32 protein-coding genes are annotated in these 45,523 nt (G+C 63.0%); 14 read left to right on the forward strand and 18 right to left on the reverse strand.

Annotated elements, in window-relative coordinates:
* From G3O01_RS41440 to G3O01_RS41450, 3 genes are all read left to right on the forward strand, one after another.
* On the forward strand, positions 1–1,139 hold a 1,139-nt coding region (locus G3O01_RS41440; protein ID WP_205813274.1), incomplete at its 5' end, for an MdtA/MuxA family multidrug efflux RND transporter periplasmic adaptor subunit.
* Positions 1,140–1,156: 17 nt separating this feature from the next.
* Positions 1,157–4,291 carry an MdtB/MuxB family multidrug efflux RND transporter permease subunit gene (locus tag G3O01_RS41445; RefSeq protein ID WP_205813275.1) on the forward strand — a complete coding sequence of 1,045 codons (3,135 nt, stop codon included), beginning with the start codon at positions 1,157–1,159 and terminating at the stop codon, positions 4,289–4,291.
* Positions 4,292–4,311: 20 nt separating this feature from the next.
* A complete protein-coding gene (locus G3O01_RS41450; RefSeq protein ID WP_205813276.1) occupies positions 4,312–7,611 on the forward strand; it encodes an efflux RND transporter permease subunit in 3,300 nt (1,099 codons plus the stop codon).
* A gap of 790 nt (positions 7,612–8,401) precedes the next feature.
* Here G3O01_RS41450 and G3O01_RS41455 read toward each other — a convergent pair.
* From G3O01_RS41455 to G3O01_RS41465, 3 genes are all read right to left on the reverse strand, one after another.
* On the reverse strand, positions 8,402–8,866 hold the full coding sequence (locus tag G3O01_RS41455) for a hypothetical protein (protein WP_205813277.1): 465 nt from the start codon (positions 8,864–8,866) through the stop codon (positions 8,402–8,404).
* A 70-nt stretch (positions 8,867–8,936) separates the two neighbouring features.
* A complete protein-coding gene (locus G3O01_RS41460) occupies positions 8,937–9,500 on the reverse strand; it encodes a peroxiredoxin (protein WP_205813278.1) in 564 nt (187 codons plus the stop codon).
* A gap of 147 nt (positions 9,501–9,647) precedes the next feature.
* Complete coding sequence (locus G3O01_RS41465) at positions 9,648–10,970, reverse strand: EAL domain-containing protein (RefSeq protein WP_205813279.1); 1,323 nt, start codon at positions 10,968–10,970, stop codon at positions 9,648–9,650.
* A 314-nt stretch (positions 10,971–11,284) separates the two neighbouring features.
* On the opposite strand from G3O01_RS41465, the gene G3O01_RS41470 reads away from it, so the two are divergent.
* Entirely contained in the window at positions 11,285–13,123 is a 1,839-nt protein-coding gene (locus G3O01_RS41470) for a sensor domain-containing phosphodiesterase (RefSeq protein WP_205813280.1), read from the forward strand.
* A gap of 85 nt (positions 13,124–13,208) precedes the next feature.
* On the forward strand, positions 13,209–14,666 hold the full coding sequence (locus tag G3O01_RS41475) for an HDOD domain-containing protein (protein WP_205813281.1): 1,458 nt from the start codon (positions 13,209–13,211) through the stop codon (positions 14,664–14,666).
* Between the two features lie 109 nt (positions 14,667–14,775).
* Here the strand turns inward: G3O01_RS41475 and G3O01_RS41480 are convergent, their stop codons facing one another.
* The gene (locus G3O01_RS41480; RefSeq protein WP_205813282.1) at positions 14,776–16,131 is read right to left on the reverse strand and encodes an EAL domain-containing protein; all 1,356 of its coding nucleotides are present in this window, start codon (positions 16,129–16,131) and stop codon (positions 14,776–14,778) included.
* Between the two features lie 312 nt (positions 16,132–16,443).
* A complete protein-coding gene (locus G3O01_RS41485) occupies positions 16,444–17,235 on the reverse strand; it encodes an ABC transporter substrate-binding protein (protein ID WP_205813283.1) in 792 nt (263 codons plus the stop codon).
* A 614-nt stretch (positions 17,236–17,849) separates the two neighbouring features.
* On the opposite strand from G3O01_RS41485, the gene G3O01_RS41490 reads away from it, so the two are divergent.
* From G3O01_RS41490 to G3O01_RS41515, 6 genes are all read left to right on the forward strand, one after another.
* Entirely contained in the window at positions 17,850–19,034 is a 1,185-nt protein-coding gene (locus tag G3O01_RS41490) for an anaerobic sulfatase maturase (protein ID WP_241024702.1), read from the forward strand.
* Positions 19,035–19,122: 88 nt separating this feature from the next.
* On the forward strand, positions 19,123–20,814 hold the full coding sequence (locus G3O01_RS41495; protein ID WP_205813285.1) for an arylsulfatase: 1,692 nt from the start codon (positions 19,123–19,125) through the stop codon (positions 20,812–20,814).
* A 129-nt stretch (positions 20,815–20,943) separates the two neighbouring features.
* The gene (locus G3O01_RS41500; RefSeq protein WP_346779264.1) at positions 20,944–21,195 is read left to right on the forward strand and encodes a YtcA family lipoprotein; all 252 of its coding nucleotides are present in this window, start codon (positions 20,944–20,946) and stop codon (positions 21,193–21,195) included.
* A 30-nt stretch (positions 21,196–21,225) separates the two neighbouring features.
* Positions 21,226–22,278: a multidrug transporter subunit MdtN gene (gene mdtN / locus G3O01_RS41505; protein ID WP_205813286.1), complete on the forward strand. Its 1,053-nt coding sequence runs from the start codon at positions 21,226–21,228 to the stop codon at positions 22,276–22,278.
* 7 nt (positions 22,279–22,285) lie between these two features.
* Positions 22,286–24,367, forward strand: a complete 2,082-nt coding sequence (locus G3O01_RS41510; RefSeq protein ID WP_205813287.1) for an FUSC family protein — start codon at positions 22,286–22,288, stop codon at positions 24,365–24,367.
* A gap of 1 nt (position 24,368) precedes the next feature.
* On the forward strand, positions 24,369–25,826 hold the full coding sequence (locus G3O01_RS41515) for an MdtP family multidrug efflux transporter outer membrane subunit (protein WP_205813288.1): 1,458 nt from the start codon (positions 24,369–24,371) through the stop codon (positions 25,824–25,826).
* Between the two features lie 19 nt (positions 25,827–25,845).
* On the opposite strand, the gene astE is transcribed toward G3O01_RS41515, so the two are convergent.
* The 10 genes from astE to hisQ all read right to left on the reverse strand — a co-directional run bounded on the left by astE (position 25,846) and on the right by hisQ (position 37,242).
* The gene (astE, locus tag G3O01_RS41520) at positions 25,846–26,889 is read right to left on the reverse strand and encodes a succinylglutamate desuccinylase (protein WP_205813289.1); all 1,044 of its coding nucleotides are present in this window, start codon (positions 26,887–26,889) and stop codon (positions 25,846–25,848) included.
* Positions 26,873–28,213 (reverse strand): N-succinylarginine dihydrolase, encoded by a 1,341-nt coding sequence (gene astB, locus G3O01_RS41525; RefSeq protein ID WP_205813290.1) that lies wholly within the window; start codon positions 28,211–28,213, stop codon positions 26,873–26,875. Before astB ends, astE begins: the two co-directional genes overlap by 17 nt.
* A 9-nt stretch (positions 28,214–28,222) precedes the next feature.
* The gene (gene astD / locus G3O01_RS41530; protein WP_205813291.1) at positions 28,223–29,686 is read right to left on the reverse strand and encodes a succinylglutamate-semialdehyde dehydrogenase; all 1,464 of its coding nucleotides are present in this window, start codon (positions 29,684–29,686) and stop codon (positions 28,223–28,225) included.
* 8 nt (positions 29,687–29,694) lie between these two features.
* Positions 29,695–30,720, reverse strand: coding sequence for an arginine N-succinyltransferase (gene astA, locus G3O01_RS41535; RefSeq protein ID WP_205813292.1), 1,026 nt, complete (start codon positions 30,718–30,720; stop codon positions 29,695–29,697).
* A complete protein-coding gene (gene aruF, locus G3O01_RS41540; protein WP_205813293.1) occupies positions 30,717–31,769 on the reverse strand; it encodes an arginine/ornithine succinyltransferase subunit alpha in 1,053 nt (350 codons plus the stop codon). The genes astA and aruF overlap by 4 nt, the downstream gene beginning before the upstream one ends.
* A gap of 27 nt (positions 31,770–31,796) precedes the next feature.
* Positions 31,797–33,026, reverse strand: a complete 1,230-nt coding sequence (locus G3O01_RS41545) for an aspartate aminotransferase family protein (protein WP_346779265.1) — start codon at positions 33,024–33,026, stop codon at positions 31,797–31,799.
* Positions 33,027–33,900: 874 nt separating this feature from the next.
* Entirely contained in the window at positions 33,901–34,938 is a 1,038-nt protein-coding gene (locus G3O01_RS41550) for a GlxA family transcriptional regulator (RefSeq protein WP_205813295.1), read from the reverse strand.
* Between the two features lie 22 nt (positions 34,939–34,960).
* A complete protein-coding gene (locus G3O01_RS41555) occupies positions 34,961–35,752 on the reverse strand; it encodes an ABC transporter ATP-binding protein (protein WP_109483893.1) in 792 nt (263 codons plus the stop codon).
* A 57-nt stretch (positions 35,753–35,809) separates the two neighbouring features.
* Complete coding sequence (locus G3O01_RS41560; protein WP_205813296.1) at positions 35,810–36,520, reverse strand: ABC transporter permease; 711 nt, start codon at positions 36,518–36,520, stop codon at positions 35,810–35,812.
* 32 nt (positions 36,521–36,552) lie between these two features.
* Complete coding sequence (hisQ, locus tag G3O01_RS41565; protein WP_205813297.1) at positions 36,553–37,242, reverse strand: histidine ABC transporter permease HisQ; 690 nt, start codon at positions 37,240–37,242, stop codon at positions 36,553–36,555.
* 411 nt (positions 37,243–37,653) lie between these two features.
* Between hisQ and G3O01_RS41570 the strand changes: the two genes are divergently transcribed.
* Entirely contained in the window at positions 37,654–38,262 is a 609-nt protein-coding gene (locus G3O01_RS41570) for a class I SAM-dependent methyltransferase (RefSeq protein ID WP_205813298.1), read from the forward strand.
* A 15-nt stretch (positions 38,263–38,277) separates the two neighbouring features.
* Here the strand turns inward: G3O01_RS41570 and G3O01_RS41575 are convergent, their stop codons facing one another.
* Both G3O01_RS41575 and G3O01_RS41580 read right to left on the reverse strand, forming a co-directional pair.
* A complete protein-coding gene (locus tag G3O01_RS41575; RefSeq protein WP_205813299.1) occupies positions 38,278–39,309 on the reverse strand; it encodes a patatin-like phospholipase family protein in 1,032 nt (343 codons plus the stop codon).
* Positions 39,310–39,403: 94 nt separating this feature from the next.
* Complete coding sequence (locus tag G3O01_RS41580) at positions 39,404–39,946, reverse strand: hypothetical protein (RefSeq protein WP_205813302.1); 543 nt, start codon at positions 39,944–39,946, stop codon at positions 39,404–39,406.
* An 891-nt stretch (positions 39,947–40,837) separates the two neighbouring features.
* Here G3O01_RS41580 and G3O01_RS41585 point away from each other — a divergent pair.
* On the forward strand, positions 40,838–41,830 hold the full coding sequence (locus tag G3O01_RS41585; protein WP_205813303.1) for an LLM class flavin-dependent oxidoreductase: 993 nt from the start codon (positions 40,838–40,840) through the stop codon (positions 41,828–41,830).
* Positions 41,831–42,632: 802 nt separating this feature from the next.
* Here the strand turns inward: G3O01_RS41585 and G3O01_RS41590 are convergent.
* Positions 42,633–43,706, reverse strand: a complete 1,074-nt coding sequence (locus tag G3O01_RS41590) for an alpha/beta hydrolase (RefSeq protein ID WP_241024703.1) — start codon at positions 43,704–43,706, stop codon at positions 42,633–42,635.
* A 485-nt stretch (positions 43,707–44,191) separates the two neighbouring features.
* Between G3O01_RS41590 and glgC the strand changes: the two genes are divergently transcribed.
* Complete coding sequence (gene glgC / locus G3O01_RS41595) at positions 44,192–45,466, forward strand: glucose-1-phosphate adenylyltransferase (protein WP_205813300.1); 1,275 nt, start codon at positions 44,192–44,194, stop codon at positions 45,464–45,466.
* Positions 45,467–45,523: the final 57 nt, after the last annotated feature.

The raw sequence follows: 45,523 nt of genomic DNA on the forward strand, positions 1-45,523 counted from the left end.
CGCAACCCGTTCATGTCGCGACCGTCAAACAAGGCGAAATGCCCGTCGTGCTGAACGCGCTCGGCACCGTCACGCCGCTCGCGAACGTCACGGTGCGTACGCAGTTATCGGGTGTGCTGCAAACGGTCGCCTTCCAGGAAGGCCAGATGGTCAAGAAAGGCGATCTGCTCGCGCAGGTCGACCCGCGTCCGTATCAGATCAGTCTTGCCAATGCCGAAGGCACGCTCGCCAAGGACATGGCGCTTCTGCAAACCGCCCGTCTCGACCTGAAGCGCTATCAGACACTGCTCTCGCAAGACTCGATCGCGAGCCAGCAGGTCGATACGCAGGCATCGCTCGTCAAGCAGTACGAAGGCCAGGTCAAGGCCGACCAGGCGAACATCGATACCTTCAAGCTCGATCTCACCTACGCGCGCATCACGGCGCCCGTCTCGGGCCGCGTCGGTTTGCGCCAGGTCGATGCCGGCAACTACGTGACGCCGGGCGACACGAACGGCGTCGTCGTGATCACGCAGTTGCAGCCGATCAGCGTGATCTTCACGACCTCCGAAGACAACCTGCCCGCCATCCTCAAGGGCATGCGCACGAACCAGAAGATGTCGGTGACCGCGTATGACCGCAGCAACGTGACGTCGCTCGAAGCCGGCTATCTGGAAACCATCGACAACCAGATCGATACCACCACGGGCACCGTGAAGCTGCGGGCGACCTTCCAGAACAACGAAGGCCTGCTGTTCCCGAATCAGTTCGTCAACACGCGCCTGCTGGTAAATGTCGTGAAGGACGCGGTGATCGTGCCGACTTCGGCCGTGCTGAACGGCTCGATGGGCGCGTTCGTGTATGTCGCGAAACCCGACAACACGGTGACGGTGCGCGCGGTGAAGGTCGGCCCCGTCGATGGCGAGCGCACCAGCATCGCGTCGGGCCTGCAGATCGGCGAACGCGTCGTGATCGACGGCTCGGACCGGTTGAAGGAAGGCGCAAAGATCACCATTCCGGCCGACCGTCCGCGCGGTGCGTCGGGCGCTTCCAGCGCTTCCGGCGCGTCGGCGGCGCATGCGGCATCCGGCGCATCGGGTGCATGGGGTGCGTCGGGCACGCGTCGTCACAAGCACGCGTCGCAGACGGCGGCGGAATAAGGCACGGCTGATACCGCATGAATCCATCTCGCGCCTTTATCCTGCGCCCGGTCGGCACCGCCCTTCTGATGGCGGCGATCATGCTGGTCGGGCTCGTCGCACTGCGTTTTCTGCCGCTGTCCGCACTGCCCGAAGTCGATTACCCGACCATCCAGGTGCAGACGTTCTATCCGGGCGCGAGCCCCGACGTCATGACGTCTTCCGTGACAGCCCCGCTCGAACGCCAGTTCGGGCAGATGCCGTCGCTGAACCAGATGTCGTCGCAAAGCTCGGCCGGCTCGTCGATCATCACGCTGCAGTTCAGTCTCGATCTGCCGCTCGACGTCGCCGAACAGGAAGTCCAGGCGGCCATCAACGCGGCGGGCAACCTGCTGCCGTCCGACCTGCCCGCGCCGCCGATCTACGCGAAGGTCAATCCCGCCGACGCGCCTATCCTGACGCTCGCGATCACGTCGAAGACACTGCCGCTCACGCAGATCCAGGACATCGCGGATACGCGTCTTGCGCAGAAGATCTCGCAGGTGGCGGGCGTCGGTCTGGTGAGTCTGTCGGGCGGCCAGCGCCCTGCCGTGCGCATCCAGGCCAATCCGCGTGCGCTCGCATCGTACGGGCTGAATCTCGACGATCTGCGCACCACGATCTCGAACCTGAACGTCAACACGCCGAAGGGCAACTTCGACGGCCCGACGCGCGCATACACGATCAACGCCAACGACCAGTTGACGGACGCCGACGCCTACAAGAGCGCCGTGGTCGCGTACAAGAACGGCCGCCCGGTAATGCTGACGGACGTCGCGACCATCGTATCGGGCGCGGAGAACACCAAGCTCGGCGCGTGGGTCGACAGCACGCCTGCGATCATCCTGAACGTGCAGCGCCAGCCCGGCGCCAACGTGATCCAGGTGGTCGACAGCATCAAGAAGCTGCTGCCGCAGTTGCAACAGTCTCTGCCCGCCGCGCTCGACGTGCAGGTCGTCACCGACCGCACCACGACGATCCGTGCGTCGGTGCGCGACGTGCAGTTCGAACTGCTGATGTCGGTCGTGCTGGTCGTGCTGGTGATGTATCTGTTCCTCGCGAATATTTACGCGACCATCATTCCGAGTCTGTCGGTGCCGTTGTCGCTGATCGGCACGCTCGCGGTGATGTATCTGTGCGGCTTCTCGCTCGACAATCTCTCGCTGATGGCGTTGACGATCGCAACCGGCTTCGTGGTCGACGATGCGATCGTGATGATCGAAAACATCGCGCGCTATGTCGAGGAAGGCGAGTCGCCTCTCGAAGCCGCGCTGAAAGGCTCGAAGCAGATCGGCTTCACGATCATCTCGCTGACGGTGTCGCTGATTGCCGTGCTGATCCCGCTGCTCTTCATGGGCGACGTGGTCGGCCGCTTGTTCCATGAGTTCGCGATCACGCTCGCGGTGACCATCGTGATTTCGGCCGTCGTGTCGCTGACGCTCGTGCCGATGATGTGCGCAAAGCTGTTGCGCCACACGCCGCCCAAGGAAAGCCACCGTTTCGAGGCGCGCGCGCACGCGGCTATCGACTGGGTGATCGCGCGCTACGCCGTCGCGCTCGAGTGGGTGCTCAACCGGCAGCGCTCGACGCTCGTCGTTGCCGTGCTCACGCTCGTGCTGACTGGCGTGCTGTACGTGTACATTCCGAAGGGCTTTTTCCCGACGCAGGATACGGGTGTGATCCAGGCGATCACGCAGGCGCCGCAGTCGGTGTCGTACGCGTCGATGGCCGAGCGTCAGCAGCAACTGGCCGCGCAGATTCTCAAGAATCCGAATGTGGACAGCCTGACGTCGTTCATCGGCGTGGACGGCAGCAACATCACGCTGAACAGCGGCCGCATGCTGATCAACCTGAAGCCGCGCGACGACCGCGACGCGACGGCCAGCGAGGTGATCCGCCAGTTGCAGCGCGAGACTTCGCATATTCCGGGCGCCACGCTTTACATGCAGCCGGTGCAGGACCTGACCATCGATTCGACGGTGAGCCCGACGCAGTATCAGTTCATGCTGACCGATCCGAATATCGACGAATTCTCGACGTGGGTGCCGAAGCTGATGGATCGCCTCGCGCAATCGCCCGAAATCGTCGACGTCGCGACCGATCTGCAGAACAACGGCCAGTCGGTCTATGTGGAAATCGACCGGGCCTCGGCAGCGCGCTACGGCATCACGCCCGCTACCGTCGACAACGCGCTGTACGACGCATTCGGCCAGCGCATCATCTCGACGATCTTCACGCAGTCGAACCAGTACCGCGTGATTCTCGAAGCGCAGCCGACCATGCAGCACTACACGGAGTCGCTGAACTCGATCTATCTGCCGTCGTCGACGTCGTCGGGCGGACAGGTGCCGCTGAACTCGATTGCGAGCTTCCACGAACAGCCCGCGCCGCTGCTCGTCACGCACCTGAGCCAGTTCCCGGCCACGACGGTGTCGTTCAACCTGGCGCCAGGCGCATCGCTTGGCGAAGCCGTGAAGGCAATCGAACAGGCGGAGAAAGATATCGGCCTGCCCGCTTCGTTCCAGACGCGCTTCCAGGGCGCGGCGCTCGCGTTCCAGGCGTCGCTGTCGAACGAACTGTTCCTGATCCTCGCGGCCATCGTCACGATGTATATCGTGCTCGGCGTGCTGTACGAGAGCTTCGTGCACCCGATCACGATTCTCTCGACGCTGCCGTCGGCGGGTGTCGGCGCGTTGCTCGCGCTGCTGGTGACGGGGCATGACCTCGACATCATCGGCATTATCGGCATCGTGCTGCTGATCGGTATCGTGAAGAAGAACGCGATCATGATGATCGACTTCGCGCTCGAAGCGGAGCGCGAGCATGGCAAGCCGCCGCGCGAGGCGATCTATCAGGCGTGTCTGCTGCGCTTCCGCCCTATCCTGATGACGACCATGGCGGCGCTGCTCGGCGCGCTGCCGCTGATGCTCGGCACGGGCGCGGGTTCGGAGCTGCGCCGGCCGCTCGGTATCGCGATCGCGGGCGGTCTGATCGTCAGCCAGTTGCTGACGCTCTTCACGACGCCCGTGATCTATCTCGGCTTCGATTCGATTGCGCGGCGCCTGCGCGCGCGCTTTCATCGTGACCATGGCGACGGTCAAACCCGGCCGCCCGTCACCGACGCCGACGTCTGAATGAAGAGGCCGAACCACCGATGAACCTGTCGCGCCCCTTCATTCAACGCCCGGTCGCCACCACACTGCTTGCCATCGGCATTGCGCTGGCGGGCCTGTTCGCGTTTTCGAAGCTGCCCGTCGCGCCGCTGCCGCAGGTCGATTTCCCGACCATCTCGATTCAGGCGAGCCTGCCGGGCGCAAGCCCGGAAACGGTGGCAACCAGCGTCGCGAGTCCACTCGAACGGCATCTGGGCACGATCGCCGACGTCACCGAGATGACCTCGTCGAGCTCCGTCGGCTCGGCGCGCATCACCATGCAGTTCGGGCTGAACCGCAATATCGACGGCGCCGCGCGCGACGTGCAGGCGGCCATCAACGCGGCACGCGCCGACCTGCCCGCGAGCCTGCGCCAGAACCCGACGTATCACAAGGTCAACCCCGCCGACGCGCCGATCCTGATTCTCGCGCTCACATCGAAGACAATGACGGCGGGCCAGTTGTACGACTCGGCGGCAACCGTCCTGCAGCAGTCGCTGTCGCAGGTGGACGGTGTCGGTGAAGTCGATGTGAGCGGCTCGGCGAACCCGGCCGTGCGCGTCGAACTGGAGCCGCAGGCGCTCTTCCACTACGGCATCGGTCTCGAAGACGTGCGGGCGGCGCTCGCGTCGGCGAATGCGAACAGCCCGAAAGGCTCGATTGAATTCGGCCCGAACCGCGTGCAGCTGTACACCAACGACCAGGCCAAGAAAGCGTCGCAGTACAAGGACCTCGTGATCGCGTACCGCGACGGCGCGGCCGTGCATCTGTCCGATGTCTCCGAAGTGGTCGATTCCGTCGAAGACCTGCGCAACCTCGGCCTGATGAACAACGAGCGCTCGGTACTCGTGATTCTTTACCGGCAGCCGGGCGCGAACATCATCGAGACCATCGACCGCGTGAAGGCGATGATTCCGCAGCTGAAGGCGTCCTTGCCCGCCGCCGTCGAAGTCACGCCGACCGCCGACCGCTCCACCACGATCCGCGCGTCGCTGAAAGACACGCAGTACACGCTGATCATCGCCGTCGCGCTGGTCGTGATGGTCGTGTTCCTGTTCCTGCGCAACTGGCGCGCGACGCTGATTCCGAGCGTGGCCGTGCCGATCTCGATCATCGGCACGTTTGCGGCGATGTATCTGCTCGGCTTTTCGATCGACAACCTGTCGCTGATGGCGCTGACCATCGCGACGGGCTTCGTGGTCGACGATGCCATCGTCGTACTGGAAAACATCGAGCGGCATATCGAGAGCGGCATGCCGCGCATGAAAGCGGCCTTTGTCGGTGCGCGCGAAGTGGGCTTCACGGTGATGTCGATCAGCATCTCGCTCGTCGCCGTGTTCCTGCCCATTCTGCTGATGGGCGGGATTGTCGGTCGGCTGTTCCGCGAGTTTGCGCTGACGCTGTCGCTGGCGATTGGTGTGTCGCTCATCGTATCGCTGACGCTCACGCCGATGATGTGTTCGCGGCTGCTGTCCGAGCCGCACGAAAAGAAGCAGGAAGGCCGTTTTGCGCGTGCGCTGGAGCGCGGCTTCAACTGGATGCAGCGCGGCTATGCGCGCACGCTTGGCTGGTCCCTGCTGCATCCCCGGCTGATTCTCGTCGTGCTGATCGCGACGATCGGGCTGAATGTGTATCTGTACATCATCGTGCCGAAGGGCTTTTTCCCGCAGCAGGACACGGGGCGCCTCGTGGGCGGCATTCAGGCTGACCAGTCCACGTCGTTCCAGGCGATGAAGATCAAGTTCTCCGAGATGATGAAGATCGTCCAGGCGAACCCTGCCGTCGATAGCGTGGTCGGCTTCACGGGCGGACGGCAGACCAACTCGGGCTTCATGTTCGTATCGCTCAAGCCGAAGAGCGAGCGCAAGATTTCCGCCGATCAGGTAATCCAGCAGCTACGCGGGCCGCTGTCGGATGTTGCGGGCGCGCGCACGTTCCTGCAGGCGGTGCAGGACATACGCGTCGGCGGCCGGCAGTCGAACGCGCAATATCAGTTCACGCTGCTCTCGGACACCACGGCCGATCTCTACAAATGGGCGCCGATTCTGACGGAAGCGTTGCAGAAGCGTCCCGAGCTCACCGACGTCAACTCAGACCAGCAGCAAGGCGGTCTCGAGGCGATGGTGACGATCGACCGCGCCACGGCAGCGCGCCTGAACATCAAGCCCGCGCAGATTGACAACACGCTGTACGACGCGTTCGGCCAGCGCCAGGTGTCGACCATCTACAACCCGTTGAACCAGTATCACGTGGTGATGGAAGTGGCGCCGAAATACTGGCAGAGCCCGGACATCCTGAAGCAGGTGTGGGTCAGCACGTCGGGCGGCAGCGCGAGCGGCGCGCAGTCGACCAACGCGACGGCGGGCACGGTGACGTCGGCGGCGACGTCGAGCGCGTCGACGGGCGGCACGGGCGGCACGACGTCATCGAGTGCGGCCGCCGTCGCAGGCGATGCCGCGCGCAATCTCGCGAACAATTCGATTGCGGCGAGCGGCAAGTCGAGCGCATCGACGGGCGCGGCTGTGTCGACATCGAAGGAAACGATGATTCCGTTGTCCGCGATCGCGAGCTTCGGGCCGGGCAATACGCCGCTGGCTGTGAATCACCAGAGCCAGTTCGTTGCGTCGACGATTTCGTTCAATCTGCCGCCGGGCAAGTCGTTATCGGAGGCGACGCAGATCATCTATGACACGATGGCCGAGATCGGCATGCCCGCGACGATTCACGGCAGTTTCCAGGGCACGGCGCAGGCGTTCCAGCAATCAATGTCCGACCAGCCGATTCTGATTCTTGCTGCGCTGGCGGCTGTTTATATCGTGCTGGGGATCCTGTATGAGAGTTATATTCATCCGCTGACTATCTTGTCGACGTTGCCGTCGGCGGGTGTCGGTGCACTGCTCGCGTTGCTGCTGTTCAATACGGAGTTCAGCATCATTGCGTTGATTGCTGTGATCCTGCTGATTGGTATCGTGAAGAAGAACGCGATCATGATGGTCGATTTTGCGATCGATGCTTCACGTAAAGGGCTTTCTTCTCGTGATGCGATTGAGCAGGCTTGTCTGCTGCGGTTCCGGCCGATCATGATGACTACCTGCGCTGCGTTGCTTGGGGCTTTGCCGCTTGCGTTTGGGCGCGGTGAAGGAGCAGAACTGCGTGCTCCCCTAGGCCTGGCTATTGTTGGCGGGCTTATCGTTAGTCAGATGCTTACGCTGTATACGACTCCCGTTGTGTATCTGTATATGGATCGGATTCGGGTTCGGTGGGAGGGTAGACGGGCTAAGGGTGCTCAGTCGGCGGCGTAAGGTTTGGTTTTAGGTTTTTTGGTTTTGTCTCGCGACGCTGGGTTGGTTCGCTTGTGTTTGCGCTGGCATCCGCGTGGCGCCTACGCGGCGCAGGCGTTGCCCCTGTGCGGGGCGGCACCTACTTTTCTTTGCCGCGGCAAAGAAAAGTAGGCAAAAGAAAGCCGCTGAACACCGCTAGTTCTTGTTTCCGCCTGAGGGCCCCCAACGGGTCCTCTCCTTCATGCGGCGTCGCTCTTCTCGACGCCCGCTGCCAACGCTTCGAATTGGCTCATCACCCGCTCCACACGCCCGCGTCGCCACACGCGCGATCAAATCTCCCACGTTCTATAGCGGCAAACTGTGTGTCGGCTCGCGCGGCTTATGCGCTCCACTCCGGACTGAAAAGCACGATTGGTGTCGTAAGAGCGCTGAGGTGTGGAGCACTACGACCTACACACAGTTTGCCACCTGGGCGGCCGTAATCATTCGCTGCCGCTGACTGCGCTACGGGTGATTGAAGTGGGTGAGGCGTTGATTCGAAGCGCGGGCAACGGGCGGTGAATGGCAGAACGCCGTGTGAAGCGGAGGAACCGTTGGGGGCCCTCAGGCAGTGGTCAAAAACGGGCGGTGTTAGCCCGCTTTCTTTGCTTACTTTCTTTGCGGCGGCAAAGAAAGTAAGTGCCGCCCCGCACAGGGGCAACGCTTGAACAAGGCAAAACGAAACGCGGATGCCAGTGACAACAAAAGCAGACCAAACAAAGCGTCGCAAGACAAAACCAAAAACCAAACCAAACCAAACCAAACCAAAACCTTAAAGCTTCTGCGCCATCGCAAGATCAAAAATCCTGACCCACTGTCGCGCCTCGCGTTCAGACCCAACGGGCAACCGCCATTCAGGATGCGCAGCATCTTTAACATCAAGCTTGACCTGCCAGCGCTCACCATCCCGCACGGGCTGCGCCTCACGAAGATCAGCAAAAATATACGACCCACGCAAACCCGCAACCTGCAGATCACACAGCCGCTTGCCGGCAGCCAGCCTCACCCCACCCCACTCGCCCTTGAGTTCGTGAGTCCAGTCACCATCGCGGATATTCGCCGACACTTCTTTATGCCGACGCCACCACCACGCTAACGCAGCCAGCACCAGCGCCGCGGCAAGCACAGCCGCCCCAACCGCCACACCCAACCCAAAATGCGCCGACAGCGCGTGAAACGCCTCCACGCACCCATAAATCAAAGCGATCAGAACAAACAGCGCAACGACAATAGGCATGGCAACGTCCCCGGCAGAACGGCGCGGCCAACGCATCCATCAAACACCGCGCCGCGAAACTGAAATACCCTCAGGGCGCCTTGTGAGTCGCCGCCCACTGCTTGACGGCCTGCATCGTGTTCTCGACATGCTTGTCGGGCGACAGGCTCGTGTATTCGTAGAGAATCTTGCCGTCGGGCGCAATCACATACGACACGCGGTTCGCCATCGATGCATGCATCGGCAAGCCCGCGTCGTACGCGTTGATGACCTTCGAGTCGGGATCCGCGGCCACCGGGAATTTGCTGCGGCATTCGCTAACCGAGAACTTCGTCAACGTGTCGATGTTGTCGTGCGACACGCCAATCACCGTCGCACCGTATTTCTTGTATTCGTCGACGGCTTCCGCGAATTCGTGCGCCTCGATCGTGCAGCCCTTCGTGAACGCGGCCGGATAGAAGTACAGCACCACCGGACCCTTCTTCAGCGCGTCGGCAAGCTCATACGTGTAGGTCTTGCCGCCCAACGATGCTTCCGTCGTGAAGTCCGGCGCATTGTCGCCAGGCTTGAGCGTCGCGCTCGCCGTCAGCGCATGCAGCGACAATCCCGCGCACAGCACAGCCGCCAGCGCGAACGGCACAATCTTCTGCTTCATGTCGAGTCCTCGAATCGTAAGCGCACGATGCGCGTGCAACGACCCGCGACGCCCGTCCGACTGCACGGCGCGTCGCAGTCACCAGCTTTCGCCCCATATTGGACCACGTTTGACGATCGAGCGTCGCCCGTCGGACAGGAACCGCGCTCAGTCGCCCAGATGCGCGCCAAACCACGCCGCCGCCGACAGATTCAGCTCGGCCAGCACGATCGGCGTGAGCGCGCTGAATTCCTGCAGCGTCTGGGCGCTCGCAATGGCCGCGGCATCCTGCGCCTCGCCCGCCGCTTCCGCGATGCTCAGCAGCGCGCCCATCGGCCCCGCACGCTCGACGATCGCGTCGCGGATCATCGGCGACAGGTCGAGCGGATCGAGCGTCGCGTCCGGCGTCGAATCGACCAGCACGTGCACCAGCGAGAATACGCCCGTCAGGAACGCTGCATCGGCGAATGCTTCGTCGTTCGGGTGAATCCAGCGCGCGGCCAGTTCCATGAAACGCGCGCGCGTACCCGCCAGTTGCACGAGAGGATCGGAGCGCCACGGCAGGTCGCCGCCGCCTGCATACAGCAGCAGTTGCGCCCAGCGCGCGATCTGCCGCGTGCCGGTCGCGATGATCGCCTCACGCAGCGACGCGATGTTGCGCCCCAGCCCAAACGCGCTCGAATTGACGAGCCGCAACAACTGCATCACGACATTCGGATTGCGCTTGAGCTCGTCTTCGAGTTCGACGATGCCCGCGTCGCGCGCGAGTAGCGCCAGCAGACGCAGCAGCGACGTGCGCGACGAGCGTGTGCGGCGCGTCGACAATACCTGCGGCCGCGCGAAGAAATAACCCTGAAAGAGATCGAAGCCCAGTTCGCGGGCGAGCGCGAAGTCTTCGCGCGTCTCGACCTTCTCGGCGATCAGCGTCTTGCCGTGCTTCGCGAGTGTCCGCGCGAGATCGGGCAGTTGCGCGCGGTCGGTCTGCAGAAAATCGACCTTGACGATATCCGCATAAGGCAGCACGGCGAGCAGGTTCGGCGACAGCTCGCAGACGTCGTCGAGCGCGACCCGGAAGCCCGCGCGGCGCAAGTCGGCAACGCGCGCGATCAGACGGGCGTCGAACTGCACCGTCTCGAGAATTTCGAGCACGAAGCGCTCGGGCTCCATCAGATGCACGATGTCGTCGAACAGCAGTTCGCGGCCGATATTCACATAACCGCGATGCGTGCCGAGTACGGACGGCACGCCAATGCTGCCGATCGTGCGCACCACCACCTGCGCGGTGGCCTGCGCATCGTCGGAGACCTGCGCATAGTTTTGCGCGCTGCCGCGAAAGAGCAGTTCGTAAGCGTGCAGCGCGCCGTCGCGGTCGAGAATCGGCTGACGGCCGACGTAGACGAACTGTGCCGAGGAGATTGCCTCGTCCTCCTCGCCTGCTTGCGCAAACGTTTGGGGGCGGCCGGCTTCGTCGTTTTGAAACGGATCAGACATTTTTCACGGCTGGCTGCTTGGATTCGGAAAACGGCATGCTTGCGGGGACACGAGCTTGCGTTACATCAATAGCAATATAACGGAGCGCGTTCGCCGCCACTTTAGCGGAATCCACCCGCGATGCACAGGCATTGGCAGCGGCCGCGAATCCTTACCCTATGTTATGTCGCTTTTTATGTCAGAAAGCTAAAGATTCTGCGACAAACGTCGATAACCCGTTCTGATGGACGGCCTCGCGTCTGCCCCGATCAGTCAGTCGACGGGCTTCGCAGGGACGTCCAGCCTCACGACGAACCGGGTAGTCAGCGACACACATGGAAGCGACCAGGATCACCCCAGCCCGCCGGGGCTTGCTGCGCACGGCGATCGAGCGATTGCGCGCGGTCCGTCAGCCCGCGCGCGCGACGGTCGCGCCAGCCGCCCCGAGCTCGCCAGGTGTCACGCATGGGCTCGAACAGGCCGCGCTCGCCGTCGACTTCCTCGCGCACGTGGCACGCAACCTCACCTTTCTGTATGTCTCCGAGGCGAGCCTGCGCTTCATCGGCTATCACCGCGAGTATCTGCAGACGGTCACGCTGCACGAACTCGTCGCGCCCAGCGACGTAGCGCGCCTCGACGCCGCGCTGCGCCGCGCCGACGAAAGCGGCGCCGTCGAGAAAGTCACGCTGGATCTGATCAAGTCGCTCACCTACCCCGTGCCCGTCGAGCTGCGCATTGCGCGCAACTGCCACGACGGCATCGAAGGCTATGCGGTCGCCGGTTTCGACGTGGCGAGCTGGCGCGCAACGGAAGCCAGCCTCAAGCATCAGCTGCATCACGACAACCTGACGGGCCTCTCGAACGTGCCCGCGCTTGTCGATGAGATGCGTCACGCGCAGCAGAAGGCGGACGCGACGGGCAAGTCGGCCGCCCTGCTGCTGCTCGATATCGACGACTACCAGCGCGTGAACCGCGCGCTCGGCTACGACGCCGGCGATGAAATGCTGCGTGACACCGCGCGCCGCCTGTCCAACATGACGACGCAAGGCGAGCTGATCGCGCGCATTTCCAGCGACGAATTCGCGATCCTGCTGCCGCCCGCGCATTCGCGCGCCGATGCCGCCATCGCCGCCGAAGCGCTCGCGCGGCGTCTGCTGACGGCGATCCAGCAGCCGTACACGTTCAATCGCCAGCCGGTGCATCTGTCGGCGAGCGTCGGCATTGCGCTCTATCCCGACACGCAGCACACGGGCGAATCGAGCGAAGGCGCCTCGCGCGACAGCCAGCTGCTGCGCTGGGCGGACCACGCGCTCGCGCGCGCCAAGGCCGCGGGCGGCAACACGCTCGCGTTCTACGTGCCCGACGACAGCCCCGCCGACGCCGAGCGCCTGAAGCTCGAATCGGATCTGTACGACGGCGTGCGCAACGGCGAATTCTCGCTGCACTTCCAGCCGATCACCAGCAGCCAGTCGCACGGCGTGGTCGGCGTCGAGGCGCTGATCCGGTGGCAGCATCCGGTGCATGGCCTCGTGCCGCCGTCGATGTTCATTCCGCTCGCGGAGTCCGTCGGCCTCATCAACTATCTGGGCAACTGGGTGCTGAAGGCCGCGTGCATGCAGCTGATCCGCTGGGACACGCAAGGCATCCGCCTGCAATACGTGGCCGTCAACGTGTCGCCGCAGCAGTTCCGCGATCCGCGCTTCAAGGAAAGCGTGCGCGAAGCGATCGCGCTCACGGGCATCGATCCGCACCGGCTCGTGTTCGAGATCACGGAAAGCCTGCTGATGCACGATCCGCAGCACGCCACCGCGCTGCTCGAAGAACTGACGGGCATCGGCATCCGCTTCGCCGTCGACGATTTCGGCACGGGCTATTCGAGCCTTGCGTATCTGCAACGCTTCCCGCTCGCCAAACTGAAAATCGACCGGAGCTTTGTGGAGAATCTGCTCACTTCGCGCAACGATCAGGCGATCGTCAGCGCTGTGGTCGGTCTTGCGCAGACACTCGATCTCGAACTCGTCGCCGAAGGCGTCGAGACGGAAGAACAGCGCAGCCTGCTGACCGAGATGGGTTGCGACCACATTCAGGGATGGGTCGTCTGCAAGGCGCTGCCATCGGAAGAACTCGCTCAGCGCTTCGAATCGCGCTCGCTTCATGTGCATGGTGAAGCGTGACCAAGATGACGCGTATCGATACCGCGCACCCGCTACGCGATGACGTGGCACTCACTGGAACCTGTATGCCTCTTGCGGAACTCTCATGCTAAAGGCTGCCCTGCTTGACCGGCTTTGGGCTCGCATGAACGAGCGCGGCGATTTTCCGATGCTGCAGCAGTCGCTCCGCACGACGATGGCCGCGATGAATAACGACGACCTCGATTTCAGCGCACTCGTGCAGATCGTGCTCTCCGACTTCGCGCTGACACAGAAGGTGCTGCGTCTCGCGAATTCGGCGATGTACATGGCGTTCGGCGGCAACATCACGACCGTCTCGCGCGCGCTGATGGTGCTCGGCATGGATGCCGTCGGGCATCTCGTCGTCGGCCTGAAGATCGTCGATCACTTTCATCACAGCGCGCCGCGCCGTATCGACGCCAAGCTCGAACTCAACCGCACGATGCTGTCGGGCTGCGTCGCGCGCAAGCTCACCGAGCGCGGCGATCTGCGCGACGGCGAAGAGGCTGTTGTCTGCACGTTGATGCGGCAGATCGGCAAGCTGCTGGTGGTGTTCTATCTCGACGCCGAGTGGGACCAGATTCGCCGCCAGGTCGATACGGGCATGGGCGAAAACGAAGCCTGCGACAGCGTGCTCGGCGTGACCTTCCATGAGATCGGACTCGAAGCGGCGACGCGCTGGCGTCTGCCGGAGATGATCCGCGTCGGCATGTCCGAGTTCGATCCGCTGCAGCAGGACGAACCGCGCCAGGTGCAATGGCTGCGCGCGATCACGAATTACTCGACGGAAGTCGCGAACGTGCTGACGCAGCCGCATCTGCCGAAGGCGCAGCGCGACGTGCGTATTGCCGAACTGGCGCAGCGCTACAGCCGCACGCTCAACACCGAACCCGACGTGCTGGTCGAAATGAGCCTGACGCTCGCCGAAGAAGAAACCCGTGACGGCGTGATGCGCGAAATCTTCGAATTGCGCGCGAACGCCGATGCGATTGCGCGCCAGTCACTCGATCCTGAGTCGTGCATCCGCGCGGGCGTCGGTGAATTGCAGGCGCTGCCGAGCGACAGCGGGCTCGCGCCTGCGCTCGCGATGGCATCGGAGACCGTGCTTGCGGGCTTGCAGTTCGAGCGCACCGTCGTGTTCGTTCGCCATGGCAGCGGCATCTTCAAGGCGACGATGGGATTCGGCGCGAGGATCGACGCCGCGCTGCCGAAGCTCAGCTTCGCGACGGCCTTCCAGCCCGATGTGTTTCATCTCGCGATCGCGAATTCGGTAGGCATCTTCATCGAGAATGCACGCGACCCGAAGATGCATGCGCGTTTGCCCGACTGGTATCGCCGCGCGTTCCAGGACGTGCACTCGTTCGTGCTGCTGCCTGTGGTGCTGGAGAACAAGTCGACGGTTGCGCTGCTGTATGGCGACTGGGCGCATCATGACGTGCCGCGCCGCATTTCACAGCGAGAAATGGCTGCGCTCAATGAACTCGCGCGAGAGTTGGGAAGGTTCTTTGCGCATGCGCCTGTGAGTGAAGTCGAGACGCTTTAATCGACGCGCTTTAATCGACGCGTTTTATACCGCGTTTCAACGGGCACCTTGCGTGCCCTCTTCTACCGACATGCGCGGCTCAGGCATACGAGCCGCGCATCGTCCTGCATCAATCCTCGATCCGCTCCAGCCCTGAAGCCTCCGCGCTGCGATCCGCAATGCCCGCCCATGCGGCAGCGACCAGCCCCATCTGCGCGATATCGAGCACCTGCAGCCCTTCCAGCTTCGCGCTGATACGCTCGATCTCATCCCACGCACCGCGCTCCAGCGCCTCGACCACCGAGAGCAAGGTTCCGAGCACGCCTTCGCGCAGCAGGATGGCATCGCGAATCGGCTTGGACAATGCCAGCACATTGAGCGTGTGTTCGAGCGAACCGCCGAACACGGAATCGACGAACGAAAACACGCCCGTGAGAAACGCCGCATCGGCTTCGTCGCGGCCCGCTTCAGGCAGGCGTTCGACAGCCAGTTCCATGAAACGCGCACGCGTCGCGGCGAGTTGCAGCAGCGGATCGTCTTCGAGCGCAACCTTGCGGCCGTCCGCGTACAGCAGCAACTGCGTCCAACGCGCGATACGGTTCGTGCCCGTTGCGTTGATCGCCTCGCGCAGCGTCGTGACCTTGCGGCCCATCGCGAGACCGCTCGAATTCGCGAGACGCATCAGATGCATGACGAGCACCGGGTTCAGCTTAAGCTCCGCTTCGAGCTGCGCGACGGTCGGCTCGCCGCCGAGCAGTTGCAGCAGATTCAGCAGCGCGTGGCGCGGCGCGCTGACCTTGCGTGCCGCCGCACCCTGCGGATGCACGAAGTAAAAACCCTGAAAGCGGTCGAAGCCGAGGTTGAACGCCTGTTCGAACACCTCCTGCGATTCCACACCCTGCGCGATCAGCAGCTTGCCCGCCGATTTCAGGACGCTTGCGAACTTCGGCAGCATCGTCTGCGGGATGCGGTTCATGTCGACCTTCACCGCGTCCGCATAGGGCAGCAGGCGAGCGAAGGTCTCGTTGGCCTGGGCGACGTTGTCGATCACGAAGCGATAGCGGCGGCCGTGAAGTTCGACAATGCGCGCGATCAGCAGATCGTCGGCGACGATATCGGACGGCAGCTCGAACATGAAGCGCTCGGCGGGCAGGCTGCGGATCGCGTCGTCGAACAGCAGTTCGCGCGTGACAGGCAGATAGCCAGCATGATTGGCGAGCGCCGCGCGCACGTCGGGCTGCAGAACGGCCTGAATGATGACGGCCGCGGCACTCGCTTGCGCCTTTTGCGGCGCGGCTTCCGAATCCGGTTCGCCGGATTCGCCCAATTCAGCGGCTGGCGTTTGATAGAGCTTGAGTTCGAACGCGCACAACATGTTGTCGCGATTCAGGATGGGCTGGCGGGCAAACGAAACGTTTGCGCGTGCGCCCGGCGCGATGCCCGGAACGCTCTCTGCCTGGCGTTCCTCGACTGCGTTGGTGGTCATTCCGGTCCCCTGTCCGGCCAGCGTCTGCGCCTGAGCGCCTACACCGGTCTCATGCAAGTAGTTGTGGCGAAGCTCGGCGCTTCGTGCTCTCGTCTGTTCGGTATCGTTCTGGCGGCTTTGTCCGGCATGTCCACCCGCGACATGTCGAGCCGTCTTTCCTCGTGCGCCAATTCTAGCGCAGGCAGACTTCCACGGGGACCCGGCGATGCGAAAAAAGACCCTGAAACAAGGCAGAAAAACAAAACCGGCCGCTAGAAGCGGCCGGTTCGAAAGTCGGTTCCGGCGCAACGATCTGCGCCGGTTACGCTTGCATTACTTCAGCGTGACCTTGACGTCGAAGTACTTCGCGGCGAGCCGGTCGATCGTGCCGTCTGCCTTCAGTTCCTTGAGCGCCTGATTGACGGCGTCCTTCAACTGGGCGTCGCCCTTGCGCAGACCGAAGCCGACGCCCGAGCCAAGCAGTTTTTCGTCCGACACGGCGGGACCGGCGAATTCGAAGCCTGCCCCTTGCGGCTTCTTGAGGAAGCCCTTGGATGCCGCTTCCGCGTCCTGGAACGACGCATCGAGACGTCCGGCGACGAGGTCCGCGTAGACCTGGTCCTGCGTCTGATAAGGAATCACGTCGACGCCGGCGGGCGCCCACTTCGCCTTCGCGTAGGTTTCCTGGATCGTGCCCTGCAGCACGCCAACATGCTTGCCCTTCAGCGATGCCGCCGTGGGCTGCAAGCCGCTGCCCTTCTTCGCGATCATCTGGTTGGGGATCACGTAGATGGGGTCGGTGAAGTCGATCACGGCGCGGCGCTGGTCGGTAATCGACATGTCCGAGTTGATCGCGTTGAACTTGCGCGCCTGCAGTGCGGGAATCAGGCCGTCGAACGCATTCTCGACCCACACGCACTTCGCCTTCAGCTTGGCGCAGACGGCATTGCCGATGTCGATGTCGAAGCCTTGCAGCTCGCCAGCAGGCGACTTCGATTCGAACGGCGCATAGGACGCCTCGACGCCGAAGCGGATTTCCCTGATTTCTGCGGCCGATACGTTTGCTGCCATCGTGGCGCCCGTCAGTGCGACGAGCGCGGCCATCTTTTGCCAACTCATTTTCATCGAAACTTTTCCTCAAGAAGTGCCGGTGGGCGGCATGCACCGCCCTGGGCGTGCGCGGATCATTGCAACGCCAAAAATGCGGTACAAACGCCCTCGCCCCGTTTGATGCAGCGCACAAGACGACGCGAGCGCGGGATTTTACAGGGTCTCGCCCGGTCGCCCCATCAACAAGACTGACTCTGCATGTCTGGCCGCCGCTGACCTGAGCGGCACAATTCCGAAAAAATCTGTCGCAACCGCGCAATCGTTCCGAAGAAATTGTCTGGACCGCGGAGGCTACCAGGCGCATGTGTTGACATTCTGTCGATGGACTCAGAGCGACCGGAAGACGTCGCGGCTCGCGGCGCGTGACAGGGTATCCATCGACGCGCGACGACACAATTCGCCTTTGGTCCAATACCCTTATTACTTCGTTATGCGTAGGATATTTTTCAATACGGAATGCGACATTACCCTGATAAAACGATTTCGACGCGGCAACTTTCCGTGCGAATCATCGAACATCGACCGCGATGAAAAACAGCACGACCATCCCCCTGACACCCCTACCGACCAGTCTGGGCGATGTCGACGCCCCGCCCTCGGGTCCCCGCTTCAAGCGGCGCTTTCACGTCATGGCCAAGCCGACGGGGTCGGCCTGCAATCTCGATTGCACTTACTGTTTCTATCTGCACAAGGAACAGTTGCTCGAGCAGCGCCGCGGCGACTTCATGAGCGACGCCACGCTCGAAACGTTCATCCGTCAATACATCGATGCGCAAGACGGCGAGCAGGTCGTGTTTTCCTGGCAAGGCGGAGAGCCGACGCTGATGGGGCTCGACTTTTTCCGCAAGGTCGTGCGCCTGCAGCAGCAGTACAAACGGCCGGGCCAGCGCATCGAAAACAACCTGCAGACCAACGGCACCGCACTCGACAACGAGTGGTGCGCATTTCTGAAGCAGCATGACTTTCTGGTCGGCCTGTCGATAGACGGACCGCGCGAACTGCACGACGCCTACCGTGTGTCGCGCTCGGGCAAACCGACGTTCGACCGGGTCATGCGAGGGCTCGACTGTATTCACCGGCATGGTGTCGCCTTCAATGCGCTCGCCGTGATCAACCGCCTCAATGCACGCCGGCCCGTCGACGTCTATCGCTTCCTGACACGCGAAGTCGGCGCAACGTATGTGCAGTTCAACCCGTGCGTGGAAGCGCGGACATTCAAACAGGTCGCGCCGCAGTTCTGGGATGACGCATCGATTCCCGTGGTCGGCTCCGAGCGAGCAAGACCAGGCGCGGCAGATTCCGTCGTCACCGACTGGTCCGTGGATCCCGACGACTGGGGCTATTTCCTGAGCCGCACGTTCGACGAGTGGTATCGCGAGGACCTGGGGCGCGTGCTGGTCAACCTCTTCGAAACGGCCGTCGCGCAGACCATGGGGATGCCGTCGCAGCTTTGCATCACCGCGCCTTTCTGCGGCAAGGGCCTGGCCATGGAGCACGACGGCCGCGTCTATTCGTGCGATCACTACGTCTACCCCGAGTACGAACTCGGCGACATCGCCCGTCATCCGCTTCATCACATCGCATTCTCGGAGCGGCAGAAAGCCTTCGGCTTCGGCAAGAAGGACACCCTTCCGAACTATTGCCTGCAATGCAGACACCTGAACCTGTGCTGGGGCGAATGTCCGAAGAACCGCCTCGTCCGCGCGCCGGACGGCGAGCCCGGACTCAACTATCTATGCCCGGGCATCCGGCAGTTCCATGCGCATGCCGGCCCAAGGCTGCGACAGATCGCCGGCAGCCTCCAGCACACCTAGCGTAGTCCCCGCGAACGCAGGACGGATGCAAACCCGCTTGCACCCGATCCGGCCGCGTCGCGCCGCCCCTCGTCAACACAAGCAATCGATGGAAACAAAGACCATGGCTCTCAGACACATGCTCAAACGCAGGATCGTCACGGCGCTGTCCGCGGCGGTATCCGGCTGGCTGGCGTTCAGCCCCGTTGCGTTCGCAGCCGACACGACCCGGCCGCCCAATATTCTGGTCATCTTCGGCGACGACATCGGCCAGACCAACATCAGTGTCTACGGCAAAGGGGTCGTGGGCTATCAGACGCCCAACATCGACCGCCTCGCGCACGAAGGGATGATGTTCACCGACTACTACGCGGAGAACAGCTCGACGGCCGGCCGCTCTTCCTTCATCACCGGGCAGTCGCCATTGCGCACCGGCTTGAGCAAGGTGGGGATTCCCGGCGCGACGCAAGGGCTGCAGGCATCGGACGTGACGATCGCCCAGGCGCTCAAGCCCCTAGGTTATGTGACTGGCCAGTTCGGCAAGAATCACCTGGGTGACCGCAACGAATACCTGCCGACCGTCCACGGCTTCGATGTGTTCTACGGCAATCTCTATCACCTGAACGCGGAAGAAGAACCCGAGCGTCCGTACTGGCCTAAAGCCGATACGCCTCAAGGCAAAGCCTATGCGAAGCTGTTCATGCCACGCGGGGTGATGGACTGCAAGGCAACGGATCACGACGATACAACCGTCGATGCACGCTTCGGCAAGGTCGGCAAACAGGTTTGCACGGACACGGGCCCGCTCACGTCGAAGCGCATGGAAACCATCGACGACGAGACCACCGGCCGCGCCATCGATTTCATGAAGACTCAAGCCAGCGCCGACAAGCCGTTCTTCGTCTGGATGAATACCACGCGCATGCACGTGTTCACGCATGTGCGCCCCGAGTACAAGGACAAGGGCGGCATGGCGGGCGACACCTACGCCGACGGCATGTGGGAGCACGACCAGGATGTCGGCAAGCTGCTCAAATCGCTCGACGAAATGGGTATCGCCGACAACACCATCGTGGTCTATACGACGGACAACGGTCCGAACCAGTTCTCGTGGCCGGACGCCGCGACGACGCCGTTCCGCAACGAAAAAGACTCGAACTACGAAGGCGCCTTCCGCGTGCCGGCGCTCGTACGCTGGCCAGGCCACATCAAGCCGGGCCAGGTATCGAACGAAATCTTCTCCGGCATGGACTGGTTCCCCACGCTGCTGGCAGCCGCCGGCGACACAGGCATCAAAGATCGCCTGCTCAGGGGCGCGAGCATCGGCGGACGAACCTTTAAGAATCACCTGGACGGCTACAACCAGCTGCCGTATCTCGAAGGCACGCAGGCAAAGAGCGAACGCAAGGAGTTCTATTACTTCGACGACGACGGCGTGCTGGTCGACATGCGTTACGAAGACTGGAAGTTCGTCTATTGCGAACAGCGCGCGCCCGGCGGCTTCGCAGTATGGAACAACCCGCTGACCTGTCTGCGCGTGCCGAAGATCTTCAACCTGCGCATGGATCCGTACGAGCGCGCCGACGTCGTCTCCGACCAGTACTACGACTGGACGACCAAGAACGTCTACGTCCTGTACGGCGCGATTGCCGAGACAGGCAAGTTCCTCGACACCTTCGTCGCATATCCGCCTGCGCAGACGCCCGCCAGCTTCACGGTCGACGGCATTCGGGCCGGCGTCGATGCCGAGATCGCGCGCAATAACGCGCGCGTGAAAGCGATGAGCAAAAAGAACGACTGACCCAACGAGATGAGTCCGCGCGAGAAGCACGCATGTCGAACGTGCTTCTCGCATGCTGCTCTCGCGCTGCGCTGCCGCCCGGATACATCCGGGCGCAGCGTCGCTCTCCCATTTCTAATGGCTTTGACTGTGACCAGACCGATCCTGTTGATCATGCCCTGCCTGGCTGTCTCCGGCTGCACGCGGCCGCAGTCCATTTCCGTGCTCGGCTCGTTTTTTCCGGACTGGCTTTTTTGCGCGATCGCCGGGCTCGTGCTCGCGCTGATCGCACGCAGCGTGCTGGACCGGTTCGGACAGTCGCGTGCGCTCGGGCCGCCCGTGATGGTGCAGCCCACTTTGATGCTGTTCTTTTCGCTGCTGGTCTGGCTGGTCTTCTTCTAACGCTGCAATCTCGTCAATCTGAGCCTTCCGATGGCCGTTCGCCCCAACACATTGAAAAGCAGAAAGTGGCCCGCGCTGATGCTGGCTGCCGTTACGCTAGCGCTACTCGTCTACGTCATCTGGCGTGTGGATACCGCCCCCGCCACCGACGACGCCTACGCACAGGCCGACACGATCGATGTGGTATCCGAAGTCAGCGGACGCATCGTGGAGATGGCCGTCAGGGACAATCAGCAGGTCAGCAAGGGGGATCTGCTGTTCCGTGTCGATCCCCGTCCGTTCGAGGATGAACTGGCGCGCGCCAACGCGTCGCTCGTCGCGCTCGACAAACAGATCGCACTCACGCGGCGTGTCGTGACGGCACAGCAATACGGCGCGGATTCCGTGCATGCGCTGGTCGAGCGGGCGCGCGTCGCGGCGGCGCAAACAACGGAAACGCTTCGCCGCACTCAGCCGCTGCTCGCGCCCGGCTATGTATCGGCGGAAGAAGTCGATCGCGTCCGCACGGCGCAACGCGCAGCCGAGGCCGACCTGGTGGCCGCGCGGCTCCAGGCCCAGCAGGCCAGCTCGGCGGTCACAGGCGTCGACGCGCTGGTTGCGCAACGCGACGTCGTGCTCGCCGACATCGCGCTGATGCAGTTGCGGCTCGACATGGCGACCGTGCGCGCGCCATTCGACGGCCGCGTCGTGTCGCTGAAGACTTCAGTCGGCCAGTTTGCTTCGGCGCTCAAGCCGGTTTTCACGCTGATCGACACACAGCACTGGTACGTGATCGCCAACTTTCGCGAGACCGAACTGAAGCGCATCCGTCCCGGCACGCCTGCGACGATCTATCTGATGAGCGACACTGGCAAGCGGTTCAAGGGTACCGTCGATTCGATCGGCTACGGCGTGCTGCCCGACGATGGCGGTCTCGTGCTCGGCGGACTGCCGCGCGTACAGCGCAGCATCAACTGGGTGCGCGTCGCGCAGCGTTTTCCGGTCAAGATCCGGGTCGATCAACCCGATGCGGAACTGTTCAGGATCGGCGCGTCGGCCGTCGCGCAACTGAATCCGCAGGCCGCCGATCAACCCCGCTCCTGAGTCCGCAATGAATCTGGCCGGCTACGTGCCGGAGCGTCTCCACGCTCTGGCGAACTTCCTGCACGAAGAACTCACAGAAGCGCGCCCCGGGCGCGCTGCTCAGGCAACCCAGTTGGGTTCGCTTTGCCTGCTCGTCGTCTTTGTATCGATGACCTTGCGGGTGCCGATGATTGCGGTATCGCTGATCGTGCTGTTTTACGGCGTGCAATCGAATGCGTTCTTTACGCGGGTCGTCGCGGTCGTGTTTGTCGTCGCGACGGTACTCGACGTCGGTTGCCTGTTTCTCGTGCTCAAGTATGCATACGGTTATCCGCTGATCCGCATCGTGGCCGCCGGGCTGATTCTGATCGGCAGCATGTATCTGATGCGGGTCAACAAGCTCGGGTTGATGTTTTTCGCAGTCGCGCTGGTGGCTGCGTATGGCCAGACCATTCCCGATGCGCTGGACTTTCCCGAGATCGCCGTGCGTGCGCTGATGTGGGCCATCGTCGCGGGGTTGTATCCCGTGCTGCTCACGGTGATCGTGTGCGGTTACCTCTTCCCTTCCCGTCCAGTTGCGCTTGTGCAGCGCGAACTGCATCGGCAGCTTGCCGACGTATCCGTGCGTCTCGAACAGATCCCGACGGGCAACGCTAACGCGCAGTCGGCATGGGCCGCCACACGCATCGAAAAGGACACGCTGGCGCTACAAGGATTGCACACGTTCGCCAGTGCGGATGACGCCGGTTATCGCGCGATTGCGCCTTACTGGAACGCCTGCATCGCAGCAGTCGGCTACCTGCGCGCGAAGACGGCCGCACTCGCGGCGCGCCGGCTCCCCATGGGCGACGGCGCACGTGCGCTCTTGTGCAGAATCAACGACGAAATCGCCGCGCTGAAAGAATCGTGCGAGCGTGCCGAGCCGTATCGGGCCACGTGGACACCTGGCGATGCCGAACGCTCGACGGCAGCCGCGTATGGTCTGGACAGCCTGTGCCATACCTTGCAAGCGTTGGCCGGCTTCGACCTCGGTCAACCCGCGCCGAAGGCTGCAAAAGATCCGCTGTTCGTTGCCGACACGCTGACCAACCCGATGTATCTGCGCTTTGCGCTCAAGGTGGCGTTGGCCGCGTCGATCTGCTACGTGTTCTATCACGGTGCGCAATGGGACGGTATCCACACGAGCATGCTGACCTGCGTGATCGTCGCGTATCCGAGCACGGGCGCGTCGTTCCAGAAAATGCTGCTGCGCTGTAGCGGCGCATTGATCGGCGCGCTGCTTGCGTTGCTCACGACCATCGTCATCATCCCGCACGTCGACGGCATTTTCGGCTTTCTGCTGATGCTCGCCCCGATATGCTTCGCGGGCGCCTGGGTCGCGACGGGATCCGAGCGGTCGTCGTACATCGGCACGCAGTTCGTGTTCACCTTCGCGATGGCGACGCTGGAAAGCGGCTTCGGTCCGTCCACCGATCTGACGGAAATTCGCGACCGTGCGATCGGCATCGTGATCGGCATCGTCGTGTCGGCCGTCGTCTACGCGTATATCTGGCCCGAAAGCGAAGCAGGCACGATCCGCCAGAAACTGGCCGATTCGCTGCGCGAAGCGGGCAAGCTCGTTCGGCCGTCGGCGTGCGTGGGTGAATCCGAACACCTGAAGTATCTGCAACAACGTGCGGCGTGCTGGAACGCGCTCAAGGTCTGCGACGACATGGTCGAGCGTGTGGCATTCGAAGCCAGCCTGCCTTCCGGCACGCGGCGCGCGCTGTTGCACCGCGCACGCGACGTACTGGCCCGCATGCGGCAGATCATCGATCAATGGGACGTCGTACAAAACAGGCTCGTCGCCGACCCCGTCGATCCCGCTTCTGACGCGTGGCGCCAGCGCGCCGCAGACGCGCTCGATCACTACGCAGACGGTCTCGCCGCGCAACCGTCCACAACCGCGCTGCGCCGCTCGCTGCCCGCTGTCGATCCATCCGCCAACGTGCCGCCGGCGCTTGCCGCACACATGCGGCAACTGGCCACGCAGATCATCGAACTACCGGATTGGACCGACGTTGCTTCCGGCGTCGACGCAGCCGACGTGCAACCGGGAAAGAGCATTTGACATGACACACTCACCCTCTCGCTTCAGGCTCGGCATGCTGATCGGGTGCATGGCGCTGCTGTCGGGCTGTGCACTGATTCACAACGATACGGCACCGCACGCGCAGATCGCGCCCGAACAGATCCGGCTCGCCAGCGACATCCATCTCGCCCATGACGGCTGGCCGGACGCCCAATGGTGGAAGCGCTACAACGATCCGCAACTCAATGCGCTGATCGTGCGTGCGCTGTCCGGCTCGCCCACCATCGCGATGGCCCGCACGCGCGTGACGCAGGCGGGCTCACAGGCGGATCTGCTGCGCGCGGGCACGGGCCTGCAAATGGCCGCGTTCGCGCTCGTCAACGAACAACGCGCATCGGCGAATGGTTTTCTCGGCCCCTACGCACTGAATTTGCCGCGGCTCGGCATCACGGGGCCGTGGTACACGGAGGGCGCGCTTGGCGTGGTCGCCGATCTCAACATCGATTTGTGGGGCATGCACCGTTCGGCCGTCGAAGCCGCGCTCGGCGTGCAGAATGCGCGCATCGCCGAAACGGCTGCGGCGGAACTGGATATCGCGTCGGGGCTCGCACAGCTCTACTACAGCATGCAGACCACGTATCAGATGCTCGACCTGCTGCAGCAAACCAGAGACGTGCTCGGCTACGCGGTCGACGCGCATCAGGGCAAGGTCCAGCGCGGTCTGGAAGCACAAGTGCCGTTGCACGGCGCGCGTGCCCAGTTGCTGGCCGTCAATCGCCAGATCGTTGCCGCTCAAGGACAGATCAAGGAGTTGCGCGAATCCATCCGCGCGCTCGCCGGCTCAGGCGCCGACGATCTGCGTGATATCGGGCCCGTGCCGCTGCCGCAAGTGTCCGCGAGCCTGCCGGATACCCTGCAATATGAACTGCTCGCACGGCGCCCCGACCTTCAGGCAATGCGCTGGTACGTGCAATCGTCGTTCAGCCAGATCGATGCCGCGAAGGCCGCGTTCTATCCCAGTCTGGACATCAAGGCGTTGATCGGTCTCGACTCGCTGCATATCGACAAGCTGTTCCGGGCCGCCAGCCAGCAGATCAACCTGATACCGGGCCTCTATCTGCCGATCTTCGACGGCGGACGTCTGAATGCGAATCTGCACGGCACCCGCGCGGCCAGCGACATGCTGATCGAACAATACAATCAGGCCGTACTCAACGCGGTGCGCGACGTTGCCGTCAGCAGCAGCCGTCTGCAGGCACTCGATGACGAGCGCGCACTACAAATGGAAAAGGTCGACGCGACCCGGTTCGCGCAGGAATCTGCCGAAGCGCATTACGCGCGGGGTCTCGCGAGCCGTCAGATCGCAACCGAAGCGCGCCTGCCTATGCTGGCAGAACAGATGGCGCTTTTGCTGCTCGATGGACAGCGTCTCGCACAAGACATTGCGCTGACGCGGGCGCTGGGCGGCGGCTATGGAAGCGACACAGTCAAACCGTGAGCCGCGTGCCCTTCCAGGTCTACATGAGTTCCGAGTGGGTTTGATCGGTCGTCTCGACGACGAGAAGCCCTGCTCGCAAACCAGGTTTTACCGTCGCGTTGGGAAACACGATGCGCTCTTCGTCGTGCCGCACGACATAGCGATAATCGCCATCGCGCGCAAGCACGGTGTCGCGTTCGAATGCCGTGAAATTGGCCACGTCTTTCGCGAACAGCAATTCGAATGCATCGCTTTGCTTGGTGATCTGATCGATCACCGTGAACACGCGCGGCAGCGGCAACGACGCATCGCCCGGCTCACCGGCGATCAACTGCCGCAATGCTGCGTCGGCGGAAGCGAAGCGTGACAGGTCGTTCTGCCCGAACGGCCTCACCTTGCCCAACTCCAGCGTGCACGCATCGGCACCACATGTCTCGGCGGTGAAATGCGAGTACGTGTTGCCCTTCGTCGTATGCAATAGCACAGCCGAAATGCGCGCATCGCGCAGCCATTCGAACATTGCGCGCGATAACGGTGCGCCCGTATGCGGTAATAGCGCGAACTGCTCGAACACGGAACCGCGAATCGCCGTGTGCAGATCGACGTGCCATCGTGCACCAGGTGCATCCGATGCCGCGTCGAAGAACTGCTTCGCGATACGCTCCAGCGCCGCCGCGCGCGGCGCCTCGTGGCTGTCGGGCAGCTGCGCGTGACGTCCGCTGAAAAGCCGGTTCAGATCGTCGTCGATATAGCGACACGAGTCGCGCATCGCCTGCACGTTGCCGAGTATCACCAGCAAGCGGCACGTCAGCGCTGCACTTCCTTGCGCGATGTCGCGCACGAGAAACGACATCAGTTCGATCGGCGCAGTCTCATCGCCATGCACGCCTGCCGACGCGAGCACGCTGCGCGTTTCAGCACCCGACAAGGCCGCAGGCTCGAACTGCACCACGCCATCGTCGATCCACGTCCAGCGCACGCCGTTCGCGCCCACGCCTTCGCGCGCGTCATCGGCAGGACGGCTGCCGGCCAGCGTGAACGCAAGGAAATCGTCGAGCATCGACGGATCAGCGCTGGAAGTCATACAGCGAACCGAGGCCGAGAATTTGCGTCAATTCATCCAGCGCCGTGCGCGATTCGTTCAGCAATTGCGGATCGGCGAGATCCGTTGGCGCGAGTCGGTCGCGATAGTTCTTTTCGATCCAGCCATCGAGCCGCGTAAAGAGCTTGTCGTCGATCCACACACCCGGCGACACCGCGCCGCGCTCGGCTTCATTCAACACGACACGCAGACGCAGACATGCCGGGCCGCCGCCGTTTTTCATGCTTTCGCGCAGATCGAACACCAGCACGTCGTCGATGGGCGCCGTGCTCGCAACGAGTTCATCCAGATACGCGGCCACGCGCGGATTCTCTCGGCATTCCTGCGGCACCACGAGCACCTGCTTGCCATCCCTGTTCAGCAGCAACTGACTGTTGAACAGATACGACGACACCGCATCGGCGACGCTCACCTGCGCGTCCGGCACTTCGATCACATTGAACTCGCCGTTGAGCTTCGAGAGCTTCGCGCGCAGTTCGTCGTACACAGCCTTCTGTTCGACAAACGCAAGCTGATGGCAGAACAGCGTGCGCGCATTGCCGACGGCGATCACGTCGTTATGAAACACGCCGGCGTCAATGACTTCAGGCGTCTGCTGTGCATACACGGTGGCGTCGTCGGAAAGACCATGACGATGCGCAACGGCGCGGCTCGCCTCGAACGTCTGGCGCGCCGGATAGCGCTTCGGCTCCGGTCCGCGGCGATATTCGCTGCGGCCGTACACGAAGAATTCGACGCCCTTCGCGCCATATTCCGCGCAAAACCGCGTGTGATTTGCCGCGCCTTCGTCGCCGAGCGCAGGCGTGCCGGGCAGCGCCTCATGCACGACGAAGCGCGACGGGTCCGCGAAAATCGCGCGCAACGTGCGGCGCGTCGACTCGTGTTCGATCGCGCGATGCAGCTTGCTCGTCAGGTTCGCGGGCGTGAAATGCACACGGCCATCGTGTGTATCCGCCGACGGGCTCACCGTCGCCGCATTCGCCGTCCACATCGCCGAGGCCGAGCTTGCTGCGGCGAGCAACTCCGGCGCGTTCTTGGCAACGCGTTCGATCACGCTCGCTTCGTCGCCCGAAAAGCCGAGTTCACGCAACAGGCGCATCGAAGGACGTTCCTGCGGCGGCAACACGCCCTGGTTGAAACCGAGGTCCGCAAGCTGCTTCATCTTGCGCAGGCCCTGCTTCGCAGCGGCCTTCGGGTTCGCCACGGACTTGTCGTTGTTTTGCGACGCGACGTTGCCGAACGACAGCCCCGCGTAGTTGTGCGTCGGTCCGACGAGACCGTCGAAATTGGCTTCAGTGGCTTGCATCGTCGATCCTTAGAAATGAAGACCCGGCGACACGCTCGCGGGCATTTGCAGTTGCGCGCTTTCGACGGAGGCCATCGGGTAGGCGCAGTAATCCGCTGCGTAATAAGCGCTCGGCCGGTTGTTGCCCGAGCGGCCCGTGCCGCCGAACGGCGCCGCCGACGACGCGCCATTGGTCGGCCGGTTCCAGTTCACGATGCCGGCGCGGATCGTGCGCTGGAAGTGCGTCCACAGCGCTTCGCCATCCGCGAGCAGGCCCGCCGACAAACCGAACGCCGTATTGTTCGCGCCGGAGATCGCTTCGTCGAACGAACCGTAACGCACGATCTGCGCGAGCGGGCCGAAGTGCTCTTCGTCGGGCAGGTTCTGTACGTTCGTCACATCGAGAATGGCGGGTGACACGAAACCGAGCTTCGGATCGCGCTGTTCCATCTTGAGCAGAGGCTTCGCGCCGTCTGCGATCAGCTTCGACTGCGCTTCGACCAGACGCGACGCCGCGCGCGCAGAAATCACCGCACCCATGAACGGTTGCGGATCGGCGTTGTATTCGCCGACGGTGATGCGCGAACTCACTTCGATGAAACGCGCGAGGAACTGGTCGCCGAATGCATCGTTCGGCACGAAGATGCGGCGCGCGCATGTGCAGCGCTGCCCTGCCGACAGGAACGCCGACTGAATCGTGTGATGCACGGCGGCGTCGATATCGGCCACAGGTGCAACCACCAGAGGATTATTGCCGCCCATCTCAAGCGCGAGCACGATCTCGGGACGCCCGCCGAACTGCTTGTGCAGCAGCGTGCCCGTGTCCGAGCTGCCCGTGAAGAACAGCCCGTCGATCTGACGATGGTTGGCGAGCGCAATGCCCGTGTCCTTCTCGCCCTGCACGAGATTCAGCACGCCAGCGGGCAGGCCGGCGTCGCGCCACACTTCGATGGTTGCGCGTGCAACGCCCGGCGCGAGTTCCGACGGCTTGAATACGACCGCGTTACCTGCAATCAGCGCGGGGACGATGTGCCCGTTCGGCAGATGCCCCGGAAAGTTATACGGTCCGAACACGGCAACCACACCATGCGGACGATGCCGAAGCACGGCTGTGCCGTCCGCCATCGGCGCACGCCGCTCGCCCGTGCGTTCGTTGTACGACTGGATCGAGATATCGACCTTCGCCGCCATCGTCGCGACTTCCGTGCGCGCTTCCCACAGCGGCTTGCCCGTCTCGCGGCCAATCGCCTCGGCGATCGTTTCCTTGCGCTCGTTGATCAACGTCGCGAAGCGGCGCACGATAGCGACGCGTTCGTCGAGGCTCACGGCCGACCACATCGCGAACGCACGGCGCGCGCTCATCACGGCGCGATCGACGTCTTCCGCCGACGCGCTGTTGCCTTCCCACACCGTTGCGCCCGTGCCCGGGTTGCGCGATGCGAATGCGTGTCCTGTGCCGGCGACCCATTCGCCGTCGATGAAAAGCTCGCTCATGTTCGTCCTTATTTCTGTTTCAGGGGCAGCACGCGCACCGACTCGCCTGCCTTTACGTTCAATGCGGCCGCTTCATCGGCCGTCAGCCGGAACACGCCGTCCGCGACCACGCCCGCTGCGACGCCCGTGCGGAAATCGTCAAGCGACGTGTTCGATACGAGCGAGCGCGGGCCGTCTTCCGGCGCCCGTGCGGCTACGATCTCGACGGGCACGACGACGCTTTCACGCACCGTGCGCAAGTCGGCGATATGGCATTCGAGCACAGGGCCCGCATCGAAAATATCGACGTGATTTTCGTAGCGCAGCCCTTCCGCTTCGAGCATCTTGCGGGCAGGCAGCGTGTCGCTATGCGTGAGTCCGATGGCCTTTTGCGCTTCGTCCGGCAGCAGTTCGACGTACACCGGGAAACGCGGCATCAGTTCCGCAAGAAACGACTTGCGGCCGTGCGAGCTGAGATAGTCGGCGGCATTGAAGTCGATCTGATAGAAGTGCGAGCCGACTGCGCGCCAGAACGGCGACGTGCCGTCACCGTCGAAATGGCCGCGCAATTCCGCGCAGATGCGCTGCGGAAAGCGCTCGCGAAACTGTGCGATGAACATGAAACGCGAGCGCGACAGCAAGCCGCCTACGCCATGCGCGCGATAACGCGGGCTGAGAAACAGCGAACACACTTCCGCGTAGCCCGTCAGATCGTGCGAAATGTTCAACGCCCGCATGCGCGTCCAGATGCCGAGATCCTGCGACGCGTGCACGACCGTGCTCACGCGGTAGTTGTAAAACGGCTGCTCGAGACCCACAGCGGTTTCAATGCCGCAGACGCCGGCAATGTCCTTCGTCTGCGAATCTTCCATCACGAAGAAGTAGCCCTTCTCGTGCGGCGCGGCCTTGTCCTCGATCGTACGGCGCACGCGCTCGACGCGCTCCGACAGCGCATCGCGATCCGGCTTGAAGGTCGTGAGACCCGGACCTGTCTCTTGAGCGAGCGCGACGAGCGCGTCCACATCGCCCGTTTGAACGACGCGAACGACGATCATTGTGCTTCTCCCGTAGTCTGTTTCTGTTCCTGCTGATGCAGCGGCACGCAACGCACCGTATCGCCATCCTGCACGTCGAGCGCGTGGCGCGCGGCCGCGGGCAGCGGCGCGCCGTCGCTTATATGCGCGGGCAGATCGGCGAGCACGCAGCGGAATTCTCCCGGCTTGTTGCTCGCGATCAGATACGTCGCGCCCTGTTGCGCCGCTACTTCGCGCACCGTGCGCGATTCGTTGCGCTTCACGCACGCGCTGCGTTCGATTTGCGCCGTCAATACGGGGCCCGCGTCGAAGATATCGACGTAACGGTCCGTCTCGAAGCCTTCTTCCATGTGGATGTCGTACGCGAGCAGCGCCTTTTCGTCGGGCTCGCCGAGCACGCGCTGCGCGGCTTCGGGCAGCAGCGGCACGTAGATCGGATAGCTCGGCATCACTTCCGCGATGAAGGTGCTGCTGCGGCCGCCCGACTGCACTTCGATATCGGCGAAATTGCGGCCGAAGAACTTGCGGCCTACCGCTTCCCAGAACGGCGACACACCCGAGTCGTCCGTCACGCCGAGCAGCAGCGAGAACACTTCGGAGGTGAAGCGCTGGCGGTTCGCGGCGATGTACATCATGCGCGCGCGCGACATCAGATGCGCAGCGGCATCGCCGCGCATCGCCGGGTCGATGTAGAAGCCGGCGAGCCGGCTCTTGCCCGTCAGTTCATGCGACATCGTCAGCGCGTGAATCTTGCGGTTCACGTGCAGTTCGCGCGATGCATGGATCAGCGCGTCGTTGCGGAACACGTAGAACGGTTCCGCGTAGCCCGCTGCCGCCACGATGCTCGCCGTGCCGTGCAGCTTGCCCGTCTCGCTGTCTTCCAGCACGAAGAGATAGAACTCCTCGCCCGGAAAATCGACTTCCGCGCGAAACGAGTCTTCCGACAACGCGACGCGCGCCTCCAGCGCGCGCCGGTCGTGCGGCAGCGAGTGCAGCACGGGCTGCGCGTTGCGCGCCATCTGTTGCAAGGCGTCGAGATCGGCCAGGCGGCCAGGGCGGACGAAGAGCATCGTGGTCTCGTGTAGGTGGCTTGCGATTTACTTGGCCAGCGCCGTGGCGCCGACAACTTCCTCGATCGCCTTTTCGAAGCGCGCGAGGCCTTCGTTCATGTCGTCGACCGGGATGATCAGCGACGGTGCGAAGCGCAGCACGTCCGGGCCTGCCATCAGCATGATGACGCCGTGCTTGCCTGCAGCCGTGACGAAATCTTTCGCGCGGCCCTTGTACGCTTCCGTGAGTTCCATGCCGATCAGCAGACCCTTACCGCGCACGTCCTTGAAGATGCCGAAGCGTTCGTTGATCTTCGCGAGCGACGCCTTGAACTGCTCACTGCGCGCACGCACGCCTTCCAGCAGTTTCGGGTCGCTGACGAGGTCGACCACCTTCAGCGCGATCGCCGTCGCGAGCGGGTTGCCGCCGTACGTGGTGCCGTGCACGCCGACCTTGAAATGCGCGGCGAGTTCGTTGGTAGTCAGCATGGCGCCGATCGGGAAGCCGTTGCCGAGCGCCTTCGCGGTGGTCAGGATATCCGGCGTCACGCCCGTATCCTGATACGCATAAAAGAAGCCCGTGCGGCCGACGCCCGTTTGCACTTCGTCGAAAATCAGCAGCGCGCCGTGCTTGTCACAGGCTTCGCGCAGCGCTTTCAGGAACGCGGGATCGGCGGGAATCACGCCGCCTTCGCCCTGCACCGGCTCGACGATCACCGCGCAGGTGTTCGGGCCGATTGCGGCGCGGGCCGCTTCGATATCGTTGTACGGCAGGTGCTTGATGCCGCCGGGCACGGGGCCGAAGCCTTCCGAGTACTTCGGCTGGCCGCCGACGCTGACGGTGAAGAACGTGCGGCCGTGGAACGATTGCGTGAACGAGATGATTTCGTCTTTCTGCGCGCCGTGGCGGTCGAAAGCGACGCGGCGTGCGAGTTTCAGTGCGGCTTCGTTGGCTTCCGCGCCGGAGTTCGCAAAGAATGCGCGGTCGGCGAAGGTCAGTTCTTCGAGGCGTTTGGCGAGGCGCAGAACGGGTTCGTTGGTGTAACCGTTACCGATGTGCCAGAGCTTTGCACCTTGATCGTGCAGCACCTGCAGCAGTTCGGGGTGTGCGTGGCCCAGTGCCGTGACGGCGATACCGCCCGCGAAGTCGATGTAGTCCTTGCCTTGGGTGTCCCATACGCGGGAACCGACGCCGCGATCCGGCACGAAGGATGCGGGCGCGAAGACGGGGACCATGACTTCGTCGAAGGTCTGGCGGTTGACGTTTTGTTCGCTCACGGTTTGTTCGCTCATGCTGGGCCTCGGGGTTTGGTTCACTTTAACGGTTCTAGTTTAGGTGACACCTGGGGGTGTGTCTTGCGTGGAAGCGACTGGTTTTTTTGTCTGCGATGCTGGGGGGTGGTTGTCTGCGACGCTTTGGTTTGCCTGGGTTTTGCGCTGGCATCCGCGTTTTGTTACTGGTGCTTCAGGCGTTGCCCCTGTGCGGGGCGGCACTTACTTTCTTTGCCGCCGCAAAGAAAGTAAGCAAAGAAAGCGGGCTAACACCGCTAATTCTTGACCACCGCCTGAGGGCCCCCAACCGGTCTTCCGCTTCAAACGGCAACCTGCCTTTCACTGCCCGTTGCCAGCACCTCGAAACGGCGCCTCACCCGCTTCACACTCCCGCGTCGCCACATGCGCGATCAAATCGCCCACGTTCTATAGCGGCAAACTGTGTGTAGGCTTTCGCGGCGTACACGCATCACTCCAGACTGAAAACCAGGGTCGCGGCTCGAAAGCAAGATCGGTGTCGTAAGAGCGCTGAGGTTTGGAGCACTACGACCTACACACAGTTTGCCACCTGGGCGGCAGTGGCTATTCGCTGCCGCTGGCTGCGTTACGGGTGATTGAAGCGGGTGAGGCGTCGGTTCGGGACGCTGGCAACGGACCGGGACTGAGAAGTTGCCGTGTGAAGTGGAGGAACTGTTGGGGGCCCTCAGGCGGTGGTCAAGAATTAGCGGTGTTAGCCCGCTTTCTTTGCTTACTTTCTTTGCGGCGGCAAAGAAAGTAAGTGCCGCCCCGCACAGGGGCAACGCTTGAAGCACCAGTAACAAAACGCGGACGCCAGCGACAACAAAAGCAAACCCCAAAAGCGTCGCAAGACAAAAAAACCCTAACCTTCTGGCCTCTCGATCATAGCCGCAGCCCGAGGCTCATCAACACCGCTGCCATGCTGCTTCTCGATCCAGTTCCTGCGCTCTTCCCTCGGCGTCACGCCAAACTTCTCGCGATAAGCATTAGAAAAATGCGCAGCAGAAGAAAACCCACATGCGAGACTGATCTGCACAACCGACTTGCTGGTCCGCTGCAACTGCGTGCGCGCTTTCGAAAGCCGCAACCCGAGGTAATACTTCGAAGGCATCGAGCCAAGATACTGCCGGAACAGCCGCTCCAGCTGCCGGCGTGAAACGCCAACCAGCCCGGCTATTTCATCCGACGTCAGCGGATCCTCGATATTCGCTTCCATCAGCAGCAACGCATCGTTCAAACGAGGATGCCGCTCGCCCGGCGCAGTCACAAACGGAATTCGCTGACGTTCCTCTCCAGCCCGCAGTGTGCCAACACCCAACGTATCGGCGATACGCTCGGCCAGCTCCGGCCCATGCTCACGCCCAATCATCGCCAGCATGAAATCGACGGTCGCCTGACCACCAGCACAAGTCGCGCGATCCCGGTCGATCTCGAAGATCTGCTGCGTAACGATAGAGCGCTCGAACTGCTCGGTGAACTGCTGGTACGTCTCCCAGTTCACACTCACGCGATAGCCCGACAACTGCCCCGCCATCGCCAGCCACCACACGCCGTGATGAATGCCCGTCACCAAAGGCGTCCGTTGTCCCACACGCGAAAGGCTCGCCAGGAACAAACGGTAATCCGCAAACTGCTGAAAGCGCTCCGTGACGACAATCAGCCAGTCACACGAGATCGCATCGCCGAAGGCGGCATCGGCGGGCCATTGCGCGCCGCCCGCAAGCGGCACAGGGCGGCCATCCCACGAACACACCTGCCAGCGATACAGCGCGCGCCCATCGATTTCATTCGCGAGATTCAGCGCATCGACGATAGGCCCCACACCCGACATCGAAACGGGTGGCAACGCGACGATCGCGACCTGAGTGGTACGCGTCGGACCGGACGACGGGCGTGGCATTACGATGTTGCGGACCGCGCGATTACTTGAGGCTACCCGACAGGAACTGCTTGAGGCGCTCGCTCTTCGGCGTGACCAGCACTTCCGACGGCACGCCCTCTTCTTCCGTGCGCCCCTGATGCAGGAACATCACATGGTTCGACACGTTGCGCGCAAAACCCATTTCGTGCGTCACAACGATCATCGTGCGGCCCTCTTCGGCGAGCTTCTGCATCACCTTCAACACTTCGCCGACGAGTTCGGGATCGAGCGCGGAAGTCGGCTCGTCGAACAGCATCACGTCCGGGTTCATCGCCAGCGCGCGCGCAATCGCCACACGCTGCTGCTGCCCGCCCGACAGATGCGACGGATACTGCTTCTCCAGACGCGGCGCGAGGCCCACTTTCTCCAGATACTCACGCGCGCGGTCTTCGGCTTCCTTGCGCGACACGCCGAGCACGTGAATCGGCGCTTCGACCACGTTCTCCAGCACGTTCATGTGTGCCCACAGGTTGAAGTGCTGGAACACCATCGCGAGCTTCGTGCGGATGCGCTGCAACTGCTTGTGATCGGCGACCTCGAAGTTGCCGTGCCGGTCGACCTTGGTGCGCACCGCTTCGCCATCGACGACGATCTGTCCGGCGTTCGGCCGTTCCAGAAAATTGATGCAGCGCAGGAACGTGCTCTTGCCCGACCCGCTCGCACCGATGATGCTGATCACGTCGCCCTTGTTGGCATTCAGCGAGACGCCCTTGAGCACTTCGTTATCGCCATAGCGCTTGTGGATGTCCTGCACGGCGAGCTTGCAGGCTTCCGTTTGTGTCGTGTGGAGCAAGATGCTCTCCCAGAGTGAAGACGGTGAAACGGATGCAACAGGCAGTCAACGCGGCGATCAGCGCCGCACGGCCAGATACGCGAGCCAGTGGCGTTCGGCGCGCCGGAACAACGCAACCAGCGCGAACGATACAGCAAGATAGATCAGCGCCGCGAGCCCGAATGCCTCGAACGAACGATACGTTGCGGAGTTCGCATCGCGGGCAACCTTCAGCACGTCGGGCACGGTGGCCGTGAAGGCGACGGTAGTCGCGTGCAGCATCAGGATCACTTCATTACTGTACAACGGCAGCGCACGGCGCAGCGCGGACGGTATCACAATCCGCCGGTACATCGTGAACCAGCTCATGCCATAGGCACGCGCGGCTTCGACTTCGCCATGCGGCGTCGCGCGAATCGCGCCCGCGAAGATCTCGGTCGTGTACGCACAGGTGTTCAATGCGAACGCGAGAATCGCGCAGTGAAACCCGCTGCGGAAAAACGAATCGAGCAACGCATGCGAGCGCACGAATTCGAGGCTGTACATGCCCGTGTAGATCAGCAGCAATTGCACGTAGAGCGGCGTGCCGCGAAACACGTAGGTATAGAGGCGCACAGGCGTCGAGAGCCAGCGCTTCTTCGATACGCGCGCCACCGCAAGCGGAATCGACGTCACAAAGCCAATGCCGATCGATGCGACCAGCAGCCACAGCGTGACGGCAAGTCCCGAGAGGCGCTGCCCGTCCCAGTAAAGGAACGCGCGCCAGAACTGGTTGAGAATGTCGATCATGGTCGTCTCCTGTCTCGTGTGCGTAGCGCGTTTTACAGTTCGGCGTGCCGCACGCCCGTCGAATAGCGCTTCTCCAGCCAGATCAGCACGAGATTCGATACGGTCGTGATCGCCAGATAGATCAGCGCGGCAACGAGGATGAAGAAGAACATGTTGAAGGTGCTCTTGCCCGCGTCCTGCGCGGCCTTGACGACATCGGCGAGACCGATGATCGACACCAGCGCCGTCGCCTTCACCAGCACCTGCCAGTTGTTGCCGATGCCCGGCAGCGCGAAGCGCATCATCTGCGGAAACAGGATGCGGGCGAACACGCGCGCCCCGCTCATGCCGTACGCCGCGCCCGCTTCGAGCTGGCCGCGCGGCACGGCGAGAAACGCGCCGCGAAACGTTTCGGTGAAGTACGCGCCGTAAATGAAGCCCAGTGTCAGCACGCCCGCGATGAACGGGTCGATATCGAACTGCGGCAGGTTCAGCGCGTCGGTCAGATTGTTGACGGCGATCTGGATGCTGTAGAACAGCAGCAGCATCAGCACGAGGTCGGGCACCGAGCGGATCAGCGTGGTGTAGCCCGTCGCGATCGCGCGCATCGGCCGGTTCAGCGACAACTTCGCCGCCGCGCCGATCAGGCCGAGCACGACCGCCGTTGCGAGGGAAAGAACCGACAGCTCGATCGTCTTGATCGTGCCGTCGAGGAGCACCGGGCCAAAGCCATAGAGGAACACGCGTGTCTCCTGTGAGTTATCCGGACAGCCGCAAGCGCTGCGGCATGGCGCGGATACTCGCAAGCAAAAATAATTTGCTCAAACGGGGACGCGTGGCTTTTGTGCGTCGCAACATTCTTGAAGGCGCGGCGTGACGGGCGTTTAACGCCCGCTGTAGCGAGCGCTATCCATTTGTAAGCGGACAGCGCGCGTGCGGCACGTGCCGCGAATTCGCAAGTTTCGGGTCGCTTTTTCGATAGACGCGCGCGGCCCTCTGCACGCCCGCAAACCCGCGCCGATTGGGGCTTTCCCTGAAAGACAGGCGCGCGCGATGCTGTCAGGCGCTTGCCGTCGAACGCCGTGCGCGAGCGCACGCGTTAGACTTGCTCTTCCCTTTCGCTGCGTGATGCTGTTCGCCAACAGGATCGAAGCATGACACTGAGCCCCGACGCCACGACACTCGCCGCCTATGCACGCGATGCCGCCCGCTACTCGCGCGACTGGCTCGACCAGCCGCCGCCCGACGACATGTACGCGCTGTGGGAAGCGCATTTGCTGCCCACGGGCAAGACGGCCGACATCGGCTGCGGCAATGGCCGCGACGCCGGATGGCTCGCGGACCACGGGTATCGCGTGACGGGTTTCGATGCGTCGGAAGGCTTGCTCGATGAAGCGCGGCGGCTGTATCCGCAGATTACGTTTCGCAGCGCAACGCTGCCGTCGCTGGCTGAAATCGATGAGCAGTTCGACAACGTGGTGTGCGAAACGGTGCTGATGCATCTGCCCGTCGACGCGATTACGGATGCGATCGACAACCTCCTGCGCATCCTGCGTCCGAGCGGCATGCTGTATCTGTCATGGCGTGTGACGGAAGGCGCGGACGCGCGTCACCCCGACGGACGGCTCTACTCGGCGTTCGAGCCTGCGCTCGTCACGGACGCGCTGTCCAGTTGCGTCATCCTGTTCGCCGACGATACGACGAGCGCCAGTTCCGGCAAGCGCGTTTGCCGCATCATCGCGGCGAAGCGCTCGGAAGCCTGAGCGCTTCGCCCCATCTCAATCGATACCGAGGCATGCGCGGATTGCAGGCAGATTCGCCTCGACAGCCGCGCGCCCTTCCGCGATCGCCGGCCCCGCCCGATGAAAATCGAAGATGCCCATGCCGGCGAGGCGCGGCTGGATCAGGATATCGGCGGGCTCGCCCGCGAGGCGGCTGCGCGTGATTCGCACCTGCATGATGTCGATGCTTTGCGCGATCGAACTGAGCATCGACGGCACGCGCGCGCTGGGCGCGGGCGGTACGCGCACGTCGCGCGAATACTGTTCCGGCGAAGGCTGCAGCCATGCCGGAAACGGCTTGCCGTTGCGCCGCAGTAGCGCGGGCGGCGCAGGCGTGGCGATTTCGGGCGGCGGCGCATCGGGATCGAGCGCGAGCAGACCGGGTTCCTCGATGCTCGCCGCGATGGTTTCCTCGACGGGCATCGGCGGCAGATCGACTACCGCGCCGCCGAAGTCGCGGCCGTTGAGAATGTCGTTGTTAAGATCGACGGCGATCACACAGTCGGCCCGCATGCCGCGCGCCGCCGACACAGGCACCGGGTTCGACAAACCGCCGTCGACGAGCCACACGCCCTCGTGCAGCACAGGCGTGAAAATGCCCGGAATCGCAATCGACGCACGCACGGCGTCGACCACGCCGCCTTCCTGAAGCCAGGTCTCGCGGCCGGTATCGAGTTCCGTCGCGACCGCGGCGAACGGCATGTGCAACTGGCTGATCTCGCGCCCGTTGAAGCGGTTCGCGAACACCTGGATGACTTTCTTGCCGCCCAGCAGCCCGCCCGAAAACCGCAGATCGAGCAACCGCACGACCGACTGCCACGTGAGCCCCGTGACCCACTCTTCCAGCCAGTCGAGGTCGCCGTTTGCGTAGACGGCGCCGACCAGCGCGCCGATCGATGTGCCCGCGACGAGATCCGGCTTGATGCCCGCGTCGTGCAGCGCGCGGATCGCGCCGATGTGTGCCCAGCCGCGCGCGGCGCCGCCGCCGAGCACGAGGCCAATGCGCTTGTAGCGTCGACGAATGGCCATTGTTGTTTTCTCCCTTGTTTGCAGGCGTTTTCTGATTGGACCAGCGCGGCCGCCTTTTGTTTTCAGTGTCCGCGTCAGGGTCCGCAGCCTGCCGTCAATGCCCGCGCATCACGTCCGAGCGCGAGGTCGTGTAGACGACGTGATTGACGTCGAAATGCACGTTGAAAAAGCCTTCCTGCGTCACGCCGCCCTCGCGCCACTTCCAGCTCCACACCGTCTCGGGTTTGAGCGGATAGACGGCAACTTCACCGGGCTTGCCGAGCAGGCGGCGCACTTCGTCTTCCGTCATGCCGGACCGGATCTTCGCGAAATTGGCCGCCGTCAGCACTTGCGTGATCGCCTGCAGCACGCCGTCCGGGCCGATGTCGACCATGTACGTGTTGAGGCCTTGCGGGCCGCGCGGATATTCGAGCCGCTTCGAGCCGTCGGTGAACTGGCGCTCGGTTTCGGGCTTGCCCATCTGGTCGCGGATCTGCGCTTCCGTCGTCACGCCGGGCGTGAGTCCTTTCAGCAGAAGCGCATCCGGTTTGACGGCGTTAAAAAATTCCTTGAGCTTTTGCACGGCTTGCTCGCTCTGCTGGTCGTCGCAGCCGGCGAGTGCGGACAGCGCGCCAGCCATGGCCACGGAAAGCATCATGTTGCGCAACGAGGTGCGATTGATCATCTTCGATGACATGCGGGATACAAACGTATGAACGACACAGAGCATAACCCGGTGCACGGCCGGATCGCGAACGAAGACCGCGCAGATATGTATGGAAAGTTAAAGAATTGCTACGCGAGATTTCTCGCGTGAGACGCGCGGTGGCGGATGAAAGCTAAAGGAAGGCGTGAACGATGACGTGGCGACGCATGCGGTTCTCGTGGATAGCGTTTCGGCCAGAAGCAACTTCTGCTTCTGGCCGTGACGCAATTTTCACCGCTATGGACGGCTGCCGTGAAGGCTGCCGCTGGCCCCTCGACTATCCTGCAAGTGCTGACAATCTAGCGTCAGCATCGAAAATGTGCGAGAGCGCGTTTACACCGAATTGGCTGACAAATTGGCACAAACGCGTGCGCGTCCGCCGGCTGCATCATGCACCCGGCTGACCCGGTCGGCCCGGTTCGCCCGGGTGTGCACTGCGTAGCCGACCTACGCGTGACGTGACGGACCGACCGGCGTCGAGGTCCGTGGAGGCCGCCGCCTCGTCACGCGAGTGCGCATCGCGCAGGCTTGCGTCGTTGGCGGCGACACTTGCACATTAGCGCCCGCGCGCGAGAGATTCCGTGCGACGGCACACGAACTCAACACGCTTGTGCAGGTGGCCAACGCATTTCGCGCCCTGTTTTCAGGGGTTTTTCGCGTTGTCGTCCGCACGGCCTTCCGTCTGCACAAATCCCGACCCTGCTGACGTCAGGGGCATGATCAGCCCGCCAGCAGGAACGGGAGCCCTTTGGCACAATCCCGTTTTCCGCACGCCAGACGGACCAGCGTCGTCCTTGCACGAGGTTCTTGCACATGACGATGGTTGGCCGCACATCGATTGCCATGATTCCTTTTTCCGTCCTCGATCTTTCTCCCATCACGGCCGGCGCGAGCGCGTCAGACGCGTTCCGCAACTCGCTGGATCTCGCGCAGCACGCCGAGCAATGGGGTTACAAGCGCTTCTGGCTCGCCGAGCATCACAACATGACGGGCATCGCGAGCGCGGCGACATCCGTTGTGATCGCGCACGTGGCGGGCGGCACGAAGACGATCCGCGTCGGCTCGGGCGGCGTGATGCTACCCAATCACGCGCCGCTCGTGATCGCGGAGCAGTTCGGCACGCTGGCGTCGCTATATCCGGGGCGTATCGATCTGGGCCTGGGCCGCGCGCCCGGCACCGACCAGACGACGGCGCGCGCGCTGCGCCGCGATCTGCATGGCAGTGCCGATTCGTTCCCTGACGATGTCGTCGAACTGCAGCGCTATTTCGCCGATCCCGTGCCGGGGCAGCGCGTGCGCGCCGTGCCGGGCGCGGGGCTGCATGTGCCGCTGTGGCTGCTCGGCTCGAGCCTGTTCAGCGCGCAGCTGGCGGCGGCGCTCGGGTTGCCGTTCGCGTTCGCGTCGCACTTCGCGCCTGATTACATGATGCAGGCGCTGCATGTGTATCGCGCGCAGTTCCGTCCTTCGGAAACGCTCGACAAGCCTTATGCGATGGTCGGCGTGAACCTGTTCGCCGCCGATACCACCGATGAAGCGCGCCGCCTCTTTACGTCGCTGCAGCAGCAGTTCATCAATTTGCGGCGCGGCACGCCGGGGCAGTTGCAACCGCCGGTCGATCATCTGCCTGCGTCCGATATGGAGTTGAGTAGCGTGCAGCACTCGCTTGCGTGTTCTGTTATCGGCGATCGCGGTATGGTGCGCGACGGTTTGCGCGCGATTATTCAGCAGACGGGTGCTGATGAGGTGATGCTGACGGCGCAGATTTATGATCACGCGGCGCGGTTGCGGTCGTTTGAGATTGGGGCGCAGGTGAGGGATGAGGTTGGTGGTGGCTGAGGGATCTGGTTTGGTTTGGTTTGGTTTGGTTTGGTTTGGTTTGGTTTGGTTTGGTTTGGTTTGGTTTGGTTTGGTTTGGTTTGGTTTGGTTTGCCTGGCTTTGCGATGGCATCCGCGTTTTGTCTTGCCTGCTTCAAGCGTCGCCCCTGTGCGGGGCGGCACCTACTTTTCTTTGCCGCGGCAAAGAAAAGTAGGCAAAAGAAAGCCGCTGAACACCGCCAGTTCTTTGTTGTTGCCCACGGGCCCCCAGCGGCCCCGTCCTGTTCGCGGCATCGCTGTTCTCGATGCCCGTTGCCAATGCTTCGAATTGGCTCATCACCCGCTTCACACTCTCGCGTTGCCACTGGCGCGATCGCATCTCCCACGTTCCATAGCGGCAAACTGTGTGTAGGTTTTCGCGGCTTATGCCTTTCACTCCGGACTGAAAAACACGATCGGTGTCGTAGGAGCGCCAGGGTGTGAAGCACTACGATCGACACACAGTTTGCCACCTGGGCGGCATTAGCCATTCGCTGTCGCTGGCTGTGCTACGGGTGATTGGGATGGGTGAGGCGCCGGTTCGAAGCGCGGGCAACGGGCATCGAATGGCAGAACGCCGTTTGAAGTGGAGGAACTGTTGGGGGCCCTCAGGCGGTGGTCAAGAGCGGGCGGTGTTAGCCCGCTTTCTTTGCTTACTTTCTTTGCGGCGGCAAAGAAAGTAAGTGCCGCCCCGCACAGGGGCAACGCCTGAAGCAGGCAAAACAAACCGCGGATGCCAGCGACAACACAAGCAAACCCCAAAAGCGTCGCAAGACAAAACACATCAACGATTCACAGTCACAGCCGCCAACCCACCCAGCAGCGCGTTATGAAAAGCACCTGGATCCTGCATCTGCGGCGCATGCCCAAGCTCACCAAACTCAACCAGCGTCGCATGCGGAATAGCCTTTGCGGCAGCCTTGCCGAGTTCAGGATAATGGCCAATCTTCGCACGCACATCTGGCGGCGCGGCATCCTTGCCAATCGCGGTGGTGTCCTTCTGCCCGATCAACAGCAACGTCGGCATCTTCAGCAGACCAAGCTCATAGACGACGGGTTGCGTATAGATCATGTCATACAGCAGCGCCGAGTCCCACGCCACTTCCTTCTTGCCGGGCCCGCGGTACATGCCCGCCAGCATCTGCACCCACGGTTCGAAATCGCTGCGCCACTGGCCCGAGTAATAGGTCGCCTGCTCGTAGCGGCGGATACCGTCGGCCGTCGTCTTCAACTCGCGCTCGTACCACTGGTCGACGGATAGCGACGGCACGCCCTTCGCCTTCCAGTCCTCCAGCCCGATCGGGTTGACGAGTACCAGTTGCTGCGTCTGCGCCGGATACATCAGCGCATAGCGGACGGCGAGCATCCCGCCCGTCGAATGTCCGACGATGGTCGCGTCCTTCACCCCGATCGATTCGAGCAGCGCATGCGTATTGCGCGCGAGCTGCTGGAAGCTGAACTGGTAGTGCTGCGGCTTGCTCGACTTGCAAAAGCCGATCTGGTCGGGCGCGATCACCCGGTAACCCGCCGCCGACAGCCGCGCAATCGTGCCTTCCCATGTCGCAGCGCAAAAATTCTTGCCGTGCAGCAATACCACCGTGCGCCCATTCGGATGATCGGGTGCAACGTCCATGTAAGCCATGTGCAGCGCCTCGCCTTGCGACGTGAACGCGAACTGGTGCACGGGCGCGGGATAGTCGAAGCCTTGCAGTTCCGGACCGTATGCCGGGCCGTCATCGGCGGCGGGCGCGCTCGACGGCGTGGGGGCGTTGACGGGATCGGCGGCGTAAGTCTGCTGGCCCGGCAAGGCCAGGCATGCGGACAGGGAAACGGCAGCGAGAGCGGAACGGATTTTCATTGTTTGTTTGGCTGGCAAGGAAGCACAGGCCCGTCATGATGCCCGCGTCGCGCCCACTCTGCAGCGCCGCGTGCAAAGCAGGCCACGACGGCAAACATCGGCAAACATCGGCAAACGGCGGCACTCGGCAACAAACGGCCGTTTCAATCCGACGCCCTGCCCCGGGCGGCATAAATTGCCCGCCCCGCGGCCGCACGCGCAGCGCAAGCGCGCCGTTTCTACCTGTCGAGCATCAGGCCCGCGGGCGGGCGGCAAGCCATGTGTGGCATGGCGAACGCGGCAGGTTGCGCGCAGCATGCGCATGGTCCAGACTAATCGCTGGCTGGCGGGACGTGCATCGCGGGTGCCAGCGCGCAGGCGAAACCCGGAACTGTCGAACAACAAAAACAAAACCACAACAAAAGCGCATAGCGTCAGATAAAAAAACAGCATCGCCGGGGCAAAGAAAAGCTTCCACCAGGGCTCACCTAAAAATGGAGACGCACATGGATACGCCGGCAAGCCTCAACGATCTGCAACACACGACACTCGCCATCGTCCTCGCGGGCGGACGCGGCACGCGGCTCGGGCCGCTGACGAACAAGCGCGTGAAGCCCGCCGTGCACTTCGGCGGCAAATACCGGATCATCGATTTCGCGCTGTCGAACTGCCTGAATTCGGGCATCCGTCGCATCGCCGTCGTCACGCAGTACAAGGCGCACTCGCTGCTGCGGCACGTGCAGCGCGGCTGGGGCTTCCTGCGCGGCGAGTTCAACGAGTTCATCGACCTGTGGCCGGCGCAGCAGCGCGTGGAAGGCGCGCACTGGTATCGCGGCACGGCCGACGCGGTGTTCCAGAACCTCGACATCATCCGTTCGATCCGCCCGAAATACGTCGTCGTGCTGGCGGGCGATCACATCTACAAGATGGATTACACGCGCATGGTGATGGACCATGTGGAATCGAAGGCAGACTGCACGGTCGGCTGCATCGAGGTGCCGCGCATGGACGCAACGGCATTCGGTGTGATGCACGTCGACGAGCAGCGCCGCGTGACGGGCTTCGTCGAAAAGCCCGCCGATCCGCCCGCGATGCCCGGCCGCCCCGATATCGCGCTCGCCAGCATGGGCATCTACGTGTTCAACGCCGACTACCTGTACTCGATGCTGGAGGAAAACATCAGCAGCGTCGCGACGGATCACGACTTCGGCAAGGACATCATTCCGCGCGTCGTCACGTCGGGCATGGCGATCGCACATCCGTTCAGCATGTCGTGCGTGTCGTCGGATCCGAGTGTCGAGCCGTACTGGCGCGATGTCGGCACGATCGACGCGTACTGGGCCGCCAATCTCGATCTCGCGTCGACGATACCCGCGCTCGATCTCTACGACCGCAACTGGCCGATCTGGACGCATCAGGAACAGCTTCCGCCCGCCAAGTTCGTGCGCGACCTGAACGGGCTGCAAGGATCAGGGACGAACCTGATCGTGTGTGGCGGCTGCGTGATCTCCGGTTCGCAGATTTCGCGCTCGGTTTTGTCGTCGAATGTGGTGGTGAATTCGTTCTGTAACATCGCTGAGGCAGTCTTGTTGCCGCAGGTGTCGATCGGCGCGAGTTGCCGGCTGCGCAAGGTCGTGATCGACCGCGGTTGCCAGATTCCCGACGGCACCGTGATCGGCGAAGACCCGGTGCGCGACGGCGAACGCTTCTACCGGACCGACAGCGGCGTCGTGCTGGTGACGGCGGAAGCGCTCAAGCGGCAGTCGGCGGCCGCGCGCTAACGCTTGTCCGCCTGGCTGGCGCTCCCGCTCTCCGGCACGCGCGGCGGGCGCCGGCGG

The sequence above is a fragment of the Burkholderia sp. Ac-20365 genome, assembly GCF_017104715.1.
GTDB lineage: Bacteria > Pseudomonadota > Gammaproteobacteria > Burkholderiales > Burkholderiaceae > Paraburkholderia.

What these genes read in the sequence shown, in the direction of transcription:
- G3O01_RS41445 (WP_205813275.1), top strand. Translation starts at nt 1,157, where the DNA reads ATGAATCCATCTCGCGCCTTTATCCTGCGCCCGGTCGGCACCGCCCTT.
- G3O01_RS41450 (WP_205813276.1), top strand. Translation starts at nt 4,312, where the DNA reads ATGAACCTGTCGCGCCCCTTCATTCAACGCCCGGTCGCCACCACACTG.
- G3O01_RS41455 (WP_205813277.1), bottom strand. Translation starts at nt 8,866, where the DNA reads ATGCCTATTGTCGTTGCGCTGTTTGTTCTGATCGCTTTGATTTATGGG.
- G3O01_RS41460 (WP_205813278.1), bottom strand. Translation starts at nt 9,500, where the DNA reads ATGAAGCAGAAGATTGTGCCGTTCGCGCTGGCGGCTGTGCTGTGCGCG.
- G3O01_RS41465 (WP_205813279.1), bottom strand. Translation starts at nt 10,970, where the DNA reads ATGTCTGATCCGTTTCAAAACGACGAAGCCGGCCGCCCCCAAACGTTT.
- G3O01_RS41470 (WP_205813280.1), top strand. Translation starts at nt 11,285, where the DNA reads ATGGAAGCGACCAGGATCACCCCAGCCCGCCGGGGCTTGCTGCGCACG.
- G3O01_RS41475 (WP_205813281.1), top strand. Translation starts at nt 13,209, where the DNA reads ATGCTAAAGGCTGCCCTGCTTGACCGGCTTTGGGCTCGCATGAACGAG.
- G3O01_RS41480 (WP_205813282.1), bottom strand. Translation starts at nt 16,131, where the DNA reads ATGACCACCAACGCAGTCGAGGAACGCCAGGCAGAGAGCGTTCCGGGC.
- G3O01_RS41485 (WP_205813283.1), bottom strand. Translation starts at nt 17,235, where the DNA reads ATGAAAATGAGTTGGCAAAAGATGGCCGCGCTCGTCGCACTGACGGGC.
- G3O01_RS41490 (WP_241024702.1), top strand. Translation starts at nt 17,850, where the DNA reads ATGGCCAAGCCGACGGGGTCGGCCTGCAATCTCGATTGCACTTACTGT.
- G3O01_RS41495 (WP_205813285.1), top strand. Translation starts at nt 19,123, where the DNA reads ATGGAAACAAAGACCATGGCTCTCAGACACATGCTCAAACGCAGGATC.
- mdtN (WP_205813286.1), top strand. Translation starts at nt 21,226, where the DNA reads ATGGCCGTTCGCCCCAACACATTGAAAAGCAGAAAGTGGCCCGCGCTG.
- G3O01_RS41510 (WP_205813287.1), top strand. Translation starts at nt 22,286, where the DNA reads ATGAATCTGGCCGGCTACGTGCCGGAGCGTCTCCACGCTCTGGCGAAC.
- G3O01_RS41515 (WP_205813288.1), top strand. Translation starts at nt 24,369, where the DNA reads ATGACACACTCACCCTCTCGCTTCAGGCTCGGCATGCTGATCGGGTGC.
- astE (WP_205813289.1), bottom strand. Translation starts at nt 26,889, where the DNA reads ATGACTTCCAGCGCTGATCCGTCGATGCTCGACGATTTCCTTGCGTTC.
- astB (WP_205813290.1), bottom strand. Translation starts at nt 28,213, where the DNA reads ATGCAAGCCACTGAAGCCAATTTCGACGGTCTCGTCGGACCGACGCAC.
- astD (WP_205813291.1), bottom strand. Translation starts at nt 29,686, where the DNA reads ATGAGCGAGCTTTTCATCGACGGCGAATGGGTCGCCGGCACAGGACAC.
- astA (WP_205813292.1), bottom strand. Translation starts at nt 30,720, where the DNA reads ATGATCGTCGTTCGCGTCGTTCAAACGGGCGATGTGGACGCGCTCGTC.
- aruF (WP_205813293.1), bottom strand. Translation starts at nt 31,769, where the DNA reads ATGCTCTTCGTCCGCCCTGGCCGCCTGGCCGATCTCGACGCCTTGCAA.
- G3O01_RS41550 (WP_205813295.1), bottom strand. Translation starts at nt 34,938, where the DNA reads ATGCCACGCCCGTCGTCCGGTCCGACGCGTACCACTCAGGTCGCGATC.
- G3O01_RS41560 (WP_205813296.1), bottom strand. Translation starts at nt 36,520, where the DNA reads ATGATCGACATTCTCAACCAGTTCTGGCGCGCGTTCCTTTACTGGGAC.
- G3O01_RS41570 (WP_205813298.1), top strand. Translation starts at nt 37,654, where the DNA reads ATGACACTGAGCCCCGACGCCACGACACTCGCCGCCTATGCACGCGAT.
- G3O01_RS41575 (WP_205813299.1), bottom strand. Translation starts at nt 39,309, where the DNA reads ATGGCCATTCGTCGACGCTACAAGCGCATTGGCCTCGTGCTCGGCGGC.
- G3O01_RS41580 (WP_205813302.1), bottom strand. Translation starts at nt 39,946, where the DNA reads ATGATGCTTTCCGTGGCCATGGCTGGCGCGCTGTCCGCACTCGCCGGC.
- G3O01_RS41585 (WP_205813303.1), top strand. Translation starts at nt 40,838, where the DNA reads ATGATTCCTTTTTCCGTCCTCGATCTTTCTCCCATCACGGCCGGCGCG.
- G3O01_RS41590 (WP_241024703.1), bottom strand. Translation starts at nt 43,706, where the DNA reads ATGAAAATCCGTTCCGCTCTCGCTGCCGTTTCCCTGTCCGCATGCCTG.
- glgC (WP_205813300.1), top strand. Translation starts at nt 44,192, where the DNA reads ATGGATACGCCGGCAAGCCTCAACGATCTGCAACACACGACACTCGCC.